This window comes from Pseudomonas sp. H1_F01, assembly GCF_054681425.1.
In genome coordinates this window covers 6310811-6368207 of the sequence record NZ_CP162823.1, presented here as the reverse complement: position 1 = coordinate 6368207, position 57397 = coordinate 6310811, and the positions used below count along the sequence as shown (strand labels likewise).

Sequence of the window (57397 nt, the reverse complement as noted above, 5' to 3'; positions counted from 1 at the left end):
GACGAGGCACCTGAATTGGTGACGGTGCTGGAAAAGGTCAACCTGCCGATCGATATCCTGAACCAGAACCTCGGGCGCATGGCCAAGGAACGAATCGAGTCGCCGAAACTGGCGAAGATCTTCCTGAAGGAACATCCTGAAGTCTGGCACGCCTGGGTAAGCGAAGACGCTGCCAAGAAAATCGACGCGGCTCTGTAGGTCGAATACTTCCCGGCCAACCGTGGGGCTGGCCGGGACGTTCACCGCATCCACTTGATCGAGAGTCTCTTATGTTTCCCGAAAGCTTTACCTTCTCCATTGCCGATTGGGTCAACGGTTGGGTCGACTCCCTGGTGACCAATTATGGCGATGTGTTCCGGCACATCTCCGACACCCTGCTGTGGGCCATCGTCAATCTCGAAGGCCTGCTGCGCATGGCGCCCTGGTGGCTGATGCTGGCTATCGTCGGTGGCATCGCCTGGCACGCCACCCGCAAGGTCGTCGCCACGGCGGTGATCGTCGGCCTGCTGTTTCTGGTGGGCGCGGTGGGCCTGTGGGACAAGCTGATGCAGACCCTCGCGCTGATGCTGGTGGCGACGCTGATCTCGGTGTTGATCGGCATTCCGCTGGGCATTCTCTCGGCACGCAGCAATCGCCTGCGTTCGGTGCTGATGCCGTTGCTGGACATCATGCAGACCATGCCGAGCTTCGTGTACCTGATTCCGGTGTTGATGCTGTTCGGCCTGGGCAAGGTCCCGGCGATTTTCGCCACGGTGATCTACGCTGCGCCGCCACTGATTCGCCTGACTGACCTTGGCATCCGCCAGGTGGACGGCGAAGTGATGGAAGCCATCAACGCCTTCGGCGCCAACCGCTGGCAACAGCTGTTCGGCGTGCAACTGCCCCTGGCCCTGCCGAGCATCATGGCCGGGATCAACCAGACCACCATGATGGCCCTGTCGATGGTGGTCATCGCCTCGATGATCGGCGCCCGTGGCCTGGGTGAAGACGTGCTGGTGGGCATCCAGACCCTCAACGTCGGACGCGGCCTGGAAGCCGGGCTGGCGATCGTGATTCTCGCCGTGGTCATCGACCGCATTACCCAGGCCTATGGTCGTCCTCGGCACGAGGTGAGCAAATGAGCAACGCAGCCATCAGCAAGATCGAAGTCAAGAATGTCTTCAAGATTTTCGGCAATCGCTCCAAGGAGGCCCTGGAGCTGATCCGCCAGAACAAGACCAAGGACCAGGTGCTGGCCGAAACCGGCTGCGTGGTCGGCGTTAACGACTTGTCGCTGAGCATCGGCACCGGTGAGATTTTCGTGATCATGGGCCTGTCCGGTTCCGGCAAGTCCACGTTGGTGCGCCATTTCAACCGGCTGATCGACCCTACCAGCGGCGCGATCCTGGTGGACGGCGAAGACATCCTGCAACTGGACATGGACGCCTTGCGCGAATTTCGCCGACACAAGATCAGCATGGTGTTCCAGAGCTTCGGCCTGCTGCCCCACAAGAGCGTGCTGGACAACGTCGCCTATGGCTTGAAAGTGCGCGGCGAGAGCAAGCAGGTGTGCGCCGAGCGGGCGTTGCACTGGATCGATACCGTGGGCCTGAAGGGCTACGAGAACAAATACCCGCACCAGCTCTCTGGTGGCATGCGCCAGCGCGTCGGCCTGGCCCGGGCCTTGGCGGCGGACACCGACATCATCCTGATGGACGAAGCCTTCAGCGCCCTCGACCCACTGATCCGCGCGGAGATGCAGGACCAGTTGCTGGAACTGCAAAAGACCCTGCACAAGACCATCGTGTTCATCACCCACGACCTCGACGAGGCCGTGCGCATTGGCAACCGCATTGCGATCCTCAAGGACGGCAAGCTGATCCAGGTCGGCACGCCTCGGGAGATCCTGCACTCGCCGGCGGATGAGTATGTCGATCGGTTTGTGCAACGGCGGGCGGCGGTGGTGTAAGACCGGACTCCGTTGTGGAGAGGGGATTTACCTGTGGGAGCAAAGCTTGCTCGCGATGCAGACGCCTCGGTTCCAAAGAGACCGCGTTGTTTTTATCGCGGGCAAGCCTTGCTCCCACAGATAAATCCCCACGCCACAAATGTTATTGGCAACTTTAATGTGCATGAGGCTTTAAATGTCCCAGGCTGAAAAAATCGTAATCACAGGCGCCCCGTTGCGTTGGCAGGATGTCGTCGCCGTCGCCCGCTTTGGCGCTGTGCTCGAGCTATCGACTGAGACCTGGGCGCGGATCGACAACGCCCAGGCCATCGTCCAGCGTATCGTCGCAAGCGGCGAGCGCGCCTATGGCGTCAATACCGGCCTGGGGGCCTTGTGCAATGTTTCGCTCAAGGACGAACAACTCAGCCAACTGTCGCGCAACACCTTGCTCAGCCATGCCTGTGGCGTTGGTGCGCCGCTTTCTGATGAGCAGACCCGGGCGATTATCTGCGCCGCTATCCTCAACTACAGCCAAGGCAAGTCCGGCATCCATCGCCGGGTAGTCGAAGCGCTGCTGGCGCTGCTCAATCGCGGCATCACACCGCAAGTGCCGTCCCAGGGTTCGGTGGGTTACCTGACCCACATGGCCCACATCGGCATCGCGTTGCTGGGCGTCGGCCAGGTCAGCTATCGCGGGCAGATAATCCCGGCGCAACAGGCCCTGGCCGCAGAGGGTTTGCAACCGGTGCAACTGGGGGCCAAGGACGGTCTGTGCCTGGTCAACGGCACGCCGTGCATGACCGGTCTGAGCTGCCTGGCCCTGGCCGATGCGACGCGGTTGGTGCAATGGGCCGACGTGATCGGCGCCATGAGTTTCGAGGCCCAGCGCGGGCAGATTGCCGCGTTCGATGCCGACGTCATCGCCCTCAAGCCACACCCGGGCATGCAGCAGGTCGGGAGCAATTTGCGAGCACTGCTCGACGGCAGCGAAGTCATCGCCGCGAGCCTGGGCATTCGCACCCAGGACGCCTTGAGCATCCGCTCGATTCCCCAGGTGCACGGCGCGGCTCGCGACCAGTTGGCCCACGCCCGGCAACAGATCGAAACCGAACTCAACGCGGTGACCGATAATCCACTGCTGCTGGGTACGCCGGAGAGCTTCCGGGTCATGTCCCAGGCCAATCCCCACGGCCAGTCGGTGGCGCTGGCGGCAGATCTGCTGGCGATTGCCATGGCTGAGATCGGCTCCATCGCCGAGCGTCGCCTCGACCGCTTGATCAACCCCCACGTCAGCGGCCTGCCGGCCTTCCTGGTGGCCAACCCCGGGGTGAACTCGGGGATGATGATCGTGCAATACGTCGCCGCGTCGCTGTGCGCGGAAAACAAGCAACTGGCGCAACCGGCGGTGCTCGACAATTTCGTCACCTCCGGGTTGCAGGAAGACCATCTGAGCATGGGCACCAACGCGGCCCTGAAGCTGCACCGGGCGCTGGAAAACTGCACGCAGATCCTCGCCATCGAATACCTGCTGGCGGCCCAGGCCTTTGAGTTTCTCAAGGCCCAGCGTTTCGGCGCCGGCACCGACATTGCCTGGAAACTGCTGCGCGAACGCGTCCCGGCCTATGACCAGGACCGCTGGCTGGCGCCGGACATCGCCAGTGCCGCCGGCCTGCTCAAAGACCCGAATGTGTTGCACAGCGTATTACCGAATTTGAATTGATCAAAAAAGCGCCAGCGTGCCAAGGCACCTCTTGCCCACAAGGCATCGCCCAAAAAGCGAAGGTGACGGATAACGGAACATTCCGGAGCGACTGGCGGGTGAAAACAAAACTCTCAAAAGGAGCATTACATGACTGCCTTAAACCTGATTCCCGGCCAATTGAGCCTGGCTCAATTGCGTGACATCTATCAGCAACCCGTGACCTTGAGTCTCGACGCCAGCGCGTCGGCGCAGATCGAAGCCAGTGTTGCCTGCGTTGAGCAGATCCTTGCCGAGAACCGCACCGCCTACGGCATCAACACCGGTTTCGGCCTGCTGGCCTCGACCCGTATCGCCAGCGAAGACCTGGAAAACCTGCAGCGCTCCCTGGTGCTGTCCCATGCCGCCGGGGTGGGCGAGCCAATAAGCGATGCGCTGGTGCGGCTGGTCATGGTGCTCAAGGTCAACAGCCTGAGCCGGGGTTTTTCCGGCATCCGTCGGCAGGTGATCGATGCGCTGATTGCGCTGATCAATGCCGAGGTCTACCCGCACATTCCGCTCAAGGGTTCGGTCGGTGCGTCCGGTGACCTGGCGCCACTGGCCCACATGTCCCTGGTGCTGCTGGGCGAAGGCAAGGCCCGCTACAAGGGCGAATGGCTGCCGGCCGTCGAGGCGCTGAAAGTGGCTGGCCTCGCGCCGCTGACCCTGGCCGCCAAGGAAGGCCTGGCGCTGCTCAACGGCACCCAGGTCTCCACCGCGTTTGCCTTGCGTGGCCTGTTCGAAGGCGAAGACCTGTTTGCCGGTGCCCTGGCCCTGGGCGGCCTCACGGTGGAAGCGGTGCTCGGCTCGCGTTCGCCATTCGATGCACGCATCCATGCCGCCCGTGGCCAGAAAGGCCAGATCGACGCCGCCGCTGCCTACCGCGATCTGCTGGGCGAGCGCAGCGAAGTTTCCGATTCGCACCAGAACTGCGATAAGGTCCAGGACCCGTACTCCCTGCGCTGCCAACCGCAGGTGATGGGCGCCTGCCTGACCCAGTTCCGCCAGGCCGCCGAGGTGCTGGTGATCGAGGCCAACGCGGTGTCGGATAACCCGCTGGTGTTCGCCGCCGAGGGCGACGTGATTTCCGGCGGCAACTTCCACGCCGAACCGGTGGCGATGGCGGCCGACAACATGGCCTTGGCGATTGCCGAGATTGGCTCCCTGAGCGAGCGACGCATTTCGTTGATGATGGACAAGCACATGTCGCAACTGCCGCCGTTCCTCGTCGCCAATGGCGGAGTGAACTCCGGCTTCATGATCGCCCAGGTCACCGCTGCGGCCCTGGCCAGTGAAAACAAGGCGCTGTCCCATCCCCATTCGGTGGACAGCCTGCCGACGTCGGCGAACCAGGAAGACCACGTTTCCATGGCCCCGGCTGCCGGCAAGCGTCTGTGGGAAATGGCCGAGAACACCCGTGGGATCCTCGCGGTGGAATGGCTCGCGGCTTGCCAGGGGCTGGACCTGCGCGGCGGCTTGAAGACCTCCGCGAAGCTGGAGCGGGCCCGTGGCCTGCTGCGTGCACAAGTGCCGTTTTATGAGAAGGACCGCTTCTTTGCGCCGGACATCAATGCGGCCAGTGAATTGCTGGCGAGTCGGTGCCTGAACGAATTGGTCACGGCGCAGTTGTTGCCGAGCCTGTAAGGGCCTCATCGCGAGCGAGCTCGCTCCCACACTTATTTGGGGTACACCCTGACCCTTGTGGGAGCGAGCTTGCTCGCGATTCGATTATGAATGCGACGAGGAAACCGGGATGAAAACCCTCTGGCAAAACTGCCACGCCGCCACCATGGCCCAGGGCGTCTACTCGATCATCGAAGACGCCGCCATCGTTACCCTGGGCGAGCACATCCAATGGATCGGCCCGCGTGCCGAATTGCCGACGGGTGATTACCCGGCGGTCAACGACCTCAAGGGCGCCTGGGTCACCCCGGGGCTGATCGACTGTCACACCCACACGGTATTTGGCGGCAACCGTAGCGGTGAGTTCGAGCAGCGTCTGCAAGGCGTCAGCTATGCCGAGATCGCCGCCGCCGGTGGCGGCATCGCCAGCACCGTGCGCGCCACCCGCGCCGCTAGTGAAGACGAACTGTTCGCCAGCGCCGCCAAACGCCTGGGAAGCCTGATGCGCGACGGCGTGACCACGGTGGAAATCAAATCCGGCTACGGCCTGGACCTGGCCAGCGAGCGCAAGATCCTGCGGGTCATCCGCCGCCTCGGCGCCGAGTTGCCGGTCAGCGTGCGCAGCACCTGCCTGGCGGCCCACGCCTTGCCACCGGAATACAAGGATCGCGCCGACGACTACATCGAGCACATCTGCACCGAGATGCTTCCGGCCCTGGCGGCCGAAGGACTGGTGGATGCGGTGGATGCCTTTTGCGAATACCTGGCGTTTTCCCCGGCGCAGGTCGAGCGGGTGTTTATCACCGCGCAACAACTGGGGCTGCCAGTGAAGCTGCACGCCGAGCAGTTGTCGTCGCTGCACGGTTCAAGCCTGGCGGCGCGTTACCAGGCGCTGTCGGCCGATCACCTGGAATTCATGACCGAGGACGATGCCAAGGCCATGGCCGAATCCGGCACCGTGGCAGTGCTGTTGCCGGGCGCGTTTTATTTCCTGCGCGAAACCCAATTGCCGCCCATGGAAGCCCTGCGCAAGCACGGTGTGAAAATCGCCGTGGCCAGCGACCTCAACCCCGGCACCTCGCCGGCGTTGTCGTTGCGCCTGATGTTGAACATGGCCTGCACCTGTTTCCGGATGACCCCGGAAGAGGCCCTGGCGGGGGCGACGATTCATGCGGCCCAGGCCTTGGGCATGGTGCAAACCCACGGTTCGCTGGAAGCCGGCAAGGTCGCGGATTTTGTCGCCTGGCACATCGACCGCCCGGCCGACCTGGCGTACTGGCTCGGTGGCGATCTGGAAAAACGCGTCGTGCGCCACGGCGTGGAAATCGATTGAGGAGAATGGTTGTGGAGAAGGTCCTGAATTTCAAGCAAGGGCGCGTGCCGCTGTTGATCAGCATGCCTCACGCCGGCCTGCGCCTGACCCCGGCGGTACAGGCCGGGTTGATCCCCGAGGCCCAGAGCCTGCCAGACACCGACTGGCACATCCCAAGGCTCTACGAGTTCGCCGCCGAACTGGGCGCCAGCACCCTGGCCGCGGAGTACTCGCGGTTCGTCGTCGACCTGAACCGCCCCTCCGATGACAAGCCGATGTACGTCGGCGCCACCACCGGTTTGTACCCGGCGACGCTGTTCGATGGCGTGCCGCTGTTTCGCGAAGGGCTGGAACCGTCGGCCGAGGAGCGGGCGATGTATCTGCAACAGGTCTGGATGCCTTACCACCAGGCGCTGCAGCAGGAACTGGCGCGGCTCAAGGCCGAGTTTGGCTATGCCTTGCTGTTCGATGCCCATTCGATCCGTTCGGTGATCCCGCACCTGTTCGACGGCAAGCTGCCGGACTTCAACCTCGGCACGTTCAACGGTGCCAGTTGCGACCCGACCCCGGCCAGCCAGCTCGAAGCCATCTGCGCCCGTCACGGTCAGTTCACTCATGTGCTCAACGGGCGGTTCAAGGGCGGACACATCACCCGGCACTACGGCAACCCGGCCGAAGACATCCACGCGGTGCAACTGGAACTGTGCCAGAGCACCTATATGGAAGAGTTCGAACCGTTCAACTATCGCGCTGATTTGGCGGCGCCGACTCAGGTGGTGCTCAGGGAATTGCTGGAAGGCTTCCTGGCGTGGGGACGGCAGGCTTACAAGAAATAAAGATCTAGCCATGACTTCTGTGGCGAGGGGACTTATCTGTGGGAGCAAAGCTTGCTCGCGATACAGGCGCCGCTGTTTCAGAGAGACCGCGTTGTTTTCATCGCGGGCAAGCCTTGCTCCCAGAGTCTCCCTCGCCACAAGTTTATGTACTCTGGTTCCTTGGAATGGGAACTGTCGCCATTGTGCAAAACCGAGTCGCCACAGTTCATCTTCAGCCCCTCGGCGCTGCGTAATGTTTTGGGCACGGTGCAGCAAGACACCGACCTACAATAATCCGCTGCCGCACGAGACCTTCCCGATGAAAAGACTGTTCAAACGCTGTCTGTCGATCCTCTGCGGTACCACCCTCTTGAGCGTCGGGGCGATGGCCGCCGAGCCGGCGTCGTGCCAGACCGTGCGCATGGGCGTGGTCAACTGGACTGACGTGATCGCCACCAGCGGCATGGCCGATGTGTTGCTCTCCGGGCTGGGCTACGACAGCAAGCAGACCAGCGCCGTGCAGCAGATCATCTTCGCCGGCATCCGCGATAAGCGTCTCGATATTTTCCTGGGCTACTGGAAGCCGGCGATGGACAAGAACATCGCGCCGTTTCTGGCGGCCAACCAAGTGAAGGTATTGGACAAGCCGAGCCTGGCCGACGCCCAGGCCACCCTGGCTGTTCCAGATTACGTGGCGGCGGCGGGGCTCAAGACCTTCGCCGACATTGCCCGGTTCAAGGATCAACTGGGCGGCAAGATCTACGGGATCGAGCCGGGCAGCGGTGCCAACACCACCATCAAGACCCTGATTGAAACCAACCACTTCGGCCTCAAGGACTTCAAGCTGATCGAATCCGGCGAGGCGGGCATGCTGGCCGCGGTGCAACGGGCGGTGAATCGCAAGGAGTTCGTGGTCTTCGTCGGCTGGACCCCACACCCGATGAACATCAACATGAACATCACCTACCTGACCGGCAGCGAGGATGTCTATGGCCCGAACGAAGGCGCCGCGACCGTCTCCACCGTCACCGCGCCGGACTATGCCCAGCGCTGCCCGAACGTGAACCGCTTGCTGGAAAACCTCACTTTCACCGCCGCCCAGGAAAGCCAGTTGATGGTGCCGATCATGGAGCGCAAGACGCCCCAGGACGTCGCCCGGCAATGGTTGCGCGATCATCCCGAGGATTTGCAGAAGTGGCTGGCCGGAGTCACCAGCTTCGACGGCAAGGATGGCGTGGCGGCGGTGCAGGCCAGTCTCAAGAATTGACCTGCCTGGCTGTGGCGGGGTGATTTATCTGTGGTGGCTCCCACATTTCAATAGGTGGTGTTCTTCATGGCCTCATATCCACTCTCAGAACAGATGTCAGCCTTCATCGACAGAACCCTGAGCTTCACCAGCCCGGACGACAGCCTCGCCAGTTCGCGCCAGGCCTACAGCCAAATGTGCCGGGCGTTCACCCCGGCATGCCCGCCAACACTGGCCATCGAGGATTTCGAGTTGGCCGGTGTGGCTGCGCGCGCCTATCACCCACGGGGCGCCGCGCCACCCACCGGCTGGCCGTGCATCCTTTATCTGCACGGCGGTGGTTGGGTGGTGGGGGACCTGGACTCCCATGACTTCATCTGCATGGAGCTGGCGGCTGCCCTTGGTGTGCTGGTGGTGGCGGTGGATTATCGGCTGGCCCCAGAGCATCCGTTTCCAGCCGGGTTGGACGATTGCCTCGCCGTGTGGCGTCATCTGGCAGCCGCGCCCTTTGCCATCGACCCGCGTCGCCGGCTGGTGGTCGGAGACAGTGCCGGCGGCAATCTCGCCGCTGCGTTATGCCTGGCCTTGCGTGATGCCGGGCAAGCGCTGCCCCGGGCCCAGGTGCTGATCTATCCGGCGCTCGGTGGCCTGGCAACGCTACCCTCGCGCCGCGAATGTGCCGACGCGCCGCTGTTGAGCAGCAGCGACCTGGACAGTTATCACACCCTCTACCTGAACGGCGCCCAACCGTCCCTCCTCGCCATGCCGTTGCTCGCCGATCATCTGGACGGTCTTCCACCAGCGCTGATTGTCGTGGCGCAATGGGACCCGCTGCGCGACGACGGTGTCCTTTATAGCGAGCGGCTGAACGCCGCAGGGGTAGCCTCTGTGTTGTACATGGGCGAAGGGTTGGTCCACGGCTGCCTGCGCGGTCGGGGGCAGGTGCCGGAGGTCGATCGGCTGTATCGCACGCTGCTGGCGTACCTGGCTGACATGCTTTGACTGCGCAGGGGACATGCTCATTAAGGTAATTCGGGTTTATGATGCCGGACGGCAGACTAAATAGACGTCCCTACAGGGATGACTCGACCCCTTACGGAGCGCGCAATGCAGACTTTGTACCCGCAGATCAAACCCCATGCCCGGCACGATCTGGCTGTCGATGACACCCACACGCTCTATGTCGATGAAAGCGGTTCCCCGGAAGGCCTGCCGGTGGTGTTCATTCACGGCGGCCCGGGTGCTGGCTGCGATGCACAGAGCCGCCGCTACTTCGATCCGAACCTGTACCGCATCGTCACTTTCGACCAGCGCGGCTGCGGTCGGTCCACCCCCCATGCGAGCCTTGAGAACAACACCACCTGGGATCTGGTCGAAGACCTGGAGCGCATCCGCAAGCACCTGGGTATCGAGAAGTGGGTGCTGTTTGGCGGTTCCTGGGGCTCGACCCTGGCCCTGGCCTACGCCCAGACTCATCCAGAGCGGGTACACGGCTTGATCCTGCGTGGGATCTTTCTCTGCCGGCCGCAGGAAATCGAATGGTTCTACCAGGCCGGCGCCAGTCGCCTGTTCCCCGACTATTGGCAGGACTACATCGCACCGATCCCGTTGGACGAGCGCGACGACCTGCTCAGCGCTTTCCACAAGCGCCTGACCGGCAACGATCAGATCGCCCAGATGCACGCGGCCAAGGCCTGGTCCACCTGGGAAGGTCGCACCGCGACCCTGCGTCCGAACCCACTGGTGGTCGATCGCTTCTCCGAGCCGCAGCGGGCGCTGTCGATCGCCCGGATCGAATGCCACTACTTCACCAACAACGCTTTCCTCGAACCCAACCAGTTGATTCGCGACATGGGCAAGATCGCCCATTTGCCGGGCGTCATCGTGCATGGCCGCTACGACGTCATCTGCCCGCTGGACAATGCCTGGGAGCTGCATCAGAACTGGCCCAACAGCGAACTGCAGGTGATTCGCGACGCTGGTCACGCCGCTTCGGAGCCGGGGATCACCGACGCACTGGTTCGCGCCGCTGCGCAAATGGCCCGGCGCCTGCTCGACCTGCCGCCTGAAGAAGCATGAAGGGGCTGTTGCAACGAGTTCGCTGCGCGCGGGTCGAAGTATCAGGCGAGATCATTGGCGCCGTGGATCAGGGCTTGCTGGTGTTGGTGGCTGTCGAGCCCGGGGATACCCGGGCCAGCGCCGACAAACTCCTGCATAAGCTGCTTAACTATCGAGTGTTCAGCGACGCCGACGGCAAGATGAACCTGTCCCTGGCGGATGTCGGTGGTGGGTTGCTGCTGGTGTCGCAGTTCACCTTGGCGGCCGACACCAAAAGTGGTTTGCGCCCGAGTTTTTCGACAGCCGCACCTCCGGCCCTGGGAGAAGAGTTGTTCAACTATTTGCTCACCCAGGCGAAACAGGTGCATGGCACTGTGGCATCAGGTAGATTCGGCGCCGACATGCAAGTGCATTTGGTCAATGATGGCCCGGTAACCTTCCTGTTACAGGTCTGAAAGCGTTTGAAACATCTTTTCGGGCCTGTTTCGAGGCAAAACTGGGAGTTTTCTCGATAAATACTTTGCTACCCCTGATGCGTTGTCACGCGGGCTACTAGATAATCGCGCGCTACGGGGGATCAGCGTTCGCTGGTCCATTTGACTTAGGTAGAGACTTGTCCTGGACCGTTTGGGGAATCATTTTGTCCCATCGGAGTCGGAACAATGCTCGCCAACTTGGCAAGAGTGGTCCGCAGGAACGGTTTTTCAGTGCCGTTACCGTGCAGATACTTTATCTGGCCGTTGGTTTTTTGATCAGTTTTCGGCGAGGGTTGCTCGTGATTGTTAGTCCCTGTAATGCACCAAAAATGACTGCCAAACGGTTGAGAAGCGCCCTGGTAACGGGCTCGGCTCTGTTGTGCCTGTTCGGCGCGGGCCAACTGTGGGCATTCAGCCTGGATGATGTATCGGCGAAGGCTCAAGAACTGGCCGGGCAAAAATACGAAGCCCCGCGCAGTAATCTGCCGAACGAATTCCGCGAAATGAAATTCGCTGACTATCAAAAAATCCGTTTCCGCACCGAAAAAGCCGAATGGGCCGACCAGAAGACACCGTTCAGGCTGTCCTTCTATCACCAGGGTATGCATTTCGACACACCGGTGAAGATCAACGAAATCACCGCGACCACCGTCGAAGAGATCAAGTACGACCCGTCGCGCTTTGATTTCGACGATGTGAAATTCGATCCCAAGGCCACTGAACAGCTGGGTTACGCGGGTTTTCGCGTGTTGTACCCGATCAACAAGGCTGACAAGCAGGACGAGATCATGACCATGCTGGGCGCGAGTTATTTCCGCGTCATTGGCAAGGGCCAGACCTACGGTTTGTCCGCCCGCGGCATGGCCATCGACACCGCGTTGCCATCGGGTGAAGAATTCCCGCGCTTTCGCGAGTTCTGGATCCAACGTCCGAAGCCGACCGACAAGCACCTGGTGATCTTCGCCCTGCTGGATTCGCCACGCGCCACTGGCGCTTATCGCCTGACCTTGCGTCCGGGCACCGACACCGTGGTCGACGTGAAGTCGCGCATGTTCCTGCGTGACCGCGTGACCAAGCTGGGTGTGGCTCCATTGACCAGCATGTACCTGTTCGGCGCCAACCAACCGTCCAAAGTGCTGAACTACCGTCGCGAACTGCACGACTCCAGTGGCCTGTCGATCCATGCCGGTAACGGCGAGTGGATCTGGCGTCCGCTGAACAACCCGAAACACCTGGCCGTGAGCAACTTCTCGGTAGAGAACCCGCGTGGTTTCGGCCTGTTGCAACGTGGGCGCGACTTCAGCCATTACGAAGACCTGGACGACCGCTACGACAAGCGTCCAAGTGCCTGGATCGAACCGAAAGGCGATTGGGGCAAGGGCTCCGTGGACCTGGTAGAAATTCCGACCGCCGACGAAACCAACGACAATATCGTTGCCTTCTGGAGCCCGGAAAAACTGCCTGAGCCAGGCCAGCCGCTGGACTTCAGCTATCGCCTGCACTGGACCCTCGACGAAGCCAGCCTGCACTCGCCGGACAGCGCCTGGGTCCAGCAGACCCTGCGTTCCACCGGTGACGTGAAACAGTCCAACCTGATCCGTCAGCCGGACGGCAGCGTGGCCTACCTGGTGGATTTCGAAGGTCCGTCCCTGCAAGCCCTGCCGGAAGACGCCGATGTGCGTAGCCAGGTAAGCGTCGGCGAAAACGGCGAGATCGTCGAGAATAGCGTGCGCTACAACCCTGAAACCAAGGGCTGGCGCTTGACCCTGCGGTTGAAGATCAAGGATTCGAAACAGGCCACCGAAATGCGTGCGGCGCTGGTCCGTCCATTGACGCCTGTCGAAGCCCCGGCCACCGCGCACTCCGTGACCACGACCCTGGCCAAGGCCGACAAAGTCGCCCGCCAGCAGACCGAAAAAGAGCTCGCGAACGAAAAAGCGAAAGACGAAGCCAAGGCCGTCAAGGCGGCAGACGCCGCTGTTGAACCGACCCCAACCCAGCAGGAACCGGAACCGACTGAACAAGTCTTGACCGAGACCTGGAGCTATCAGTTGCCAGCCGATGAGTAATACTTCAGTACAGCCAGAGACGCTCAGCGAGTACCTGGCCCATTTGCCCATGACCGACGAGCAGCGCGCCGAACTGGCGGGCTGCAAGTCCTTCAGCGAATTGCACGAACGCCTGTCGTCTTCGACCTTCGACGAGCCCGCCGAGGCGGCGCAAGCCTCGGTGGGCCGCCGGCTGACCCTGAGCACCGCCGAAGAGCTCGAAGACGCCGAGATGCTGGGGCTCGACACCAGCGGTCGGGTGTGCCTGAAAGCCACGCCGCCGATTCGTCGGACCAAGGTCGTACCGGAGCCATGGCGCACCAATATCCTGGTGCGTGGCTGGCGGCGCCTGACCGGTCGTACCAACCCGCCGAAGCCGCCCAAGGATGAGCGCGTGTTGCCGCATGCACGCTGGCGTACCGTGGGCTCGACCCGTCGCTACATCCTGCTGATATTGATGCTCGGCCAGACCATCGTCGCTGGCTGGTACATGAAAGGCATCATGCCGTACCAGGGCTGGTCGTTCGTGGACCTGGAAGAAGTCCTGCACCAACCGCTGTTGCAGACCGCCACGCAAGTGCTGCCGTATGCGCTGCAAACCAGCATCCTGATTCTGTTCGGGATCCTGTTCTGCTGGGTCTCGGCAGGCTTCTGGACAGCGTTGATGGGCTTTCTCGAATTGCTCACCGGTCACGACAAGTACCGCATTTCCGGTGCCAGCGCCGGCAACGAGCCAATTCCCAAGGACGCCCGCACAGCGCTGGTGATGCCGATCTGCAACGAAGACGTGCCACGGGTATTCGCCGGTTTGCGCGCAACCTTCGAGTCGGTGGCCGCCACCGGTGACCTGGATCGTTTCGACTTCTTCGTGCTCAGCGACAGTAACGAAACCGATATCTGCGTGGCCGAACAACAGGCCTGGCTCGACGTCTGCCGTGAAGCCGGTGGTTTCGGCAAGATCTTCTATCGCCGCCGTCGCCGTCGCGTGAAGCGCAAGAGCGGCAACCTCGACGACTTCTGCCGTCGTTGGGGCAGCGACTACAAGTACATGGTCGTGCTCGACGCCGACAGCGTCATGAGCGGTACGTGCCTGACCAGCCTGGTGCGCCTGATGGAAGCCACGCCGGACGCCGGCATCATCCAGACCGCGCCACGGGCCTCGGGCATGGACACGCTGTATGCGCGCATGCAGCAGTTCGCCACCCGGGTATACGGTCCGCTGTTCACCGCCGGCCTGCACTTCTGGCAGTTGGGTGAATCCCACTACTGGGGCCACAACGCGATCATTCGCATGAAACCGTTCATCGAGCACTGCGCCCTGGCGCCGCTGCCCGGTAAAGGCGCGTTCGCCGGTGCCATCCTGTCCCACGACTTCGTCGAAGCTGCGCTGATGCGCCGTGCCGGCTGGGGCGTGTGGATTGCCTATGACTTGCCGGGCAGCTACGAAGAGCTGCCGCCGAACCTGCTGGACGAACTCAAGCGTGACCGTCGCTGGTGCCACGGTAACCTGATGAACTTCCGGCTGTTCCTGGTCAAGGGCATGCACCCGGTGCACCGTGCGGTGTTCCTGACCGGCGTGATGTCCTACCTGTCGGCGCCACTGTGGTTCTTCTTCCTGGTGCTCTCCACGGCGCTGCTGGCGGTGAACACGTTGATGGAGCCGCAGTACTTCCTCGAGCCGCGCCAGCTCTATCCGTTGTGGCCACAATGGCACCCGGAAAAGGCCATCGCCCTGTTCTCCACCACCATCGTGCTGCTGTTCCTGCCCAAGCTGCTGAGTATCGTGCTGATCTGGGCCAAGGGTGCGAAGGAGTTCGGTGGCAAGTTCAAGGTGACGCTGTCGATGCTCCTGGAGATGTTGTTCTCCATGCTGCTGGCGCCAGTGCGGATGATTTTCCACACCCGTTTCGTGCTCGCCGCATTCCTGGGCTGGGCTGCAACCTGGAACTCGCCACAACGTGACGACGACTCCACGCCGTGGAGCGAAGCGGTCAAGCGCCACGGTCCGCAAACCTTGCTGGGCTTCTTCTGGGCCTTGCTGGTGATCTGGCTGAACCCGAGCTTCCTGTGGTGGCTGGTGCCGATTGTCGGTTCGCTGATGCTGTCGATTCCGGTATCGGTGATTTCCAGCCGCGTGGGCCTGGGCTTGAAGTCCCGTGATGAAAGCCTGTTCCTGATCCCTGAGGAATACGCACCGCCACAGGAACTGCTGTCGACGGATCAGTACACCCATGAAAACCGTTGGCATGCGCTCAAAGACGGTTTCATCCGGGCGGTGGTCGATCCGCAACAGAACGCCTTGGCGTATGCGTTGGCAACCTCGCGTCACGGCAAGGCCGAGCCGATCGAATGGCTGCGGGTCGAACGTGTTCGTCACGCCTTGAAGGCCGGCCCTGCCGGTCTCAGCAACGCCGAGCGACTGGCTCTGCTGAGCGACCCGGTGGCCCTGTCCCGCCTGCATGAGCAGGTCTGGAGCGAGGGTCATCCCGAGTGGCTGGCGGCGTGGCGCGAATCAATCAACGCTGATCCTCATGCACCGTTGTTACCGCTTCAGCCGTTGAGCGCACAGCCTCAAGTGGCCTGATACTGATACGCAAAAAGCCCCGCTTCTGAAAGGAAGCGGGGCTTTTTGTTGGGCGCTATTTCAGTATTTGAACGCTATCCGCGGCGAGGTCAGGACTGTGTATTGACGTTGTCCAGTACCCGATTCGCCAACAAACCACTCAGCTCGATCAGTTGTTGAATACCAAGGGCAATATGGCGTCGCGAGCCTTTCAGGTCGAATGCAAGGTCGCTGACCATGGCATTGGCTGAGGCCAGGTTTTCGCTGAGGTTGGCCAACAGGCTTTCGGTGTCGATGCCGTCGACGACGGTGAAGAGCTGGCCCGGCGGCTGTTTATCTTCGGGGTTGGGTTGTTTGGGCTTCAGGTAGTAATCGAGCGCGCGGTCGGTGGCTTCCTGGAGTTTCTTGGGGTCGGTTTCTGGTTCTGGTGGATTGGGTGTGATCTTGTGCATGGTTGACGCTCCTAGGGTAATGGAGCCGCCAGATATCGCTGCTAAACGAGAATGGGTGGCGACTGTACGCGGGTTAGCAGACCGGGACCCTAGAACCCGGCAGACCCGAAGGTCTCCCACGCACAACCGCCATGACATAGATGCGCAGGTGCTGAAGCCTGCTCACGCATGTGGAGAGCGTACGTCTAGGATTGTCCAGGCTGCTAAACCCGATCGCTGAACTGACAGCGACCCGCAAACGTTAGAGCCCAGGGCCAAGGCGCACAAGCCGGCGGATTCTGGCGTAGTTGTAGGCAATGGCGCAAGGCTCCGTAGCCTTGGGATGACGGATTGTGGGGCTCAGGTATTTTTGTATGTATATCCGTTATTTAGGTAACGGCTGCTTACGGTTCCGCTCTTACAGCGGCTCACTTTTGAGAAGCGCAAAAGTAAGCAAAACGCTCATGCCCCACCACTCGGCACCTCGCCTAGGCTCGGTGTGCCCTCACTCCGGCATTGCTCCGTGGGCCCGCCGCGAAGGGCCATCCATGGCCCAGCGCGGCTATCCCGGCATCCATGCCGGGATGCCCACTCCACAATGCCTGCGTTCGGCCATCGTGGTTAACGGGGCACCCGAGATCAACGTCCACCGCGAGGCGGCCTAGTAGCCGACCTGGCTCTCCCGGTCGTACACCCATCAGATCTGTTTGAGCCGGACCTGTGGGAGCAAAGCTTGCTCGCGAGGCGGCTTTGCAGCCGGCCTATTTCTTCCGGTCGTACTCCGATCCCATTGTTGGAGCGAGCTTGCTCGCGAAGGCGGCAGCACATTCAGCATGGATGCAAGCAGACCCACCGCCATCGCGAGCAAGCTCGGCTCCCACAGGGATCGGCGGTGGACGCTGATTTTATAAACGACCAAAAAACTATGTGGGAGCGAGCTTGCTCGCGAAGGCGGCGGCACATTCAGCATTGATGCAAGCAGACCCACCGCCATCGCGAGCAAGCTCGGCTCCCACAGGGATCGGCGGTGGACGCTGATTTTATAAACGACCAAAAACATATGTGGGAGCGAGCTTGCTCGCGAAGGCGGCAGCACATTCAGCATTGATGCAAGCAGACCACCGCCATCGCGAGCAAGCTCGGCTCCCACAGGGATCGGCGGTGGACACTGATCTTATAAACGACCAAAAACCTATGTGGGAGCGAGCTTGCTCGCGAAGGCGGCGGCACATTCAGCATTGATGCAAGCAGACCCACCGCCATCGCGAGCAAGCTCGGTTCCCACAGGGATCGGCGGTGGACGCTGATTTTATAAACGACCAAAAACCTATGTGGGAGCGGGCTTGCTCGCGAAGGTGGCGGCACATTCAGCATTGATGCAAGCAGACCCACCGCTATCGCGAGCAAGCTTTGCTCCCACAGAGGGAACTGTGCCGAACATAAATTTCTTGCCCACTGAAGATCCAGTGTGGGAGCGGGCTTGCCCGCGAAGAGGCAGGCAGATCCAACATCAATACAAGCTGACCCACCGCTATCGCGAGCAAGCTTTACTCCCACAGAGGGAACTGTGCCGAACACAAGTTTCTTGCCCACTGAAGATCCAGTGTGGGAGCGGGCTTGCCCGCGAAGAGGCCGGCACATCCAACATCCAGGCAAGCTGACCCGCCGCTTTCGCGAGCAAGCTTTGCTCCCCACAGGGATCGGCGGTGGACGCTGATTTTATAAACGACCAAAAACCTATGTGGGAGCGAGCTTGCTCGCGAAGGCGGTGGGGCAGTCAGTATTGATGTTGCCTGACAGACCGCTATCGCGAGCAAGCTTTGCTCCCACAGATCTAACGGGTGTACGACCGGGAGAGCCAGGTCGGCTGTTAGGCCGCCTCGTGGTGGACGTTGATCTCGGGTGCCCCGTTAACCACGATGGCCGAACGCAGGCATGCCGAGCCTAGGCGAGGCACCGCGTGGTGGGGCAAAAGCGCTTTGGTTACTTTCGACTGGGCCGGCTTCCGGGCTTTTCGAAAGTGACCCGCTGTAAGAGCGGAACCGTCAGCAGCCGTTACCTAAATAACGGATATACACACGACACCAATACCCAAATCAAACCCGGAACCGCCCCACCAACGTCTGCAAATGCACCCCCAACCGCGCCAATTCAGCGCTCGAAGCGGCAGTCTCTTCACTGGACGACGCCGTTTGCTCTGACACATCACGCACATTCAGCACGCTACGGTTGATCTCCTCCGCCACAGCACTCTGCTGCTCCGCCGCAGCGGCGATCTGCTGGTTCATCGCCTGGATCGCCGAGACGGTACGGGTGATGTTTTCCAACGACCCGCCGGCGCGACGGGTCAGCTCGACGCTGCTGTCAGTCAGGCTGCGGCTGTTGTCCAGGGTCGCCGCGACCTGTTCAGTACCCGATTGCAGGCCAAGGATCAGCTCTTCGATTTCTTCGGTGGACTTCTGGGTACGCTGGGCCAGGCTGCGGACTTCATCGGCGACTACCGCAAACCCACGCCCGGCTTCACCGGCCCGGGCTGCCTCGATGGCGGCGTTGAGGGCCAGCAGGTTGGTTTGCTGGGCGACGGACTTGATCACATCCAGCACACTGCCGATCTTGTCGCTTTCTCGCTTCAGCTCGCCCATGGCGGTGGTGGAATTACCCACTTCGAGTGCCAGGCGCTCGATCTGGGCAATCGCTTCGCCGACGACTTTATCGCCCTCGCGTGCCTGGGCATCGGCGGCGGCGGCCGCTTCGGAAGCCTCTTCGGCGTTGCTTGCCACTTCCTGCACCGTGGCGGTCATTTCGTGCATGGCGGTGGCGACCTGGTCGGTTTCCGCTTTCTGGCTGTTGACCCCGGCGCTGGTCTGCTCGGTGACGGACGAAAGCTGTTCGGCGGCGCTGGCGATCTGCGTGACGCCGTCGCTGATGCCACCGATCAATTGCCGTAGACCCACGGTCATGTTCTGCATGGCGCGCTGTAGCTGGCCCAGTTCGTCGCGGCGCTCGGAGGTGAGGTTGTGAGTCAGGTCACCTGCCGCCACACGTTCGGCGATCTTGAGGGTCTGGCCCAGAGGGCCGACGATCTGCCGGGTGATGACCAGGGCAGCGACGACACCGAACAGCAAAGCGAGCACGGCAGCCGCTACCAGGAAGGTCTTGGCCTCGGTTGCGTCACGGTCGCGCACGGCGGTCTGGGAGACGGTCAGTTTTTGGCTGGCATCGATCAATACGTCGCCTTGCTCTGCCATGCGCTTGAGGGCCGCGGCGTTGTCGATCTGGGAGTCGCGGAACTGGCTGACCGCTGAGCGATAGACATTGATCGAGTCGCTGGCCTGTTGCAGGTTGGCTGCATGTTCTTCAGGCAATTGCTCTGGCAAACGTGCGAGAAGTTTGAGAGCATTGTCGACGGCCTCAAGGGCCGGTTGCTGGGCTTCGCTCTTGCCGCTGTAGGTGTAGCCGCGAACCTGATAGCGCGCTTGCTGGACCGCTTTGCTCAGGGTCACGATGCTGTTGAACTGGGCGACGCTGTCGCCTTGCAGCAACGACTTCTCTACTTCAGCGATGCGAGCCACGGCATTGTCTGCACTGGCACCGAGTTTGCTGCGGGCATCTTCTCGGCTGGCGGTGGCGCGGGTCATCTCGGCGAAGGCTTTTTTGTACTCGGCCACGGCGGCCAATTGTTTATCGATCAGGGCTACATCGGCCGGTTGCTCTATCAGTTGGCGGGCGGTCTTCAGCCCGGCGTCGAGCTTGCCAATCAGGTCGTTGACTTGCTGGGGGCCGTTCTCGCCCCGCGAGGTGTCGTAGTTCATGCGTGCCAGGCGCAAGTCCTTGGTCAAATCGTTCAGGCTGGCAATGAACCCCAGCTTGTCGCCACGGCTGATCACGTTACCCAGGCCGGTCCAGCCCGTGAAGGCGATTATCACGGTCAGGAACAGCACCAGGCCGAAGCCGAAACCGAGTTTGCGATTAACGCCTACATTACCTAGCCATCGGAACATGCTGTTACTCCCTGCAGCGCTGAGTTTATGTGCTGGGAGCTATATCGACCGGTTGGAAGGGATCTGTAGAGAATAGATCTCACAGTAGTGGCCACGTCGCGCCCAAGCGGGAGCAATCTCTGGCCACGGGTTTTATACCTGCCCTCTGGTTAGACCTTGAAGCGACCTACCAGCGTCTGCAAATGAACCCCCAACCGTGCCAGTTCGGCGCTGGAGGCGGCGGTTTCTTCGCTGGAGGAGGCGGTTTGTTCGGAGACATCGCGAACGTTCACGACGCTGCGGTTGATCTCTTCGGCCACGGCGCTCTGCTGCTCGGCCGCAGCGGCGATCTGTTGGTTCATCGACTGGATCGCCGAGACCGTACGGGTAATGTTTTCCAGCGAACCACCGGCACGGCGGGTCAGTTCGACGCTGCTGTCGGTCAGGCTACGGCTGTTGTCCAGGGTGGTCGCGACCTGTTCGGTGCCCGATTGCAGGCCCAGGATCAGCTCTTCGATTTCTTCGGTGGACTTCTGGGTGCGCTGGGCCAGGCTGCGTACCTCGTCGGCCACCACCGCAAAACCACGTCCGGCTTCACCGGCCCGGGCTGCCTCGATGGCGGCGTTGAGGGCCAGCAGGTTGGTTTGCTGGGCCACGGACTTGATCACGTCCAGCACGCTGCCGATCTTGTCGCTCTCGCGCTTGAGGTGGCCCATGGCTTCGGTGGAGTTGCCCACTTCCTTGGACAGGCGTTCGATCTGGGCGATGGCTTCGCCGACCACTTTTTCGCCTTCGCGAGCCTGCTGGTCAGCGGCAACTGCCGCTTCGGAGGCTTCCTCGGCATTGCGCGCCACTTCCTGCACGGTGGCGGTCATTTCGTGCATCGCAGTGGCGACCTGATCGGTTTCCACTTTCTGGCTGTTGACCCCGGCGCTGGTCTGCTCGGTGACGGCCGAGAGCTGTTCGGCGGCGCTGGCGATTTGCGTGACGCCGTCGCTGATACCCCCGATCAGTTGCCGCAGGCTGATCACCATTCGCTGCAGGCTGCCTTGCAGTTGACCCATGTCGTCGCGGCGGGTGACCACCAGGTTATGGCTCAAGTCGCCGGAGGCGACACGTTCGAGGGCTACCAGGGTCTGTTGCAGTGGACCGACGATCTGCCGGGTGATGATCCAGGCAGCCAGCAGGCCAAATGCCAGTGCCAGGATGGTGACGATGATCAGCGTTTCTTTCGCTTGAGCCGTTTCCTGGTCGCGTTTCTCGATCTGCGAGGTGGTCAAATGATTGTTCAGTTCATGCAAACGGCTGTCCTGGTCGGCCATTTTCTTGAGGGCCGAAGCACTGGCGACCTGTGAGTCGCGGAACTGGCTGACGGCAGCGCGATAAGCCTTCATCGATTCAGAAGCTTGTTGCAGGTTGGCGGCGTGTTGTTCCGGCAGTTTGCCCGGCAGGCTTTCAAGGTTTTTCAAGACGTTTTCGATGGCATCCAGTGCCGGTTGCTCTGCATCGGCCTTGCCGCTGTAGGTGTAGCCGCGGACCTGGTAGCGCGCCTGCTGGATCAGTTTGCTCTGCTCAACCACAGCGTTGAATTGAGCAACGCTGTCACCTTGGCGCAAGGCATTTTCGACTTCTGTCACCTTGGCCACGGCGTTGTCGGCGTTGGCGCCAAGCTTGGAGCGGGCCGATTCGCGGTTCTGTGTCGCCTGGGTCAGGTCGGCAAAGGCGCGTTTGTACTCATCGAGGATAGCCAACTGCTGATTGAGCAACTCCTGGTCTGCCGGACGTACAAACCGTTTGAGGGCGGCTTGGATGCTGTCCTGAAGCTTGCCCAGGAACTCGCTGACGACTGCTGGTCCTTGTTCGCCGCGCCGCATCTCATACTCGAGACTGGAGATTCGCAAATCCTTGGCCAACTCATTGAGGCTGGCGATGGACGCCTGTTTATCCGCGCGGCTGATCACGCTGCTCAGGCTGTTCCAGCCCGCGAAGGTGCTCAGGAGGGTCATGAGCAGCACCAGGCCAAAACCGAAACCCAGTTTGCGATTGACACTTACGTTTCCCAGCTTTTCGGTTAGCCAACTGAACATGCTGATACTCCCTCGAACCTTTTATAGGTCTTATGAGGAGAGTATCGACCATGTGACGGGGATCTGTAGAAAATAGGGCGGGGGATATCCGTGGTGAGGACGCTTGCCCACGCCCGGCGGCGAAACCGTTGCCAGTCCGAACGCCGTTGACGGCCGATTCGCGCTCGAACGGGAGCAAGGCCCCTCGCTACGGGGCTGTGCTCGCCGCTTTTTCGGTGTTTAGACTTTGAAGCGTCCCACCAGTGTCTGCAAATGAACCCCCAACCGTGCCAGTTCGGCGCTGGAGGCGGCGGTTTCTTCGCTGGAGGAGGCGGTTTGTTCGGAGACATCGCGAACGTTCACGACGCTGCGATTGATCTCTTCGGCCACGGCGCTCTGCTGCTCGGCCGCAGCGGCGATCTGCTGGTTCATCGACTGGATCGCCGAGACCGTGCGGGTGATGTTTTCCAGCGAACCACCGGCACGGCGGGTCAGTTCGACGCTGCTGTCGGTCAGGTTGCGGCTGTTGTCCAGGGTGGTGGCGACCTGTTCGGTGCCCGATTGCAGGTTGCCGATCAGTGCTTCGATTTCTTCGGTGGACTTCTGGGTACGCTGGGCCAAGCCACGCACCTCGTCGGCCACTACTGCGAAACCACGCCCGGCTTCACCGGCACGGGCCGCCTCGATGGCCGCATTGAGGGCCAGCAGGTTGGTTTGCTGGGCGACGGACTTGATCACGTCCAACACGCTGCCGATCTTGTCGCTCTCGCGCTTGAGATGACCCATGGCTTCGGTGGAATTGCCCATTTCCTTGGACAGGCGTTCGATTTGGGCGATGGCTTCACCCACCACTTTTTCGCCTTCGCGAGCCTGCTGGTCCGCGGCGACCGTCGCTTCGCAGGCCTCTTCGGCATTGCGCGCCACTTCCTGCACCGTAGCGGTCATTTCGTGCATGGCGGTGGCGACCTGGTCGGTTTCCACTTTCTGTTTGTTGACCCCGGCGCTGGTCTGCTCGGTGACGGCCGAGAGCTGTTCGGCGGCACTGGCGATTTGCGTGACACTGTCGCTGATGCCGCCGATCAATTGCCGCAGGCCCACGGTCATGCTCTGTATGGCGCGTTGCAGTTGGCCCAGTTCGTCGCGGCGCTCGGCGCTGAGGTTGTGGGTCAAGTCACCTGCCGCCACGCGTTCGGCGACCTTGAGCGTCTGCTCCAATGGTATGACGATCTGCCGGGTGATCGCCATGGCAGCGATCACGCCGAACAGCAGGGCCAACGCGGCGGCCGAGACCAGTAACGTGTTGGCTTTGGTCGCATCATGGTCGCGCACGACTGTCTGGGACAGCGTGAGGTCTCGACTGGCCCCGCGTAGCACAACCCCCAGGTCGGACATGCGTTTGATGGCGGCAGCGCTGGCGGTCTGGGCTTCACGGAACTGGTTGACCGCGGCACGATAGGTCTTGAACGACTCGCCGGCCTGTTGCAGGTTGGCGGCGTGTTCATCGGGCAGTCGGGCCGGCAGGCTGCCGAGGGCTTTCAACGCGTTATCGATGGCATCCAGGGCTGGCTGCTCGGCGTCGGTCTCAACGCTGTAGGTATAACCGCGAACCTGATAGCGGGCTTGCTGGATGGCCTTGCTCAGGCTGACCACACTGTCGAGTTGAGCAGCGTTGTCGCTTTGCCGTATGGCGGTTTCAACGCTGGTGACTCGGGCCACGGCGTTATCGGCACTGGCGCCCAGTTTGCTGCGCGCATCCTCACGACTGGCCATGGCTCGGACCAATTCGGCGAGAGCAACCTTGTAATCGGCGACAGCGGCCAGTTGTTTGTCGACGATCGCCACATCGGCTGGCTGTTCGATCGATTGACGGGCGGTCTGGAGCCCTGGCTCCAGTTTGCCGATCAGATCGTTGATTTCCCCCGAACCCTTTTCACCCCGGGTCGAGTAATAGTCCATGCGCGCGGAGCGCAGGTCCTTGGTCAGGTCGTTCAGGCTGGCGATGAGCCCGAGTGTGTCGCCGCGTGCAATCACATTGCCTAGGCCGGTCCATCCGGTGAAGGCAATCATCAAGGTTAAGAGCAGCACCAGACCGAAGCCGAAGCCGAGTTTGCGATTAACGCCTACGTTACCTAGCCATTGGAACATGCTGATACTCCCTTGAAGGGCGGAACTGCTTTGTACAAAGCGCTATCGGCCCATAAAGGGGGAGCAGGAGAAATGAGTTAGATGCGTTTGGAATACGGTGGCAAACCAACGGGATCAGAACAGTCGTGCAAGCAGCGCCGTCACCGCAGTCTCGACCCGCAGGATCCGCTCGCCCAGTTGCACCGGTTGCAGGCCGGCCTTGGCCAACAGGTCGATCTCGTAGGGAATCCAGCCGCCTTCCGGGCCGATGGCCAGTGTCACCGGTTCTGTCAGCGCGCGAGGGCAGGGTGGGTAGTTGCCAGGGTGACCGACCAGGCCCAAGGTGCCGTCGGTCATGGCCGGCAGGCGGTCTTCGACGAAGGGCTTGAAGCGTTTTTCGATGATGATTTCCGGCAGCACGCTGTCCCGGGCTTGTTCCAGGCCCAGGATCAGTTGCTCGCGGATGGCCTCGGGTTCGAGAAACGGCGTCTGCCAAAAGCTCTTTTCCACGCGATAGCTGTTGACCAGCACCACGCGCGGCACGCCCATGGTGGCGACGGTCTGGAACACCCGCCGAAGCATTTTCGGACGTGGCAGGGCGAGCACCAGGGTCAGCGGCAACTTGGCCGGTGGAGGCTGGTCGAGGGTCACTTGCAGTTCGGCCTCGCGGGCTTCCAGGCGCAGCACCTGGGCGGTGCCCATCAGCCCCCCGATGCGCCCGACGCGCAGGCTGTCACCGACGGCGCTGCGATGGACTTCCTGCATGTGGGTCAACCGGCGATCGCTCAGGACCACGCGGTCAGGCCCGATGAAGTCGGCCTCTTCGAGCAGCAGCAGGTTCACGCTTGGGTCGCTGGCGGCTGGTCGTTGTGGTCATCGACCGGTTGTTCCTCGGGCTCTTCTTCCCGGCGCTTGCGCACCAGGCCACCGAACAGGATGCCGATCTCGAACAGTAGCCACATCGGCACCGCGAGCAGGGTCTGGGAGAAGATGTCCGGCGGGGTCAGGATCATGCCGACCACGAAGCAGCCGATGATCACGTAGGGGCGGATCTTCTTCAAATAGGCCACGTCGACCACGCCAATCCACACCAGCAGCACCACGGCCACGGGGATTTCGAACGCCACGCCGAAGGCGAAGAACAGCGTCATGACGAAATCCAGGTAGCTGCTGATGTCGGTCATCATTTCCACGCCCGCCGGGGTGGCGGCGGCGAAGAACTTGAAGATCAGCGGGAACACCAGGTAATAGGCGAAGGCCATGCCGGTGTAGAACAGCAGGATACTGGACACCAGCAGCGGCACGGCGATGCGCTTTTCATGCTTGTACAGGCCCGGTGCGATGAAGCCCCAGATCTGGTGCAGGATCACCGGAATCGCCAGGAACAGCGAGACCATCATCGTCAGCTTCAGAGGCGTCAGGAACGGCGACGACACGTCGGTGGCGATCATTGTCGCGCCTACCGGCAGGTACTGGCGCAGTGGCGTGGAGACGAAGGTGTAGATCTGCTGGGTGAAGGAAAACAGCCCGGCGAAGATAATGAAAATCGCCGCGACGCAACGCAGCAGACGGGTGCGCAACTCGGTGAGGTGCGATACCAGCGGCATCGGCTGGTCGTTCTCTGGGATATCGCTCATGGGGCTCGCGGCGGCAAAGTAGGGTCGTTAGGCGCAGGGACAGCAGGGGGCGCTGTATCCATTACCGTCGGTGTCACTGGCGCCGGTTCAGTCACTGACCTCGCACCATCCACCGGCGCCTGGGGCGCAATCGTCGGTTCGGCCACGGGCTGAACCGGCGTCGGTTCCTGTTGGGTCGGCGTGAAGATTTTCCGCGCTTCCTGCTCCAGGGACAGAATATGTTCGTTGTGAAGTTGCCGACGGATGTCATCGGCACCGATCTCACGTTCAACTTCCTGTTTGATCGCATTGAAGCTGCGCTTCAGGCGGCCGATCCACAGACCGGCGGTGCGCGCAGCACCCGGCAGGCGCTCGGGGCCCAGTACCAGAAGGGCGACGAGGCCGACGAGCAGCAGTTCAGTGAAGCTGATCCCAAACATTAGTCAGTGCTCACGAGTCTTTGCGGACGGGCTCTTCGACTTTCTGGGCCTGCACGTCGATGGTGTGCGGCGCATTCACAGGCTGGCTGGCCTGGGGGTGTACCGGTTGGGTCGGCTGCGCGGGTTGGCCAGGAGCCGCCGACGGGTCGGCCGGTTTTTCGTCATCGTTCATGGCCTTGCGAAAGCCCTTGATCGACTCACCGACATCGGTGCCGAGGTTTTTCAGTTTCTTGGTACCGAACACCAGCACCACGACGACCAGGATGACGATCCAGTGTTTCCAGTCAAAAATACCCATGGAGCTATTCCTCTCAAAAGTTGATCAGGCGGACGGGCGCGAGGCTTTCTCGACGTGCCCGGACAGACCGAAGCGACGGTCCAGTTCATCCAGTACGGCCTGCGGATGCTGCCCCAGTTGGGCCAGCATGACCAGGCTGTGGAACCACAGGTCGGCGGTCTCGTAGATCACGTCGCTGCAATCGCCACTGATGGCGGCGTCCTTGGCGGCGATGATGGTCTCGACCGACTCTTCGCCGACTTTCTCCAGAATCTTGTTCAAGCCCTTGTGGTACAGGCTGGCGACATAGGAGCTGTCGGCCGCGGCGCCCTTGCGCTCTTCCAGCACCTGGGCCAGGCGGGTCAGGGTGTCACTCATGGGTATGTCCTGAATAAATGGCATGCGGGTCCTTGAGCACCGGGTCGACGGTTTTCCAGTCGCCGTTCTCGAAGACGCGATAGAAGCAGCTTTGACGGCCGGTGTGGCAGGCAATCTCACCGACTTGCTCGACCATCAGGATGATGACGTCGCCGTCGCAGTCCAGGCGCATCTCATGCAGGTGCTGCACGTGCCCGGACTCTTCACCTTTGCGCCACAGCTTGCCACGGGAACGTGACCAATAGATGGCGCGGTTCTCGGCGGCGGTCAGGGCCAGCGCTTCGCGGTTCATCCAGGCCATCATCAATACGCGCCCGGTCTTGTGGTCCTGGGCGATGGCCGGCACCAGGCCGTCAGCGTCCCATTTGATCTCGTCCTGCCAGTTTTTCATCTTTGACTCCGACCATGGGCCGCGCACCTGACGTCGGCGGGCCCAGCGTTGAAACAGTGTGCCAGTGCGAACCGGTGCTGGCTATCGGCGAACGACCAGATACAGACCGACCACCATCATGATACCGGCGGGCCAGTGACCCAGTTGGCTCAGCGGCCCGCCGGTCGCCAGCACTGCGCCGCCTCCCAGGTGAGCGGCGCCCAGCAGGCGCAACAGCCAGTCGTCCTTGCGTCGGTGCCACGGGGGCGCCGGGTCGTGGGCGTGGGGCTGGGACATGCGTTCGAGCAGGTCGCGGGTCATGTTGGCCAGGTGCGGGAGCTGCTCGAACTGGCTCTGCACGTTGCCCAGCAAGGTTTTGGGACTGACGCGCTCGCGCATCCAGCGTTCGAGGAACGGCTGGGCGGTGTTCCACAGGTCGAGCTCCGGGTACAACTGGCGGCCAAGGCCTTCGATGTTCAACAGGGTTTTCTGCAGCAGCACCAGCTGTGGCTGGACTTCCATGTTGAAGCGCCGCGCGGTCTGGAACAGGCGCATCAGCACCTGGCCGAAGGAAATATCTTTTAACGGTTTTTCGAAGATCGGTTCGCACACGGTGCGGATCGCCGCTTCGAACTCGTTGAGCTTGGTCTCGGCCGGCACCCAGCCCGAATCGATGTGCAGTTGCGCGACGCGACGGTAGTCACGCTTGAAGAAGGCGAACAGGTTGCGGGCCAGATAGTCCTGGTCTTCTGGTGTCAGGCTACCGACGATGCCGCAGTCAATAGCGATGTACTGCGGGCTCCACGGCTGCACCGTGCTGACGAAGATGTTGCCCGGGTGCATGTCGGCATGGAAGAAGCTGTCGCGAAACACCTGGGTGAAGAAGATTTCCACGCCGCGTTCGGCGAGCATCTTCATGTCGGTGCGCTGGTCGGCCAGGGTCGCCAGGTCGGTGACCTGAATGCCGTAGATGCGCTCCATCACCAATACTTTCGGCCGGCACCAGTCCCAATAGACTTGCGGCACATACAGCAGCGGCGAACCTTCGAAGTTGCGGCGCAGCTGGCTGGCGTTGGCGGCCTCGCGCAGCAGGTCGAGTTCGTCGTAGATGGTTTTCTCGTAGTCCTGGACCACGTCCACCGGGTGCAGCAGGCGGGCATCGGCCGACAACCGCTCGGCGGCGCGGGCGAGGATGAACAGCCACGCCAGGTCCTGGGCAATGATCGGCTTGAGGCCCGGGCGGATGACCTTGACCACCACTTCTTCGCCGCTCTTGAGTTGTGCGGCGTGAACCTGGGCGACGGAGGCCGAGGCCAGGGGCTCGACGTCGAAGCGGCTGAAGACTTCGCTGATCTTCTTGCCCAGTTGTTCCTCGATCAGCGCCACCGACACCTTGGAATCGAACGGCGGCACGCGGTCTTGCAGGCGCATCAGTTCATCGGCGATGTCTTCGGGCAACAGGTCGCGACGGGTCGAAAGGATCTGCCCGAACTTGATGAAAATCGGCCCCAGGTCCTGCAAGGCCAGGCGCAAGCGCGCACCGCGACTCAGGTCCAGCGTTCGCCGGGGAAACCAGCGCCACGGCAGCACGAAGCGCAGGGCCAGGAGAAACCAGGGCAGCGGCAGGGCGAACAGCAGGTCATCGAGGCGGTAGCGGATCACGACGCGCTGGATGCGCAACAAACGGCGGACGGCAAGCAGCTTCATGCGTTATCGCTTGGTTTCAAGGGATCGGGAAAGGCGCTCGAAACGCGCCTCGAGACGTTCCAGGTCAAGTTTGATCTGGTCCAGTTCATTAAAACGGGCTTGTGCTTCGCGTTGGCCTACGAGGGTACGCGATTCTTCGGCCAGGTATTCACTCAGATTCTGCCCCAGGCTGGCGAACCCCTGCCGATACCAGCGGCTGCGGCTGCGCAAATGGCCGCTGAGCAATTGGGTCGCCACCGGACCGATCCAGCGGGACACTTCGTATTCCCAGTCCAGCTCCAGGTCCTGGAGAATCGCCGCCAGCTCCAGCAGTACGCCGCTGTCGCCGTCGAGCTCCACGTCGGGGCTGTGCAGCACCGCGGTCTTGTCCTTGCCCAGGGCCAGGTTCAGCAGGCTCGACGCCGGGGCGCGCAGCGTGCAGTCGGCCTCGGCCTCCCAATGCGCGGCGAGCATCAGGCCTTCGTCGCTGGGCAGGATGAACAACCGCAGCGCCGGGCTGCGACAGTCCACGGCAATCACCTTGCCACTCAAGTGCGCCAGGCGCGCGAGCGCCGTGCTGTCCAGGCGCAGCACCCGGTTGAGGCCGAGTTCGACGCTGGCGAGCAGGCCGGTGAGCAGCATCAGGGTTTGATACCGCGGTGCAGGGCGACGATGCCTGCGGTCATGTTGTGGTAGGTCACGCGGTCGAAACCGGCCTCGACCATCATCGACTTCAGGGTTTCCTGGTTCGGGTGCATGCGGATCGATTCGGCCAGGTAGCGATAGCTTTCCGAGTCGTTGGTGATCAGCTTGCCCATCAGCGGCATGAAGGCGAACGAGTAGGCGTCATAGGCCTTGGACATCAGCGCGTTGGTCGGCTTGGAGAACTCCAGCACCAGCAGGCGGCCACCGGGCTTGAGCACCCGCAGCATCGAGCGCAGGGCATCTTCCTTGTGGGTGACGTTGCGCAGGCCGAAGGCGATGGTCACGCAGTCGAAATGGTTGTCGGGGAACGGCAGCTTTTCAGCGTCGGCCTGGACGAACTCGACGTTGCCGGCCACACCCAGGTCCAGCAGGCGGTCGCGACCGACCTTGAGCATGGATTCGTTGATGTCGGCCAGGACCACCTGGCCGGTCGGCCCGACGATGTGGGAAAACTTCTTCGTCAGGTCGCCCGTGCCGCCAGCGATGTCCAGCACGCGATTGCCGCTGCGCACGCCCGACAGTTCTATCGCGAAACGCTTCCACAGGCGGTGCATGCCGCCCGAGAGCAAGTCGTTCATCAAGTCATACTTGGCGGCTACGGAGTGGAAAACCTCAGCGACTTTTTCCGCTTTCTGGCTTTCCGGCACGTTCTTGAAGCCGAAGTGAGTGGTGGGTTCGGCATCGCTGCCTTTGCGCTGATCAGTCATATCGCGGTCACCAAAAAAGAATGCGGGACATTCTAATCCCGGTGGAGGGCTTTGTCTTGGCAAGGCTGAAGGTAAGATGGGCTACCGCCGGGACGTTTTGACGCAGCCAGGGTCTGAAACGTTCAGGCAAGTCCCGATAAAACAGGAGTCACCCGATGGCCCGTATAACTGTTGAGCGTGCCCATGGCCTGGGCAAGGAAGTGGCGCGAGAGAAAGCCGACAAGCTGGCGCAGAAGTTGTCCGACAGCTATGGCCTGGAGCCGCAGTGGGAGGGCGACACCCTGAAACTCAAGCGTTCCGGGGTAAAGGGCGAAGTGCATGTGGGCGACGACTCGATCCGCGTCGACGTGGAGCTGGGCATGTTGATGTCGGCCATGAGCGGCACGATCAAGACGGAAATCGAAAAGGCGTTGGATAAGGCGTTGGCTTGATTGATTGAAAGGGTGGGTGGAATGCATGACTCAAGTTCACCACCTGTCCACCTGTGGGAGCGAGCTTGCTCGCGATAGCGGCGAGTCATTCAACATCAATGTTGCTGGTCCACCGCAATCGCGAGCAAGCTCGCTCCCACATGGGAAGTCATCGCCCTCAGGTTTTGTGTCAGTTGTTAGGGTGCCCTTTCTAATTATTCTCACTACTTTGTGCCTGAGCCCGTCCATGTGCGGGCAGTTCCTCAAACCTTTTTTCGAGTGAGGTGCACCATGGCCAAAGTTATTCTGAAGAAAAAAACCGACGTTGAATCTTCCACGCTCAGCGACGTGAAAACGTACGCGCGCAAGATCTGGCTGGCGGGCCTGGGCGCCTACACGAAGGTCGGCCAGGAAGGCAGCGAGTACTTTCAGGAGTTGGTAAAGGCTGGCGAAGTTATTGAAACCAAAGGCAAAAAGAAAATTGCCGGAAAACTTGAAGCGGCCAACAGCGAATTGATTGAAGCCAAGAGCGACGTCAATACTTTCAAGGCCCGGGTTGAAGTACAACTCGATAAAGTCGAGAAGGTATTCGATGCCCGTGTTGCAAGTGCCTTGAATCGTATCGGCATTCCGTCTAAACATGACGTTGAGACACTCTCTGCTAAGCTCGATGAGCTGACAGCATTGCTCGAACGTGTCGCGCGTAAACATTAAGGAGAACGGGATGGCTGGCAAAAAAATCACAGAAAAAGAGGGCAGCTCGTGGGCCGGGAAGATTGAAAAGTATTCCCGCAAAATCTGGCTTGCTGGTTTAGGCGTGTACTCGAAGATCGACACTGACGGCAGCAAGCTCTTCGAGTCCCTGGTTAAGGACGGCGAAAAGGCCGAAAAACTCACCAAGACGGCAGTCGGCAAACAAGTCGATGCAGCCAAGGACTCTGCCGAGTCCGCCAAGTCGCGAATCGGCGGCGTGAAGGATCGTGCACTGGGCAAATGGGACGAACTGGAAGGGGCTTTCGACAAGCGCCTGAACAGTGCGATCTCGCGCCTGGGTGTGCCGAGCCGTAATGAAGTCAAGGCACTGCACAGCAAGGTCGACACCCTGACCAAGCAGATCGAAAAACTCACCGGCGCCAAGGTCGCACCGGTGGCGACCAAGACTGCAGCGGCCAAGCCGGCTGCTAAAACGGCGGCCAAGCCACTGGTCAAGGCTGCGGCGAAACCCGCTGCCAAACCTGCGGCGAAAGCAGCGGCCAAGCCCGCGGCTAAAACTGCTGCGGCCAAGCCTGCTGCCAAGGCGGCGGCCAAACCGGTAGCGGCCAAACCTGCGGCCAAAGCGGCAGCCAAGCCTGCGGCCAAACCTGCGGCTAAACCCGCGGCTAAAACGGCAGCTGCCAAACCGGCAGCGAAACCCGCCGCCAAGCCTGCGGCAAAAGCGGCGGCCAAACCTGCTGCGGCGAAAAAACCGGCCGTGAAAAAACCGGCCGCGCCGAAAGCCGCTGCACCGAAGGCGCCGACCGCAGCCGCCAAACCGGCGACCCCGACGAGCCCGGCGAACTCCGCCGCCGCTCCGACCCCGGTCGCCACGCCAACTCCAGCGCCGGCTCCATCGACGCCTACCACCCAGTCCTGATTCTGCGGGACATGCAAAAACGCCCGGCCTGTGAAGGTCGGGCGCTCGTTCCCACGCTCCCGCGTGGGAATGCCTCCGGGGACGCTCTGCGTTCCGCTGTTTGGGACGCGGAGCGTCCCGGGCTGCATCCCCACGCGGAGCGTGGGGACGAGCGTCACACTGGGTTACTCGTGTTCTTCCAGGTAGCGCAACGCCAGTTGCTCAGTCGCGACCTTGGTCGCGGGCGGCAGGTGTGGGGCGACCAGCATCATGATCTGGTAGACCACCAGCCGAACCTCGCCCTCGCGGTCCAGGATCCGCTGGTAGTCCAGGGAGAACAGCAAGGTCATGGTGATCTGCTCCACCAGTTGCCCCAGGGCCTGGGTATCGCTGACCAGCAATCCCTGGGCCTTGAGCTGTGCCAGCAGTGAGGCGAGGGTGCGCTTCAGGGCATTGAGTAACTGACGGATGCCCTTGGCCAGCTTCGGCAGGCGCCCAGCCAGGTTCGACAGGTCCTGGAACAGAAAGCGGTACTGCGCCAGGCGCTCGACGATCAAGTGCAGGAACAGCCAGTAGTCTTCCGGCGCCAACTGCACGTCCGCCGGAGGGTCCAGCAGCGGCGCCAGTTCGCCCTGGAATCGCTCGAACAGCCCGAGGATCAGCGGTTCCTTGCCATGAAAGTGGTAATAGAGGTTGCCCGGGCTGATGCCCATTTCGTTGGCAATTTCCATGGTGGAGACGTTCGGTTCGCCCTTTTCGTTGAACAATTGCAGGGCACATTCAAGGATGCGGTCGCGGGTTTTCATCCGGTCTTCTTAATGATCAAGTCATGCCACGGCCAATCGCCTGGCCGTGGGGTAAGGCCTTCAGCGCACGCGAACATAGGTGCCGGGAGCTGCGTCCAGAGGCGGGTAGTTCGCATTGCCCAAGGTCATCTGGGTTTCGTGCTGGGCGCCGGAACGCTCCTGGATCCAGCCCAGCCATGGGGTCCACCAACTGCCTTCGACGTGCTTGGCGTCGTAGTACCAGGCCCGTGGGTCGCTGCTCAATTTTGCGCTTTCGATGAAGTTGGCCTTGGGGTTGCCCGGCGGGTTGAGGATGCTCTGGACATGGCCGCTGTTGGAAAGCACGAAGCGTTTTTCGCCACCCAGCAACAGGGTCGAGCGATACACCGCGTCCCACGGCGTGATGTGGTCATTGATGCCGCCCACACTGAAGCTGTCCACCGTCACTTTCTGCAGGTCGATGGGCGTGCCGCACACTTCCAGGCCGCCGGGATGGGTCAGCGGGTTGTGCTTGAAGAAGTCCAGCAGGTCGCCGTGGTAAGCCGCCGGGAGGCGGGTGCAGTCGTTGTTCCAGTAGAGGATGTCGAAGGCCGGCGGCTCCTTGCCCAGCAGGTAGTTGTTGATGAAGTAAGTCCAGATCAGATCGTTGGGGCGCATCCAGGCGAACACCCGGGCCAGGTCGCGGCCATCGAGGATGCCTTTCTGATAGGAGCGGCGCTTGGCGGCTTCGAGGGTCTGCTCGTCGATGAACAGCGAGGCCTGGCTGTCGATCTGGCTGTCCAGCAGGCTCACCAGGTACGTGGCACTGGCGACCCGACGCAACTGGCGCTTGGCTTGCAGGTGGCCTTGCAGGGCGGCGATGGTCATGCCCCCGGCACAGGCACCCATCAGGTTGACCTCGCGGGCGCCGGTGATCGCCCGGCAGACGTTCATGGCTTCTTCCACGGCCTCGACATAGCTGGACAGGCCCCATTCTCGGTGGCGTACGTCGGGGTTGCGCCAACTGATGATGAAGACCTGCAAACCGTTTTTCAGGGCGTACTGGACGAAGCTGTTGGAAGGGCTCAGGTCGAAAATGTAGAACTTGTTGATCTGCGGCGGCACGATCAGCAACGGCTTGGCGTATTGCTTTTCACTCATGGACCGGTACTGGATCAGCTCGAGCAATTCGTTGCGAAACACCACCGCGCCGGGAGTGGTCGCCAGGGTCTTGCCGACTTCAAAGGCATGGGGGGTGGCTTGTCGCGGCAACCCATCGTTGTGCAGCAGATCGTCCACCAGATGGCTGAGGCCTCGAACCAGGCTGGTGCCGCCGGAGTTGAACAGCTCCTTGACCGCCAGCGGGTTGAGCAAGGTGTTGGACGGTGAAACGGCGTCGTTGAGCAGGGCGAAGGCGAAGTGGGCGCGGGCGCGGTCATCCTGGCTCATGGTGCTTTCGTCGATCCAGCTCGTCACCTGCTTCTGCCAGCTCAGGTAGGCCTGCAGGCTGCGGCGGTAGAACGGATTGAGCTGCCAGGTGGGGTCGGCGAAACGCTGGTCGTTGGGGTTGGTGGGGTGCAGGGTCTCGCCCAGCAGCACTCGGCCCAGTTGACCGCCCAGCTTCAACGCGTGCCGGGCACTGTGCACCGGGTTGCGCAAGCCGTGTACGGCAACGCTGCGCAAGGTGGACAGCAGGTCCCTGCCACGCAGGCCGGTGACCGCACTTTGTGCGTTGATGAAGCTGGCAGGGGCGGGCATGGAACCCTTCGCCGGTTTGTCGCGCATGAGTCAACTCCTTCGTCATCAGGCTAAAAACAAACACACCGAACCAGACAACATAGTCGCTGTTTCGGGTCGCTGCGCGGTCCGGCGTCCTGCCAGGCGCTAATGGGCGGTTTCAGCCGCCCAGTGGTGAGGGGTGCGGATGCATCACCGCACGCTGACGTTCTTCCTCCAGGAATTTCATGATGATCGGCGCCACCGCCTCGGCCCGAGTGATCAGGAACAGATGGCCGTCATCGATGATGTGCAATTGGGCGTTGGGAATGCGCCAGGCCAGCATGCGCATGTTGATCAGCGGGATCAGCGGGTCGTCGTCGCCGGCCAGCACCAGGGTCGGCTGGTGGATCTTGTGCAGCCAGTGGATGCTGGTCCAGCCCAGCCCGGCGAACAGTTGCCAGTAATAACCGAGCTTGCCCGCCGAACGAACCTTGGCCGCATGGCTGGCCGCCAGGCTCGGGTCGCGACGGAACGAACCGCCGTAGATCAGCGGTGCGATACGCATCACATGGGACGGTTGAATGTAGCGCCGGGGGCTGGCCATCATCCACAGCACCTTTGGTTTGCCCGGCACCATCACCGCCCCGGCCGCCGTGGCCGCCAGCACCAGCTTCTTGCAGCGCTCGGGGTAGTCATAGGCAAACTGCTGGGCCAGGGCGCCCCCCCAGGACACGCCGATCACATTGACCTGCCCGTAGTCCAGGTAATCGAGCATTCGCGCGGTGAGTTTGGCCAGGCCAGGAAAGCGATACGGCCGGTTGGGTGTCGATGAACCGCCGACACCGGGTACGTCAAAGGCGATGACTTCCAGATCCGGGTCCAGGGCCTGGATGAACGGGAACACCAGCTCGAGGTTGGCGCCGATGCCGTTGAAAATCAGCAGCGGCGTCAAGTGAGGCTTGCCGGGACGTACCGCGGTGCGCAAGGTCTGGCCATCCAGATCGACGGTACGGAAGATGTACGGTTGCGGCATGCTTCAAGCCCTGTGGGTTGGGTCGCTGTCTTTCATTTTCCCCGATCCCCTGTGGGAGCGAGCTTGCTCGCGATTGCGATGTGTCAGCACATACAGGTGTTGAATGTGCCGCCGTCATCGCGAGCAAGCTCGCTCCCACATGGGATCTGCTGTGAACATGAGTTTTATGTTCGCCAGCGCTGTGGGCCTTGCATTCAGTGTCGGCTGGCGGGATGTATTCGTGAGCAAGCCCACTCCCGCGCCAGACGAGTTGCATCCATTACCGCTCATGCACATAAGTGCCGGGCGCCGCTTCACCGGCCGGGTAGGCCTTGTTGCCCAGCACGGTCGGGGCTTTTTTCAGTTTGCCCGAGCGCTCGGCCTGCCAGGCCTGCCAATGCAACCACCAGGAGTCGGTGTGCTTGGTTGAATTCTCCTGCCAGTCCTCGGCCTTGGCCGGCATGTCATCACTGGTCATGTAGCGCGACTTGGGGTTGCCTGGTGGGTTGAGGATGCTCTGGATATGCCCGCTGCTCGACAGCACGAACTCCACCTTGCCGCCAAACAGCTGCGCCGACTTGTAGCAGGACTTCCATGGCGTGATGTGGTCGTTGGTGCCGGCCAGGGAGTAGATGTCGGCGGTGACCTGCTTGAGATCGATGGGCGTGCCGCACACTTCCAGTGCATTGGGACGGATCAGTGGATTGTTCTTGAACATTTCGATGAGGTCGCCGTGGAACGCCGCCGGCAGCCGCGTGGTGTCGTTGTTCCAGAACAGGATGTCGAACACGGGCGGCTCGTTGCCCAGCAGGTAATTGTTGACCCAGTAGTTCCAGATCAGGTCGTTGGGGCGCATCCAGGCGAACACCTTGGCCATGTCGCGACCTTCGAGTACACCGGCCTGGTAGGAGTGGCGCTTGGCCGCTTCCAGGGTCTGCTCGTCGACGAACAGCGCCACGTCGGTGTCCAGGGTGGTGTCGAGCACGCTGACCAGCAGGGTCAGCGCATTGACCTTTTTCTCGCCGAGGGCGGCGTAATGGCCCAGCAGCGCGGTGCAGGTGATGCCGCCCGAGCAGGCGCCGAGCATGTTTATGTCCTTGCTGCCGGTGATGGCCGTGACCACGTCCACCGCCTCCTTGAGCGCCTCGATGTAGGTCGACAGGCCCCACTCGCGCTGCTCCTTGGTGGGGTTGCGCCAACTGATGACGAAGGTCTGCACGTTGCTGCGCAGGCAGAAGCGCGCCAGGCTCTTGTCCGGGCTCAGGTCGAATACGTAGAACTTGTTGATTTGTGGCGGCACCACCAGCAGCGGTCGCTCGTGGACCTGCTCGGTGATGGGCCGGTAGTGGATCAGCTCCAGCACGTCGTTGCGAAACACCACGGCGCCTTCGGTCACGCCCAGGCTCTTGCCGACCTCGAACGCACCCATGTTGACCTGGCTCGGCATCCCGCCGTTGTGCACCAGGTCCTTGGCCAGGTGGGACAGGCCATCCAACAGGCTCTTGCCGCCGGTTTCGAAGAAGCGCTTGACTGCCGCGGGGTTGGCCGCCGAGTTGGTCGGGGCCATGGCTTCGGTCATCAGGTTGATCACGAAATGCCCGCGGCTGATGTCCGCGGGCGAGAGGTTGCTGTCATCGATCCAGGCGTGCAGCTCCTTGCGCCACGCCAGATAGGTTTGGAGGTAACGTTTGTAGAGGGGGTTCTGGCTCCACGCCGGGTCAGCGAAGCGACGGTCGTCGCCGGCCGGTTGCAGTTCGGATTTACCGAACAGGACATTCTTGAGTTCGACGCCGAAATGGGCGACGTGCTTGACGCTGTGCAGCGGTTGCTTGATGGCCTGGGTCAGCACCATGCGGGCAGAGGCCAGCAGATCTTTTCTGCGCAAGCCGACGACGGGATTCAACCCCAGGGTATTTTCCGAGGCTTGATACTTCAGGTCATCGTTGTTCTTGTTGCTCATCTACGACGCTCCATTGTCCTTCAGACGAGTACCCGGATCGTGTGCCGCAAGCCACACAGCCAATACCAGGTACGCTGCTCGGGTGACCGTTAATTCCGCATCGAGGGCCAATGAGGAAACGTATGCCAGGAACTTGTCGGTTCCTTTGCAGGGAACTTGCCAGCTCCATTGGTTACCCGAGTTTAATTTTTTTCGCAAGCAGGCCAGTCATTGACGTTGCCGCGCGGGCATTCAAGCAGATGAGTCTAGAAAATTCGCCCTAAAGCGCCAGCCCTTGAGCTAGAGCATCAGCTTGACGACGGACTCGTTCGGATCGCGGGTTTTTCCGGCGGCCTTGAGTTCGCCAAGATAATCGTTCCACAAGTCTTCCTGACGCACCGCCAGCTGGTAGAGATAGTCCCAGGTGAACAGCCCGCTGTCGTGGCCGTCGTCGAAGGTCAGTTTCAGTGCGTACTGGCCGGCCGGTTCGACCTTTGTCAGGGCAACGTTGAGCTTGCCATATTGCAGGATGGGTTTGCCGTGGCCCTGGACCTCGGCGGAAGGCGAGTGCACCCGCAGGAACTCGGCGGGCAGGTGATACTCCTCGTCCGGCGCGTATTTGAGCGTCAGGGTCTTGGAGGCTTTGTGCAGGTTGATGGCGGTGGGGAGTTTGGTCATGGCCTGTGATCCGTCTCGGAAGGACATCTTGATCTATAAAACGACACCGTCAAATGTGGGAGCGGGCTGTGTGGGAGCAAGGCTTGCCCGCGATGAAAACGCCGCGGTCTCTTGAGGACCGCAGCGCCTGGATCGCGAGCAAGCTTTGCTCCCACATAGCCCGCTCCCACAGGTCCGCGTTTTCCTGTAATTGTGGGTTACAGGATATACCGCGACAGGTCTTCGTTCTGCGCCAGCTCGCCCAGGTGACTGTTGACGTACTCGGCGTCGATGAGGATCGGCGCTTCGTTGTGGGCGCTGGCCAGGTCGCCGGCGCTGAACGAGACTTCCTCGAGCAAGCGTTCGAGCAGCGTGTGCAGGCGACGGGCACCGATGTTCTCGGTCTTCTCGTTGACCTGCCAGGCGATCTGGGCCAGACGCTTGATGCCTTCGGGGGTGAACTCGATGTTCAGGCCTTCGGTCTTGAGCAGCGCGCAATACTGTTCGGTCAGCGACGCGTGGGGCTCGCTGAGGATGCGCTCGAAGTCTTCCGGCGTCAGCGCCTTGAGCTCGACACGGATCGGCAGGCGACCCTGCAGCTCCGGCACCAGGTCGCTCGGCTTGCTCAGGTGGAACGCCCCGGAGGCGATGAACAGGATGTGGTCGGTCTTGACCATGCCCAGCTTGGTGTTGACCGTGCAGCCTTCGATCAGCGGCAGCAGGTCGCGTTGTACACCTTCGCGGGACACATCGGCGCCGCCGACATTGCCGCGCTTGGCGACCTTGTCGATTTCGTCGATGAACACGATGCCATGCTGCTCGACTGCCTCCAGCGCCTTGGCCTTCAACTCTTCTTCGTTGACTAGGCGACCGGCTTCCTCATCGCGCACCAGTTTCAGCGCTTCCTTGACCTTGAGCTTGCGGTTTTTCTTCTTGCCCTTGCCCATGTTGGCGAACAGGCTCTGCAGCTGGTTGGTCATCTCTTCCATGCCTGGCGGCGCGGAAATATCGACGCCGGCCATTTCGGCCACTTCGATCTCGATTTCCTTGTCGTCCAGCTGGCCTTCGCGCAGGCGCTTGCGGAACAGTTGACGGGTGTTGGAGTCCTGGGTCGCGGCGGCGTCGGCGCTGAAGCCCATGCGCGCCGGTGGCAGCAGGGCGTCGAGGATGCGCTCTTCGGCGGCGTCTTCGGCGCGATGGCGGACCTTGGTGATTTCCTGTTCGCGCAGCAGCTTGATGGCGGCATCGGCCAGGTCACGGATGATCGACTCGACGTCGCGGCCAACATAGCCGACTTCGGTGAACTTGGTGGCTTCGACCTTGATGAACGGCGCGTTGGCGAGTTTGGCCAGGCGACGGGCGATCTCGGTTTTACCGACACCGGTCGGGCCGATCATCAGGATGTTCTTGGGGGTCACTTCGACGCGCAGTTCTTCGGGCAGTTGCATCCGGCGCCAGCGGTTACGCAGGGCGATGGCGACGGCGCGCTTGGCATCGTCCTGGCCGATGATATGGCGGTTGAGTTCGTGGACGATTTCGCGGGGAGTCATGGACATAATAATGGGTGGTCCTCAAGCAAGAATGGGCCGTGGCGTGGTTCGCCTGGACAGGCTTATTCCGCGAGGTCCTGCTCCTCAATGGTCTGGGTGTGGTTGGTGAAGACGCAGATGTCGCCGGCAATGCCCAGGGCTGTCTCGACGATCTCACGGGCCGACAGGTCGGTTTTTTTCAGCAGGGCGCTGGCCGCAGCCTGGGCGTAGGCTCCGCCGGAACCCATGGCGATCAGGCCATCCTCGGGCTCAACGACGTCGCCGTTGCCGGTGATAATCAGGGAGGCGTCCTTGTTGGCGACCGCGAGCATGGCTTCGAGGCGGCTCAGGGAGCGGTCGGTACGCCATTCCTTGGCCAGTTCCACGGCGGCACGGACCAGATGACCCTGGTGCTTCTCAAGCTGGCCTTCGAAACGTTCGAACAAGGTGAAGGCGTCGGCAGTGGCCCCGGCGAAACCGGCGATGACTTCGCCGTGATACAGGCGGCGGACTTTCTTCGCGTTGCCTTTCATCACGGTGTTGCCCAGTGAAACCTGGCCGTCGCCGCCCATGACGACTTTGCCATGACGGCGGACTGAAACGATGGTGGTCAAGGGAGAGTCTCCACGCAGCGGGGCGAAAATGCCCGGATGGAACTCATATGGGGGTGGCGCGGGGTTTTTCAACTGCGGGGGTGCAGAGGGGACGAGCGGCCCCCCGATGATCGTTCCCATGCTCCGCGTGGGAACGCCTCAAGGGACGCTCCGCGTCCAGTGACGCGGAGCGTCACGGGCTGCATTTCCACGCAGAGCATGGGAACGATCGGTGTACCTAGCGGCTCTGGCGTTGTTGTAACAACAGATTGCTGAAACCGCTGCCAGCCAGTTGCTTCTGGGCCTTGGTCAGTTCCTCGCGGTTGCTGAACGGCCCGACCAGTACCCGGTACCAGGTTTCGTCCTTCACGGTGCCGGACTCCACCGACACGGACTGGCCCAGCAGAATGATCTGCGCCCGGACCTTGTCGGCGTCGGCTTCCTTGCGGAACGAACCGGCCTGCAGGAAGAACTTCGTCACCGGCGCGGCTTTCTGCACCGGAGGGGCCGGCGGTGGCGTGATGCCGGCCAGGGCCGCCTGGGCGCGAGCGGTGTCGATCTTCGCCGCTTCGGCCGGGGTCACCGGCGTGGTGGGCACTTGCGGCGTCGGCAGGGTTTTCTCCGGCACGGCATCGGGCGGCACGATGACTTCCGATTCCGGCAGCAAGGTGTAGAAGTCGTACTTCGGCTTCACCGGTTGCGTCGGGCTCGGCGGGGTCTTGTTGGCCTCGGCGATCCGCGTGGCTTTCTGCTGCTCTTGCCGGACGCGCTTGACGTCATCGCCCTGGCCCGGCTCCAGCTTCATCAGAAACACAATGAAAGCGCCGACGGTCAGGCCGATGGCCATCCACAACCAGCCCGGAATCGGTTTTTTGGCTGGAGGCTGGTAACGACTGGCGCCGCGTTTGGGTGCAGGTTTTTTCTTGGCGGCCAACTTACATGCGCTCCAGGGTTTCCAGGCCCAGCAGTTCCAGGCCTTGCTTGAGCGTACGCCCGGTCAGCGCGGCGAGGCGCAGGCGGCTCTGCATTTGCTCTGGGGTTTGCGCGTTGAGGATCGGGCAGTTCTCGTAGAAGCTGGAGAACAGGCCGGCGACATCGTACAGGTAGGCGCACAGGGTGTGCGGCGTGCCCTTGTCGGCGACGTTGTTCAACACTTCACCGAACTGCGCCAGCTTCGCCGCCAGCTCCTGTTCGTGAGGGGCCTCAAGCACAATCTGGCCGTCCACTTCATTGAAGCTCTTGCCGAGCTTGCGGAACACCCCCGCCACGCGGGTGTAGGCGTACAGCAGGTACGGCGCGGTGTTGCCTTCGAAGTTGAGCATCAGGTCGAAGTTGAAGCTGTAGTCGCTGGTGCGGTGCTTGGACAGGTCGGCGTATTTCACCGCGTCGATGCCCACGACCTTGGCGATCTTGCGCAGTTCGTCCTCGGCCAGCTCGGGGTTCTTGCCCTTGACCAGGGTGTAGGCGCGGTCCTGGGCTTCGGTCAGCAGGTCGATCAGCTTCACCGTGCCGCCATCGCGGGTCTTGAACGGGCGGCCGTCGGCGCCGTTCATGGTGCCGAAGCCCATGTGCTCCATCTCCATTGGACGGGTCACGAAACCGGCCAGGCGCGCGACTTCGAACACTTGCTGGAAGTGCAGGGCCTGGCGCTGGTCGACGAAGTACAGCACCCGATCGGCCTTGAGCACGCTGTTACGGTAGCGCACGGCTGCCAGGTCGGTGGTGGCGTAGAGGTAGCCACCGTCGGCCTTGACGATGATCACCGGCAGCGGCTCGCCATCGGCGGTCTTGAACTGGTCGAGGAACACGCACTGGGCGCCGTTGCTTTCCACCAGCATGCCCTTGGCCTTGAGGTCGTTGACCACGTTGATCAGGTCGTCGTTGTAGGCGCTTTCGCCCATCACGTCGGCCATGGTCAATTTGACGTTCAGCAACTCGTAGATTTTCTGGCAGTGGGACAGGGAGATGTCCTTGAACTTGCTCCACAGCGCCAGGCACTCGGCATCGCCGGCCTGCAGCTTGACCACCAGGCCCCGGGCACGGTCGGCGAACTCGGGCGACTCGTCGAAGCGTTGCTTGGCGGCGCGGTAGAAGTTCTCCAGGTCCGACAGTTCGTCGCTGGTAATGGGGTTTTCCTGCAGGTAGGCCATCAGCATGCCGAACTGGGTGCCCCAGTCGCCCACGTGGTTCTGGCGGATCACCGTGTCGCCGAGAAACTCCAGGACCCGGGCCACGCCGTCGCCGATGATGGTCGAGCGCAGGTGGCCGACGTGCATTTCCTTGGCCAGGTTGGGGGCCGAGAGGTCGACCACGGTGCGCTGCAACGGACCGGCCTTGCGTACGCCAATGCGCTCGTCAGCCAGGGCCGCGTCCAGGCGCGAAGCCAGGGCCTGTGTGTTCTGGAAGAAGTTGATGAACCCGGGGCCGGCAATGTCGGCCTTGCTGACGTTCTCGTCGGTCGGCAGGGCGGCGATGATTTTCTCCGCCAGGTCCCGGGGCTTCATGCCGGCCGGCTTGGCGAGCATCATCGCGATGTTGCTGGCGAAGTCGCCGTGGGTCTTGTCGCGGGTGTTTTCGACCTGAATCGCCGGCGACAGGCCTTCTGGCAGCACACCTTCAGTGACGAGTTGGGCGATGGCTTGCTGGATGAGCTGGCGAATGGTGTCTTTCATGGTCTTCTCTTTCAACCGCAGGCGCGGCGGCGCTTCGATGCGCTGGTGGAAAAACTGGGCATTATCCGTGGCGAAGACGGGCTTGCCAACTGTAGCGGGTCGGTTGGGGATGTGTGGTGACTATTCGAGCGTCATCGCGAGCAGGCTCGCTCCCACATTGGAATGCGATTCCCTGTGGGAGCGAGCCTGCTCGCGATGACGATGTCTGAATCAATACAAATCCACCGGATCCACATCCAGCGACCAGCGCACCGCCCGCCCGCTGGGCATCTGTTCCAGTACCAGCAGCCAGGCGCTCAGCAGTCGATGCAGCGGCGCCCGGGCATTGGCCTGCAATAAAAGCTGCGCGCGATAGCGCCCGGCCCGCCGTTCCATCGGCGCCGGCACCGGGCCCAAGAGTTCGATGCCGGTGAGGTTCTGCTCCGCCAGCAAGCGCTCTGCCTCGCTGCAGGCCTCATCGAGAAAGCCTTCGGCTTGCCCCGGCTTGTGGGCTTCGGCCCGCAACAGCGCCAGGTGGGCAAAAGGTGGGAGGCCGGCGCTGCGGCGTTCGCTCAAGGCCTGCTCGGCGAAGGCGAAATAACCTTGTTCGGTCAGTTGGATCAGCAACGGGTGATCGGCCAGGTGGGTCTGGATGATCACTTTACCCGGCTCCTCGGCCCGCCCGGCCCGGCCTGCGACCTGGACGATCAACTGCGCCATGCGCTCGCTGGCGCGGAAGTCACCGGAAAACAGTCCGCCATCGGCGTCGAGGATCGACACCAGCGTGACCCGTGGGAAGTGGTGTCCCTTGGCGAGCATCTGCGTGCCCACCAGGATGCACGGCTGGCCCTTCTGGATCGTGGCGAACAACTGGTTCATCGCGTCCTTGCGCGAAGTGCTGTCGCGATCCACCCGCAGTACCGGGTAATCGGGGAACAGGATGCCCAGCCGTTCTTCTGCGCGTTCGGTGCCGGCGCCGACCGGGCGCAAGTCCACTTTGCCGCACTGCGGGCAGTGCCTTGGCACGCGCTCGACGTGGCCACAATGGTGGCAGCGCAGCTCGCCATGGCGTTGATGCACGGTCATCCGCGCATCGCAGCGTTCGCAGCCGGACATCCAGCCGCAGTCGTGGCACAACAGCGTCGGAGCGAAACCGCGGCGATTGAGGAACACCAGGACCTGTTGCCCGGCAGCCAGGGTCTGGCCGATGGCTTGCTGCATCGGTCCCGAAATACCGCTGTCCAGCGGGCGACTTTTCACGTCCAGGCGCAGGAAACGCGGTTGCTTGGCGCCGCCGGCCCGCTCATTGAGGCGCAGCAGGCCGTAGCGGCCGGTATAGGCGTTGTGCAGGCTTTCCAGCGATGGCGTGGCCGAGCCGAGGACGATCGGGATGTTTTCCTGGCGGGCGCGCACCAATGCCAGGTCGCGGGCGTGATAGCGCAGGCCTTCTTGCTGTTTATAAGAACCGTCGTGTTCTTCGTCGATGATGATAAGGCCAGGGTTCTTCATCGGAGTGAACAGGGCCGACCGGGTGCCGATGATGATGTCGGCCTCGCCGTCACGGGCGGCGAGCCAGGCTTCCAGGCGTTCGCGGTCGTTGACCGCCGAGTGCACCAGGGCGATCCGGGCGTTGAAGCGCTGTTCGAAGCGCGCCAGGGTTTGTGGGCCGAGGTTGATTTCCGGAATCAGTACCAGCGCCTGCTTGCCGGCCTCCAGGGTCTGGCGGATCAGTTGCAGGTAGACCTCGGTCTTGCCGCTGCCGGTGACACCTGCCAGCAGAAAGGCGTGATAACTGTCGAAACCTGCGCGAATCGCTTCGCAAGCGGCCCGCTGTTCGGCGTTGAGCGGCAGTTCCGGCTGGGCCAGCCAATGTTCATGGCGGGCGCCGGGGGCGTGCCTGCGCACTTCCACCTGAACCAGGTCCTTGGCCAGCAACAGGTCGAGGCTGTCCTTGCTGAGCATCAGTTTGCTCAACAATTGATGCGCCACGCCGTGGGGATGTTGGGCCAGGGTCGCCAAGGCCTCGCGCTGGCGCGGGGCGCGGGCGATGCGTGGATCGTCCAGCGAGGCGCCGGGCGCCACCGACCAGAACCGCTCCTGGCGCGCCTCGGCCGGTTCGCCCTGGCGCAGCAGCACCGGCAGCGCCCAACTCAGGGTGTCGCCGAGGCTGTGCTGGTAATACTGGGACGTCCACAGGCACAACTTGAACAGCGCGGCGGGCAGTGGTGGCGTGGCATCGAGCAGGGCCAGGGCTGGTTTGAGCTTGTCGACCGGGACCTCGCTGTGGTCGGTGACCTCCACCAGGATACCGATCATCTCCCGCCGGCCGAACGGCACCCGCAGGCGCATGCCCGGGTGCAACTGGGCGCGCAGGACCCCGGCCGGGGCGCGGTAGTCGAACAGGCGGCGCAGGGGCGAAGGCAGGGCGAGGCGCAGGATGGCGTCGGGCACGCGGGGGATCTCGATAGGCGGACAAATTCGCAAGGCTGAGCACGATTCAATGTGGGAGCGAGCTTGCTCGCGATGGCGGTGGTTCAGTGACGGTGATGTCGACTGTGCTGTCGCAATCGCGAGCAAGCTCGCTCCCACAGGGATTGTGCTTGAGGCCGGGAGCCTAGCAGACGGTTGGTACAAGTCATAGCTTGCGTGATTGATGTTGTCTGGTAGAATCCGCGGCCTAATTACGTGCGGTATTCAACAATAGTGTTGGGTGGCGGCACGCTAGCCTGAGGAAAACAGCATGAAAACCGATATCCATCCGGAATACCCAGTAATTGCCGTAACCTGCAGCTGCGGCAACAAGTTCGAAACGCGTTCGACCTACGGCAAAGCCCTGGCGATCGACGTTTGCAACGAATGCCACCCGTTCTACACCGGCAAGCAAAAGACTCTGGATACCGGCGGCCGTGTTCAGAAGTTCGCCGATCGTTTCGGTGCTTTCGGCAAAGTTACTCCAAAAGCCTGAGGCTGATCATTTTGGATGGTCGTCTCGACCGCTCCAGACTGATGAAAAAGGCGCCCCTTGTGGGCGCCTTTTTTGTGTCTGCGATTTGGCTCTGTGGCGCCCAGGCGTCCTGTCCTTCGCCGGGTAACCTGCCCCAGGTGGCGGTGCAACGGGTGGTGGATGGCGATACCTTGTACTTGGAGGATGGCCGGCGCATTCGGATGATTGGGCTCAATAGTCCGGAACTGGGCAAGCGAGGCCGCGCCGACGAACCATTCGCCGTGGCGGCGCGTCAGCGACTCGAGGCCTTGGTAGCCGCCAGCGATGGCCGAGTGGGCGTGTTGCCTGGCAAGGATGATCGGGATGATTACGGTCGCACGCTGGCCCATGTCTACAACGCCCAGGGCGAGAACCTCGAGGAGCGTTTGATTGCCGAGGGGCTGGGGTTTCTGGTGGCGGTCGCGCCGAACGTCGACCTGGTCAGTTGTCAGCAAGTGGCCGAACGTCATGCGCGGCAAGCTGGATCCGGTCTCTGGAAAAAATCGCCCGTCGTGCGAGCGGAGCAAATCAATGCGCCCGGTTTCGTGCTGATGAGCGCACGTGTCGAAAACGTGCAGCGCAATCGCGGTGGCATCTGGATTGAATTGCAGGGGTCGGTTGTCTTGCACATTGCACCTGGTGTGCAGAGGCGTTTCGACGCCTCGGCCCTGAAGCGGTTAAAGGGCCGAAAAATCGAGGCCCGTGGCTGGGTCGTCGACCGCGCCCGGCGTGGTGGCCACAAGGCCGGGCAGGCGCGATGGATGTTGCCGCTGACCGATCCAGCCATGCTGCAAACGGTCTTGTAAGAAAAAATTGTAGACATTTTATCAGTGGATTGTATGCATGTGGCCCTTGTGTTTCGCGGCTCTTGGCCCAAAGTCGTAGGGCAGGGCGCTTGACAGCAGTGACTGGTCAGTCTTGTGGGGACTTTGCGAGGCGCGTATCCTCGGCGGTCCGTCTGTCCAACACAGTAAAAGCGGAATGCCCACATGTCTGATCTGAAAACTGCCGCTCTCGAATATCACGCTAATCCTCGTCCAGGGAAGCTGAGTGTCGAGCTCACCAAGGCCACCGCTACTGCTCGCGACTTGTCGCTGGCCTACAGCCCCGGCGTAGCCGAACCAGTCCGCGAAATCGCTCGCGACCCTGAACTGGCCTACAAATACACCGGTAAAGGCAACCTGGTTGCAGTCATTTCCGATGGCACCGCGATTCTCGGCCTGGGTAACCTCGGCCCATTGGCTTCCAAGCCAGTCATGGAAGGCAAGGGCGTGCTGTTCAAGCGCTTCGCCGGTATCGACGTATTCGACATCGAAGTCGATTCCGAGAGCCCGCAAGCCTTCATCGACACCGTCAAGCGCATCTCCATCACCTTTGGCGGCATCAACCTGGAAGACATCAAGGCACCAGAGTGCTTCGAGATCGAGCGCGCCCTGATCGAACAGTGCGACATTCCGGTATTCCACGATGACCAGCACGGCACCGCGATCGTCACCGCGGCCGGCATGATCAACGCCCTGGAAATCGCCGGCAAGACCCTGCCGGAAGCCAAGATCGTCTGCCTCGGCGCTGGCGCTGCGGCCATCTCCTGCATGAAGTTGCTGGTGAGCATGGGTGCCAAGATCGAAAACATCTTTATGGTCGACCGTACCGGCGTGATCCACTCCGGCCGTGACGACCTGAACCAGTACAAGGCCGTGTTTGCCCACACGACCGAGAAGCGCTCCCTGGCGGACGCGCTGGACGGTGCCGACGTGTTTGTTGGCCTGTCGGGTCCGAACCTGCTGAGCGCGGAAAACCTGCTGCGCATGGCGCCGAACCCAATCGTGTTCGCTTGCTCGAACCCGGATCCGGAAATCGCCCCGGAACTGGCTCACGCAACTCGTAACGACGTGATCATGGCCACCGGCCGTTCGGACTACCCGAACCAGGTCAACAACGTACTGGGCTTCCCGTTCATCTTCCGCGGTGCCCTGGACGTTCGCGCCAAGCGCATCAACGAAGAAATGAAAGTCGCGGCCGCCAACGCCCTGCGCGAACTGGCCAAGCTGCCGGTGCCTCAGGAAGTGTGCGACGCCTACGGCGGCATCAAGCTGGAATTCGGTCGTGAGTACATCATCCCGAAACCAATGGACGCCCGTCTGATCACCCTGATCTCCGACGCCGTGGCCAAGGCCGCCATCGAGACTGGCGTGGCCACCCTGCCGTATCCGAAGAACTACCCGCTCAAGAGCGTGGATGATGTGTTCAACGGCTAAGCCGTTGTAGCGCTTCAAAAAAAGCCCCGGCTCCTGTGAGTCGGGGCTTTTTTGTGCCAGCCGGTTTTGTGTGACCACTGCAGAATCCCTGTGGGAGCGAGCTTGTTCGCGATTACGGTCGGGCATTCAACATCGATGCAAGCTGAGCTGCCGCCATCGCGAGCAAGCTCTGCTCCCACAGGGATGTATGTTGATCGTTCCCACGCTCCGCGTGGGAATGTAGCCTGGGACGCTCCGCGTTCCATCAAGAGCCGAACGCGGAGCGTCCGTAGAGGCATTCCCACGCGGAGCGTGGGAACGATCAACACAAAAAAAGCCCCGCACTTCTTCCGAAGGCGGGGCTTTTGGGGTGGGGCCCGGTCAGAACAGATCGATCGGCGCCGCCTCGTCCGCCGGCAGCGGGCTACCCGGTGCGACGCCGTTGCCCAGCTCGTTGGCCGACGGTGGCGTGTCTTCGCTCTTGAACAGTTCGAAGTACGCACCCGGGGTGCCCGGTGTAGCGGCGCGGCCACTGACCGGGTCGACCCGCAGGCTGAGGATGCCTTCCGGTTCCGGCTGGGTGTGAGGCGGTTTGTCCTTGAGGGCGGCGCCCATGTAGCTCATCCAGATCGGCAACGCCACGGTGCCGCCGAACTCGCGGCGACCCAGGCTTTCGGGTTGGTCGAAACCGGTCCAGACGGTGGTCACGTAGTCGGCGTTGTAGCCGGAGAACCAGGCGTCCTTGGATTCGTTGGTGGTACCGGTCTTGCCCGCCAGGTCCGTGCGGCCCAGGGCCAGGGCGCGACGGCCGGTGCCGAGCTTGATCACGTCCTGCAGCATGCTGTTGAGGATGTAAGTGGTGCGGCCATCGACAATGCGTTCCGCGATGGCGGGCGCCTGGGGCAGGCCCGGGGCCGTGGTGGCTTCGCCCGGTGTCGCATTGACCGTAAACGTCTCAGTGGATGGTGCGGCGACGCCATCGCTGGCCTGCTCACCCGTGGGGACGCGTGGCGGGTTGGCGACGAACAGCGTCTCGCCGTTGCGGCTTTCGATCTTGTCGATGATGTACGGGGTGATCTTGTACCCGCCGTTGGCGAACGTACTCCAGCCGGTGGCGATTTCCATCGGCGTCAAGGTCGCGGTGCCCAGGGCCAGGGACAGGTTGCGCGGCAGGTCCTGCTTGTTGAAGCCGAACTTGCTGATGTAGTCGATGGTGCGGTCCACGCCCAATGCCTGCAGCAGGCGGATCGAGACCAGGTTGCGGGATTTGTACAGCGCCTCACGCAAGCGAATCGGGCCGAGGAACGTATTGGTGTCGTTCTTCGGTCGCCAGACCTTGTCCAGGTATTCATCGACGAACACGATCGGTGCGTCGTTCACCAGGCTGGCGGCGGTGTAGCCGTTATCCAGGGCGGCGCTGTAGACGAACGGCTTGAAGCTCGAGCCCGGTTGGCGCTTGGCCTGCAACGCGCGGTTGTAATTGCTTTGCTCGAAGGCGAAGCCACCCACCAACGAACGGATGGCACCGTCCTGCGGGTCGAGGGACACCAGGGCGCCCTGGGCGGCCGGGATCTGGCTGAACTTGAGAGTGTTGTCCGCCTGGCGCTGGACACGGACCAGGTCGCCGACCTGGGCAACGTCGGACGGTTGCCGTGGGTTGGCGCCCATGCTGTTGGTATTGAGGAACGGCCGGGCCCATTTCATGGTGTCCCAGGCCACATGTTCTTCCTGCTCGCCGTTACGGGTCAGCACCTTGATGCCGTCCTTGTCCGCCGACGTGACAATCGCCGGCTCCAGGCTGCTGATGGTGCGCTGCTTGGTCAGCTCCAGGGCCCAGGCTTCCTTGGTCTTGCCCGGCAGGCGTGATTCAGGGCCACGGTAGCCGTGGCGCTGGTCGTAGGTCATCAGGCCCTCGTGCAGCGCGGTGTTGGCCATTTCCTGCAAGTTGCTCGGCACCGTGGTGGTCACCCGGAAACCTTCGGTGTAAGCGTCGCTGCCATAGCGCCCGACCATCTCGGCACGGGCCATCTCGGCGATATACGGGGCGTTCACTTCCGGGGTCGGTACGTGATAGCTGGCGTTCAGCGGCTCATTGATCGCGGCGGTGTAGTCGGCCTCGCTGATCTTGCCGAGCTTGTACATGCGCCCCAGGATCCAGTCGCGACGCTCCTTGCTGCGCGCCGGGTTGGCCAGCGGGTTGAAGCGCGAGGGTGCCTTGGGCAGGCCGGCGATCATCGCCATCTGTGCCAGGCTCACGTCGCGGATCGACTTGCCGTAATACACCTGTGCCGCCGCCTCGATGCCGTAGGCGCGGTTGCCCAGGTAAATCTTGTTCACGTACAGCTCGAGGATTTCATCCTTGGTCAGCTGCCGCTCGATTTGCAGGGCCAGGAGGATCTCGGTGGTCTTGCGCGAGAAGCTGCGCTCGCTGGTCAGGAAGAAGTTCTTGGCCACCTGCATGGTGATGGTGCTGCCGCCGGACTGGATATGCCCGCTCTTGACCAGTTGGCTGGCGGCGCGCATCAGGCTGCCCGGGTCGACGCCGTAGTGATTGGCGAAGTTATCGTCTTCAGCACTTAGTAACGCATTGATGAAATTGGGGGGAATGTCGGCGAAACGGATCGGCGTGCGGCGCATTTCGCCAAATTCGGCGATCAACTTGTTGTCGCTGCTGTACACCCGCAAAGGAATCTGCAACTGAATACTTCTCAGCGCCTCCACGGACGGCAATCCCGGACTAAGGTAAAGAAAGGCACCGCTCAGGCCCAAGAGCAGTCCGCAGAAAACGGCGACGATGGACCATCCGAAAAATTTCAGCAGACGAATCAAGGCTTTTGGATATCCAGGCAAAGAATGAAAAAGGCGCCAGGTGCAGGGATGGACCCGTGCTTGCAACAAAGCGAAAAAAAACGCTGGGCATTATAAGCATTTTTTTTCGTCGGGAATGCCATCCGGACGTCCGTCGGACCGGTGTGATTGAACGCAATGCATATTAGAGAGTCCGTAACTCACGGATAGTCATAGGGAATTGGTAGTGCTACGACTCTTCAATAAAAAAGCCCATGCGCTTCTGGGGATCGACATCAGTTCGACGTCGGTGAAGCTGCTGGAGTTGAGCCGCCAGGGCGATCGATACCGCGTCGAGTCCTACGCGGTCGAACCGTTGCCAGCCAACGCTGTGGTCGAGAAGAACATCGCCGAGCTCGAAGGGGTGGGGCAGGCGTTGTCGCGCCTGTTGGCCAAGGCCAAGACGCCCTTGCGTAGCGTGGCGGTGGCGGTGGCGGGTTCAGCGGTGATCACCAAGACCATCGAGATGGACGCCGGCCTGTCCGACGATGACATGGAAAACCAGCTCAAGATCGAGGCCGATCAATACATCCCCTATCCCCTGGATGAGGTGGCCATCGATTTCGAAGTGATGGGTGTTTCGCCACGCAGTGCCGAGCGCGTCGAAGTGCTGCTGGCGGCGTGCCGCAAGGAAAACGTCGAGGTCCGCGAGGCCGCATTGGCGCTCGCCGGGCTGACGGCCCGGGTGGTCGATGTGGAGGCTTATGCGCTGGAGCGTGCTTTTGGCCTGCTCGCCACGCAACTGGCTGCCTCCCAGGAACGGCTGACTGTGGCGGTCGTCGATATCGGCGCCACCATGACCACCCTCAGCGTGCTGCACAACGGGCGCATCATCTATACCCGCGAACAATTGTTCGGCGGCCGCCAACTGACCGAGGAGATCCAGCGCCGCTATGGCCTGACACCCGAGCAGGCTGGCCAGGCAAAGAAGCAGGGTGGCCTGCCGGACGACTATCTCAGCGAAGTGCTGCAACCTTTTCGCGAGGCTCTGGTACAGCAGGTCTCGCGGTCCTTGCAGTTCTTCTTCGCCTCGGGCCAGTACAGTGCGGTGGACCACATTCTGCTGGCCGGGGGCACGGCTTCGGTCGCCGGCCTGGATCGGCTGATCGAGCAGCGCCTGGGCACGCCGACCCAGGTGGCCAACCCGTTTACCAACATGGCCCTGAGCAGCAAGGTCAATGCCGGCGCCCTGGCCGGTGATGCGCCGGCACTGATGATTGCCTGTGGGCTGGCCCTCAGGAGTTTTGACTGATGGCACGGATCAACCTGCTTCCCTGGCGCGAAGAGCTGCGTGAAGAACGGCGTAAACGCTTTTTGCTGGCCTTGGTGGGGGCGCTGATCGGCGCGGTCGGCGTGGTCCTGGTCGCGGTCCGCTACATTGACAGCGCCATCGACCGCCAGGTCGCTCGCAATAGCCATCTTTCCGAGCAGATCGCCGTGCTGGACGAGCGCATCAAGCAGATCAGCGAATTGAAGGCTCGTCGCCAGCAATTGCTGGAGCGCATGCGCATCATCCAGGACTTGCAAGGTAACCGGCCGGTCAGTGGGCGCATCTTCGACCAATTGGTGCGGACCTTGCCGGACGGGGTGTATTTCACCGAAGTGAAGATGGAAGACCGGACGCTCTCGATCAAGGGGGCCGCGGAATCGAACAACCGGGTCTCGGACCTGATGCGCAACCTGGACTCGTCGGACCTGTTCGACACGCCCAGCCTGACGGAGGTCAAGGCCACCACCGCTGGGCAGCTCGACCAGGCCAATGTCTTCCAGCTGACGGTACGCCAGACTCGCCCGGCCGATGCGGAGGACGCCCAATGAAACCGGGGGAGTGGTTCGACGCACTGCGCAAGATCGATCTCAGTGACCTGGACACCAACAACATCGGTTCCTGGCCCGCGCCGATCAAATGGCTGGCGGGTGTCCTGCTGGTGGTCCTGGTGCTGGGGCTGGGCTATAACTTTGCCTTGAGTGACCTGGAGAACCAGTTGCAGCAGGTGCGCGAGGAAGAAAACACCCTCAAGGCGCAATTCGCGGGCAAGGCCCACATGGCCGCGAACCTGGAGCGCTACACCGAGCAGATGAAGCAGATGGAAACGTCTTTTGGTGTGCTGTTGCGGCAATTGCCCAGCGATACTGAAGTGCCGGGCCTGCTGGAGGACATTACTCGCACCGGCCTGGGCAGCGGCCTGGAGTTCGAGGAAATCAAGCTGCTGCCGGAGGTCACCCAGCCGTTCTACATCGAGTTGCCGATCCAGATCACCGTGACCGGCGGCTACCACGACCTGGCGACGTTCGTCAGTGGGGTGGCGGGGCTGCCGCGGATTGTCACGCTGCACGACTTCGAGATCGCACCGATGGAGCCCGAGGCCGGCGCGAAGCTGCGCATGAGCATCCAGGCCAAGACCTACCGGTACAACGAGCAGGAGGCGCAACCATGAGGCCGGTGTGTCGCATCTGCCTGCTGGCAGGCCTGGTCGCGCTGGCGGGCTGCGGTAACGACAACGGTTTCAGTGATTTGGACGCCTACATGAACGAAGTGCGCCTGCGGCCACCCGGCAAGATCGAGCCGACGCCGACGTTCAGACCCTACGAAACCTTTACCTACAGTGCCGCCAACCTGCGCAGCCCGTTTTCCCGGCAGGTCCGGGTGGACCAGGCCGAACGGCAGCGGGGCTCGCGCAACGTCCGGCCCGACCCGAACCGGGTCAAACAGTATCTGGAAGGCTTCAACATCGAGCAGTTTGAAATGGTCGGTACGATCTCCAACGTCAGTGGCTCCTTCGCGCTCCTGCGGGGCGCGGGCGGGGTGCACCGGCTCAAGGTCGGTGACTATCTGGGACGCAACGACGGGCGGATCGTCAACATCAGTGCCACCCAGGTCGATGTGGTCGAAATCGTTCCCGATGGCGAGGGTGCCTGGCTGGAGCGACCACGGACCATTCCTTTGAAAGAGCATTCATAGTGGAACTCGAACAATGAACAGGTTTTTTTCAGCCCTCGGTATTTCGCTATGGATAGCGCTGTTGTCGCCGATGGTTCTCGGGGCCAGCCTGAAGACGTTGGATGTGGCGGCGTTGCCGGGGGACCGTGTCGAGTTGAAGCTCTCCTTCGACGGGCCGCCGCCGTCACCCCGGGGCTACACCACCGAACAACCGGCGCGGATTGCGCTGGACCTGCCGGGCGTGACCAATCAACTTTCCAGCAAGCGCCGCGACCTGGGCGGGGGCAATGCACGCAGCGCCACTGTGGTCGAGGCTGGGGATCGTACTCGGTTGATCATCGGCCTTACCCAGCTGGCGCCGTATGACACCCGGATCGAAGGTAACAACCTGTTCGTGGTGGTTGGCAAGGGCGCCGCCCTGAAGAGCACTGCCCCGAAGAACTCCACCACCCAGGCCCCGCGCCCGGCGGTTGCCAGCGCTGCGCCTGCGAGGGCCAGTGCGCCGGTGGGCAAGGCGATCCGTGGGGTGGACTTCCAGCGCGGGACCCAGGGCGAAGGCAACGTGGTGATCGACCTGTCTGATCCGTCCATTGCCCCGGACATCCAGGAGCGCGAAGGCAAGATCATCCTCAATTTCGCCAGGACCCAGTTGCCCGAGCCGCTGCGGGTGCGCCTGGACGTCAAGGACTTCGCCACCCCGGTGCAATTCGTCAATGCCAGCGCCGGCAGCGACCGGGCGACCATCAGCATCGAACCCAGCGGCACCTTCGACTACTCGACCTACCAGACCGACAACAAGCTCACCGTCAGCGTCCGGCCCATGACCGTCGACGACCTGCAAAAACGCAACGCCGACCGCGCGGCCTACAGTGGCGAGAAGCTCTCGCTCAACTTCCAGGACATCGAGGTGCGTTCGGTCCTGCAACTGATTGCCGATTTTACCAACCTGAACCTCGTGGCCAGCGACACGGTGCAGGGTGGCATCACCCTGCGGTTGCAGAATGTGCCCTGGGACCAGGCGCTCGACCTGGTGCTCAAGACCAAGGGGTTGGACAAGCGCAAGGTCGGCAACGTGCTGTTGGTGGCTCCGGCCGATGAAATTGCCGCTCGTGAGCGCCAGGAACTGGAGTCGCAGAAGCAGATTGCCGACTTGGCGCCGCTGCGGCGTGAGCTGTTGCAGGTCAACTATGCGAAGGCGACGGACATCGCCAAGCTGTTCCAGTCGGTGACCAGTGCCGAGGCCAAAGCCGATGAGCGCGGCACGATCACGGTCGATGAGCGGACCAACAACATCATTGCCTACCAGACCCAGGACCGTCTCGACGAACTGCGCCGGATCGTGGCGCAACTGGATATTCCGGTGCGCCAGGTGATGATCGAGGCGCGGATTGTCGAAGCCAACGTCGACTACGACAAAAGCCTGGGTGTGCGCTGGGGCGGTTCGGTTCAAAACAAGGGCAACTGGAGCTCCTCGGGGGTTACCACGGGCGATTCCACCACCGTTGGCACGCCGGGTAGCACCAGCACCAACCAGCCGTTCGTCGACCTGGGTGCCTCGGGCAATACCTCGGGCATCGGCATTGCCTTCATCACCGACAACGTATTGCTGGACCTTGAGCTGACGGCCATGGAGAAAACCGGCAACGGGGAGATCGTCTCCCAGCCCAAGGTGGTGACGTCCGACAAGGAGACGGCAAAGATCCTCAAGGGCACGGAAATTCCTTATCAGGAAGCCAGCTCCAGCGGCGCTACGTCGGTGTCGTTCAAGGAGGCTTCGCTGTCGCTGGAGGTGACCCCGCAGATCACTCCAGACAACCGGATCATCATGGAGGTCAAGGTCACCAAGGATGAGCCGGACTACCTGAACAAGGTGAATGATGTACCGCCGATCAAGAAAAACGAGGTCAATGCCAAGGTCCTGGTCAATGATGGCGAGACCATTGTGATTGGCGGGGTTTTCTCAAATACTCAGAGCAAGGTTGTAGATAAGGTGCCATTTCTTGGCGATGTGCCGTATCTTGGCCGCCTTTTCCGGCGTGATGTGGTTTCGGATAGCAAATCCGAGCTGCTGGTGTTCCTCACTCCGCGTATCATGAATAACCAGGCGATTGCTGTGAGTCGTTGATTCTGTGCGAAATTTGATTCTTGTTGGGCCGATGGGCGCTGGAAAAAGCACCATCGGCCGTTTGCTGGCCAAAGAGCTGCGCCTGCCGTTCAAAGATTCCGACAAGGAAATTGAATTGCGCACGGGTGCCAATATCCCATGGATTTTCGACAAGGAAGGCGAACCGGGCTTTCGTGACCGTGAGCAGGCGATGATCGCCGAGCTGTGCGCGTTCGATGGCGTGGTGCTCGCCACCGGTGGCGGCGCGGTGATGCGCGAAGCCAATCGTCGGGCGCTGCATGCCGGCGGACGAGTGGTCTATCTGCATGCTTCTGTCGAGCAGCAGGTGGGTCGCACCGCTCGGGATCGCAACCGCCCGTTGTTGCGCACCGCCGACCCGGCCAAGACCCTGCGCGACCTCCTGGAGCTGCGTGATCCGCTGTATCGGGAGATCGCCGACCTGGTGGTGGAAACCGACGAGCGGCCGCCGCGGATGGTGGTGCTGGACATTCTCGATCGCCTTCAGCAACTGCCTCCCCGTTAATGCGCCTGGCGAAATGCGCTATCCTCGACGTCCCGTCATGGCCCGCCTGGGGCGTGGCGGATGGCCATTAACTGGCGTCAGAACAAGCACCGTGGACTTTCGTTAATTGCAGGCAGGACGCCTGATTCCATCTTCACTGTGGGGACACATGCAGACACTTAAGGTCGACCTGGGCGAGCGCAGCTACCCGATTCATATTGGCGAAGGCTTGCTGGACCAGCCCGAACTGCTGGCGCCGCATATCGCCGGGCGGCAAGTGGCGATCATTT

At 61.9% G+C, this 57397-nt stretch carries 50 protein-coding genes and 3 pseudogenes (2 of these 53 cut by a window edge); 27 read left to right on the top strand and 26 right to left on the bottom strand.

Annotated elements, in window-relative coordinates; all coding sequences use genetic code 11:
• From AB4O09_RS28635 to mdoH, 13 genes are all read left to right on the top strand, one after another.
• A protein-coding gene (locus AB4O09_RS28635; protein ID WP_003196892.1) for an ABC transporter substrate-binding protein crosses the window boundary here: on the top strand, positions 1 to 198 show its 3' end. The gene continues 771 nt to the left of window position 1, outside the view; only the last 198 of its 969 coding nucleotides appear in the window; the start codon falls outside the window, past its left edge; the stop codon is at positions 196 to 198.
• Positions 199 to 269: 71 nt separating this feature from the next.
• Positions 270 to 1121 (top strand): ABC transporter permease, encoded by an 852-nt coding sequence (locus AB4O09_RS28630; protein ID WP_003196893.1) that lies wholly within the window; start codon positions 270 to 272, stop codon positions 1119 to 1121.
• Positions 1118 to 1948 carry a quaternary amine ABC transporter ATP-binding protein gene (locus AB4O09_RS28625; protein ID WP_003196894.1) on the top strand — a complete coding sequence of 277 codons (831 nt, stop codon included), beginning with the start codon at positions 1118 to 1120 and terminating at the stop codon, positions 1946 to 1948. The genes AB4O09_RS28630 and AB4O09_RS28625 overlap by 4 nt, the downstream gene beginning before the upstream one ends.
• A 175-nt stretch (positions 1949 to 2123) precedes the next feature.
• On the top strand, positions 2124 to 3647 hold the full coding sequence (gene hutH / locus AB4O09_RS28620) for a histidine ammonia-lyase (protein ID WP_003196896.1): 1524 nt from the start codon (positions 2124 to 2126) through the stop codon (positions 3645 to 3647).
• Between the two features lie 129 nt (positions 3648 to 3776).
• Complete coding sequence (gene hutH / locus AB4O09_RS28615) at positions 3777 to 5309, top strand: histidine ammonia-lyase (protein ID WP_003196898.1); 1533 nt, start codon at positions 3777 to 3779, stop codon at positions 5307 to 5309.
• A gap of 109 nt (positions 5310 to 5418) precedes the next feature.
• The gene (hutI, locus tag AB4O09_RS28610; RefSeq protein WP_003196900.1) at positions 5419 to 6621 is read left to right on the top strand and encodes an imidazolonepropionase; all 1203 of its coding nucleotides are present in this window, start codon (positions 5419 to 5421) and stop codon (positions 6619 to 6621) included.
• Positions 6622 to 6632: 11 nt separating this feature from the next.
• The gene (gene hutG / locus AB4O09_RS28605) at positions 6633 to 7436 is read left to right on the top strand and encodes an N-formylglutamate deformylase (protein ID WP_003196902.1); all 804 of its coding nucleotides are present in this window, start codon (positions 6633 to 6635) and stop codon (positions 7434 to 7436) included.
• Positions 7437 to 7734: 298 nt separating this feature from the next.
• On the top strand, positions 7735 to 8682 hold the full coding sequence (locus AB4O09_RS28600; RefSeq protein ID WP_003196904.1) for a choline ABC transporter substrate-binding protein: 948 nt from the start codon (positions 7735 to 7737) through the stop codon (positions 8680 to 8682).
• A 66-nt stretch (positions 8683 to 8748) separates the two neighbouring features.
• Positions 8749 to 9663 carry an alpha/beta hydrolase gene (locus AB4O09_RS28595; protein ID WP_027911765.1) on the top strand — a complete coding sequence of 305 codons (915 nt, stop codon included), beginning with the start codon at positions 8749 to 8751 and terminating at the stop codon, positions 9661 to 9663.
• A 105-nt stretch (positions 9664 to 9768) separates the two neighbouring features.
• On the top strand, positions 9769 to 10740 hold the full coding sequence (gene pip, locus AB4O09_RS28590) for a prolyl aminopeptidase (RefSeq protein ID WP_003196909.1): 972 nt from the start codon (positions 9769 to 9771) through the stop codon (positions 10738 to 10740).
• Positions 10737 to 11174 carry a D-aminoacyl-tRNA deacylase gene (gene dtd / locus AB4O09_RS28585; RefSeq protein ID WP_003196911.1) on the top strand — a complete coding sequence of 146 codons (438 nt, stop codon included), beginning with the start codon at positions 10737 to 10739 and terminating at the stop codon, positions 11172 to 11174. Before pip ends, dtd begins: the two co-directional genes overlap by 4 nt.
• Before the next feature lie 350 nt (positions 11175 to 11524).
• Positions 11525 to 13264, top strand: a complete 1740-nt coding sequence (locus AB4O09_RS28580; protein WP_209311659.1) for a glucan biosynthesis protein G — start codon at positions 11525 to 11527, stop codon at positions 13262 to 13264.
• The gene (gene mdoH, locus AB4O09_RS28575; RefSeq protein ID WP_003196915.1) at positions 13257 to 15827 is read left to right on the top strand and encodes a glucans biosynthesis glucosyltransferase MdoH; all 2571 of its coding nucleotides are present in this window, start codon (positions 13257 to 13259) and stop codon (positions 15825 to 15827) included. Before AB4O09_RS28580 ends, mdoH begins: the two co-directional genes overlap by 8 nt.
• 89 nt (positions 15828 to 15916) lie before the next feature.
• Here the strand turns inward: mdoH and AB4O09_RS28570 are convergent, their stop codons facing one another.
• Positions 15917 to 16258 (bottom strand): DUF6124 family protein, encoded by a 342-nt coding sequence (locus AB4O09_RS28570; RefSeq protein WP_003196916.1) that lies wholly within the window; start codon positions 16256 to 16258, stop codon positions 15917 to 15919.
• 443 nt (positions 16259 to 16701) lie between these two features.
• Here AB4O09_RS28570 and AB4O09_RS28565 point away from each other — a divergent pair, with 443 nt between their 5' ends.
• A complete protein-coding gene (locus AB4O09_RS28565; protein WP_155252640.1) occupies positions 16702 to 16902 on the top strand; it encodes a nucleoid-structuring protein H-NS in 201 nt (66 codons plus the stop codon).
• Positions 16903 to 18333: 1431 nt separating this feature from the next.
• Here AB4O09_RS28565 and AB4O09_RS28560 read toward each other — a convergent pair.
• The 14 genes and pseudogenes from AB4O09_RS28560 to ubiE all read right to left on the bottom strand — a co-directional run bounded on the left by AB4O09_RS28560 (position 18334) and on the right by ubiE (position 30586).
• Positions 18334 to 19197: a methyl-accepting chemotaxis protein gene (locus AB4O09_RS28560; RefSeq protein ID WP_373557686.1), complete on the bottom strand. Its 864-nt coding sequence runs from the start codon at positions 19195 to 19197 to the stop codon at positions 18334 to 18336.
• A pseudogene (locus AB4O09_RS28555) lies at positions 19192 to 20238 on the bottom strand (methyl-accepting chemotaxis protein); the annotation flags it as partial. The pseudogene AB4O09_RS28555 and the gene AB4O09_RS28560, both read right to left, overlap by 6 nt.
• 149 nt (positions 20239 to 20387) lie before the next feature.
• Positions 20388 to 21092, bottom strand: a complete 705-nt coding sequence (locus tag AB4O09_RS28550) for a methyl-accepting chemotaxis protein (protein WP_373557685.1) — start codon at positions 21090 to 21092, stop codon at positions 20388 to 20390.
• Positions 21093 to 21290: 198 nt separating this feature from the next.
• Positions 21291 to 22223 (bottom strand): annotated as a pseudogene (locus AB4O09_RS28545) (methyl-accepting chemotaxis protein); the annotation flags it as partial.
• Between the two features lie 300 nt (positions 22224 to 22523).
• Positions 22524 to 24428 carry a methyl-accepting chemotaxis protein gene (locus tag AB4O09_RS28540; protein WP_027911944.1) on the bottom strand — a complete coding sequence of 635 codons (1905 nt, stop codon included), beginning with the start codon at positions 24426 to 24428 and terminating at the stop codon, positions 22524 to 22526.
• Positions 24429 to 24542: 114 nt separating this feature from the next.
• Positions 24543 to 25250, bottom strand: coding sequence for a 16S rRNA (uracil(1498)-N(3))-methyltransferase (locus AB4O09_RS28535; RefSeq protein ID WP_003196923.1), 708 nt, complete (start codon positions 25248 to 25250; stop codon positions 24543 to 24545).
• The gene (gene tatC, locus AB4O09_RS28530) at positions 25247 to 26044 is read right to left on the bottom strand and encodes a twin-arginine translocase subunit TatC (protein ID WP_003196925.1); all 798 of its coding nucleotides are present in this window, start codon (positions 26042 to 26044) and stop codon (positions 25247 to 25249) included. Before tatC ends, AB4O09_RS28535 begins: the two co-directional genes overlap by 4 nt.
• On the bottom strand, positions 26041 to 26463 hold the full coding sequence (gene tatB, locus AB4O09_RS28525) for a Sec-independent protein translocase protein TatB (RefSeq protein WP_028237522.1): 423 nt from the start codon (positions 26461 to 26463) through the stop codon (positions 26041 to 26043). Before tatB ends, tatC begins: the two co-directional genes overlap by 4 nt.
• Before the next feature lie 10 nt (positions 26464 to 26473).
• A complete protein-coding gene (locus AB4O09_RS28520) occupies positions 26474 to 26761 on the bottom strand; it encodes a twin-arginine translocase TatA/TatE family subunit (RefSeq protein WP_003196929.1) in 288 nt (95 codons plus the stop codon).
• Positions 26762 to 26785: 24 nt separating this feature from the next.
• A complete protein-coding gene (locus tag AB4O09_RS28515; RefSeq protein WP_003186671.1) occupies positions 26786 to 27118 on the bottom strand; it encodes a phosphoribosyl-ATP diphosphatase in 333 nt (110 codons plus the stop codon).
• Positions 27111 to 27509, bottom strand: coding sequence for a phosphoribosyl-AMP cyclohydrolase (hisI, locus tag AB4O09_RS28510; RefSeq protein ID WP_003196931.1), 399 nt, complete (start codon positions 27507 to 27509; stop codon positions 27111 to 27113). Before hisI ends, AB4O09_RS28515 begins: the two co-directional genes overlap by 8 nt.
• Before the next feature lie 81 nt (positions 27510 to 27590).
• Positions 27591 to 29195: a ubiquinone biosynthesis regulatory protein kinase UbiB gene (gene ubiB, locus AB4O09_RS28505; RefSeq protein ID WP_003196934.1), complete on the bottom strand. Its 1605-nt coding sequence runs from the start codon at positions 29193 to 29195 to the stop codon at positions 27591 to 27593.
• A pseudogene (locus tag AB4O09_RS28500) lies at positions 29192 to 29816 on the bottom strand (ubiquinone biosynthesis accessory factor UbiJ). The gene ubiB and the pseudogene AB4O09_RS28500 overlap by 4 nt, the downstream one beginning before the upstream one ends.
• Entirely contained in the window at positions 29816 to 30586 is a 771-nt protein-coding gene (gene ubiE / locus AB4O09_RS28495) for a bifunctional demethylmenaquinone methyltransferase/2-methoxy-6-polyprenyl-1,4-benzoquinol methylase UbiE (protein WP_003196937.1), read from the bottom strand. Before ubiE ends, AB4O09_RS28500 begins: the two are co-directional and overlap by 1 nt.
• Before the next feature lie 155 nt (positions 30587 to 30741).
• Here ubiE and AB4O09_RS28490 point away from each other — a divergent pair, with 155 nt between their 5' ends.
• The 3 genes from AB4O09_RS28490 to AB4O09_RS28480 all read left to right on the top strand — a co-directional run bounded on the left by AB4O09_RS28490 (position 30742) and on the right by AB4O09_RS28480 (position 32629).
• Entirely contained in the window at positions 30742 to 31017 is a 276-nt protein-coding gene (locus AB4O09_RS28490; RefSeq protein ID WP_003196939.1) for a polyhydroxyalkanoic acid system family protein, read from the top strand.
• Positions 31018 to 31287: 270 nt separating this feature from the next.
• Positions 31288 to 31710, top strand: coding sequence for a phasin family protein (locus AB4O09_RS28485; protein ID WP_003196940.1), 423 nt, complete (start codon positions 31288 to 31290; stop codon positions 31708 to 31710).
• Between the two features lie 10 nt (positions 31711 to 31720).
• Positions 31721 to 32629, top strand: a complete 909-nt coding sequence (locus tag AB4O09_RS28480; RefSeq protein WP_003196942.1) for a phasin family protein — start codon at positions 31721 to 31723, stop codon at positions 32627 to 32629.
• 164 nt (positions 32630 to 32793) lie between these two features.
• On the opposite strand, the gene AB4O09_RS28475 is transcribed toward AB4O09_RS28480, so the two are convergent.
• From AB4O09_RS28475 to AB4O09_RS28430, 10 genes are all read right to left on the bottom strand, one after another.
• A complete protein-coding gene (locus AB4O09_RS28475) occupies positions 32794 to 33414 on the bottom strand; it encodes a TetR/AcrR family transcriptional regulator (RefSeq protein WP_003196944.1) in 621 nt (206 codons plus the stop codon).
• A gap of 60 nt (positions 33415 to 33474) precedes the next feature.
• Positions 33475 to 35157, bottom strand: a complete 1683-nt coding sequence (gene phaC / locus AB4O09_RS28470) for a class II poly(R)-hydroxyalkanoic acid synthase (protein WP_028237523.1) — start codon at positions 35155 to 35157, stop codon at positions 33475 to 33477.
• Between the two features lie 112 nt (positions 35158 to 35269).
• Complete coding sequence (phaZ, locus tag AB4O09_RS28465) at positions 35270 to 36124, bottom strand: poly(3-hydroxyalkanoate) depolymerase (RefSeq protein ID WP_003196948.1); 855 nt, start codon at positions 36122 to 36124, stop codon at positions 35270 to 35272.
• A 259-nt stretch (positions 36125 to 36383) separates the two neighbouring features.
• The gene (phaC, locus tag AB4O09_RS28460; RefSeq protein ID WP_003196950.1) at positions 36384 to 38063 is read right to left on the bottom strand and encodes a class II poly(R)-hydroxyalkanoic acid synthase; all 1680 of its coding nucleotides are present in this window, start codon (positions 38061 to 38063) and stop codon (positions 36384 to 36386) included.
• Between the two features lie 279 nt (positions 38064 to 38342).
• Positions 38343 to 38720: a gamma-butyrobetaine hydroxylase family protein gene (locus AB4O09_RS28455; RefSeq protein ID WP_003196952.1), complete on the bottom strand. Its 378-nt coding sequence runs from the start codon at positions 38718 to 38720 to the stop codon at positions 38343 to 38345.
• A gap of 197 nt (positions 38721 to 38917) precedes the next feature.
• The gene (hslU, locus tag AB4O09_RS28450) at positions 38918 to 40255 is read right to left on the bottom strand and encodes an ATP-dependent protease ATPase subunit HslU (protein WP_013692087.1); all 1338 of its coding nucleotides are present in this window, start codon (positions 40253 to 40255) and stop codon (positions 38918 to 38920) included.
• Between the two features lie 56 nt (positions 40256 to 40311).
• Positions 40312 to 40842 carry an ATP-dependent protease subunit HslV gene (gene hslV, locus AB4O09_RS28445; RefSeq protein ID WP_003196958.1) on the bottom strand — a complete coding sequence of 177 codons (531 nt, stop codon included), beginning with the start codon at positions 40840 to 40842 and terminating at the stop codon, positions 40312 to 40314.
• 217 nt (positions 40843 to 41059) lie between these two features.
• Entirely contained in the window at positions 41060 to 41755 is a 696-nt protein-coding gene (locus AB4O09_RS28440; protein ID WP_003196959.1) for an SPOR domain-containing protein, read from the bottom strand.
• 1 nt (position 41756) lies between these two features.
• Positions 41757 to 43493, bottom strand: a complete 1737-nt coding sequence (gene argS / locus AB4O09_RS28435; protein WP_003196962.1) for an arginine--tRNA ligase — start codon at positions 43491 to 43493, stop codon at positions 41757 to 41759.
• Positions 43494 to 43703: 210 nt separating this feature from the next.
• The gene (locus tag AB4O09_RS28430) at positions 43704 to 45923 is read right to left on the bottom strand and encodes a primosomal protein N' (RefSeq protein ID WP_003196963.1); all 2220 of its coding nucleotides are present in this window, start codon (positions 45921 to 45923) and stop codon (positions 43704 to 43706) included.
• Between the two features lie 289 nt (positions 45924 to 46212).
• Between AB4O09_RS28430 and rpmE the strand changes: the two genes are divergently transcribed.
• The 3 genes from rpmE to AB4O09_RS28415 all read left to right on the top strand — a co-directional run bounded on the left by rpmE (position 46213) and on the right by AB4O09_RS28415 (position 48713).
• A complete protein-coding gene (gene rpmE, locus AB4O09_RS28425; protein ID WP_003196965.1) occupies positions 46213 to 46437 on the top strand; it encodes a 50S ribosomal protein L31 in 225 nt (74 codons plus the stop codon).
• Positions 46438 to 46478: 41 nt separating this feature from the next.
• Positions 46479 to 47261, top strand: a complete 783-nt coding sequence (locus tag AB4O09_RS28420; RefSeq protein ID WP_032833087.1) for a thermonuclease family protein — start codon at positions 46479 to 46481, stop codon at positions 47259 to 47261.
• Between the two features lie 183 nt (positions 47262 to 47444).
• Positions 47445 to 48713 carry a malic enzyme-like NAD(P)-binding protein gene (locus tag AB4O09_RS28415; protein ID WP_003196970.1) on the top strand — a complete coding sequence of 423 codons (1269 nt, stop codon included), beginning with the start codon at positions 47445 to 47447 and terminating at the stop codon, positions 48711 to 48713.
• A gap of 360 nt (positions 48714 to 49073) precedes the next feature.
• Here the strand turns inward: AB4O09_RS28415 and AB4O09_RS28410 are convergent, their stop codons facing one another.
• Complete coding sequence (locus tag AB4O09_RS28410) at positions 49074 to 51518, bottom strand: penicillin-binding protein 1A (RefSeq protein WP_371916716.1); 2445 nt, start codon at positions 51516 to 51518, stop codon at positions 49074 to 49076.
• A gap of 208 nt (positions 51519 to 51726) precedes the next feature.
• Here AB4O09_RS28410 and AB4O09_RS28405 point away from each other — a divergent pair, with 208 nt between their 5' ends.
• The 7 genes from AB4O09_RS28405 to aroB form a co-directional block, all read left to right on the top strand.
• On the top strand, positions 51727 to 52791 hold the full coding sequence (locus AB4O09_RS28405; protein ID WP_003196973.1) for a pilus assembly protein PilM: 1065 nt from the start codon (positions 51727 to 51729) through the stop codon (positions 52789 to 52791).
• The gene (locus AB4O09_RS28400) at positions 52791 to 53357 is read left to right on the top strand and encodes a PilN domain-containing protein (protein ID WP_003196975.1); all 567 of its coding nucleotides are present in this window, start codon (positions 52791 to 52793) and stop codon (positions 53355 to 53357) included. Before AB4O09_RS28405 ends, AB4O09_RS28400 begins: the two co-directional genes overlap by 1 nt.
• A complete protein-coding gene (pilO, locus tag AB4O09_RS28395) occupies positions 53354 to 53977 on the top strand; it encodes a type 4a pilus biogenesis protein PilO (RefSeq protein ID WP_003196977.1) in 624 nt (207 codons plus the stop codon). Before AB4O09_RS28400 ends, pilO begins: the two co-directional genes overlap by 4 nt.
• A complete protein-coding gene (locus AB4O09_RS28390) occupies positions 53974 to 54501 on the top strand; it encodes a pilus assembly protein PilP (RefSeq protein ID WP_003196979.1) in 528 nt (175 codons plus the stop codon). The genes pilO and AB4O09_RS28390 overlap by 4 nt, the downstream gene beginning before the upstream one ends.
• 13 nt (positions 54502 to 54514) lie before the next feature.
• Complete coding sequence (pilQ, locus tag AB4O09_RS28385; protein WP_013692093.1) at positions 54515 to 56605, top strand: type IV pilus secretin PilQ; 2091 nt, start codon at positions 54515 to 54517, stop codon at positions 56603 to 56605.
• A 4-nt stretch (positions 56606 to 56609) separates the two neighbouring features.
• Positions 56610 to 57128 carry a shikimate kinase AroK gene (gene aroK, locus AB4O09_RS28380; RefSeq protein ID WP_003196983.1) on the top strand — a complete coding sequence of 173 codons (519 nt, stop codon included), beginning with the start codon at positions 56610 to 56612 and terminating at the stop codon, positions 57126 to 57128.
• A gap of 148 nt (positions 57129 to 57276) precedes the next feature.
• Positions 57277 to 57397 carry the start of a 3-dehydroquinate synthase gene (gene aroB, locus AB4O09_RS28375; RefSeq protein ID WP_003196985.1) on the top strand. It continues 980 nt past the right edge of the window, so the window shows 121 of its 1101 coding nt (coding positions 1–121); the start codon lies at positions 57277 to 57279; the stop codon falls past the right edge of the window.

Excerpts from the sequence above, each read along its gene's own strand:
- AB4O09_RS28630 (WP_003196893.1), top strand. The coding sequence starts at position 270 with ATGTTTCCCGAAAGCTTTACCTTCTCCATTGCCGATTGGGTCAACGGT.
- AB4O09_RS28625 (WP_003196894.1), top strand. The coding sequence starts at position 1,118 with ATGAGCAACGCAGCCATCAGCAAGATCGAAGTCAAGAATGTCTTCAAG.
- hutH (WP_003196896.1), top strand. The coding sequence starts at position 2,124 with ATGTCCCAGGCTGAAAAAATCGTAATCACAGGCGCCCCGTTGCGTTGG.
- hutH (WP_003196898.1), top strand. The coding sequence starts at position 3,777 with ATGACTGCCTTAAACCTGATTCCCGGCCAATTGAGCCTGGCTCAATTG.
- hutI (WP_003196900.1), top strand. The coding sequence starts at position 5,419 with ATGAAAACCCTCTGGCAAAACTGCCACGCCGCCACCATGGCCCAGGGC.
- AB4O09_RS28600 (WP_003196904.1), top strand. The coding sequence starts at position 7,735 with ATGAAAAGACTGTTCAAACGCTGTCTGTCGATCCTCTGCGGTACCACC.
- AB4O09_RS28595 (WP_027911765.1), top strand. The coding sequence starts at position 8,749 with ATGGCCTCATATCCACTCTCAGAACAGATGTCAGCCTTCATCGACAGA.
- pip (WP_003196909.1), top strand. The coding sequence starts at position 9,769 with ATGCAGACTTTGTACCCGCAGATCAAACCCCATGCCCGGCACGATCTG.
- dtd (WP_003196911.1), top strand. The coding sequence starts at position 10,737 with ATGAAGGGGCTGTTGCAACGAGTTCGCTGCGCGCGGGTCGAAGTATCA.
- AB4O09_RS28580 (WP_209311659.1), top strand. The coding sequence starts at position 11,525 with ATGACTGCCAAACGGTTGAGAAGCGCCCTGGTAACGGGCTCGGCTCTG.
- mdoH (WP_003196915.1), top strand. The coding sequence starts at position 13,257 with ATGAGTAATACTTCAGTACAGCCAGAGACGCTCAGCGAGTACCTGGCC.
- AB4O09_RS28570 (WP_003196916.1), bottom strand. The coding sequence starts at position 16,258 with ATGCACAAGATCACACCCAATCCACCAGAACCAGAAACCGACCCCAAG.
- AB4O09_RS28565 (WP_155252640.1), top strand. The coding sequence starts at position 16,702 with ATGCCCCACCACTCGGCACCTCGCCTAGGCTCGGTGTGCCCTCACTCC.
- AB4O09_RS28560 (WP_373557686.1), bottom strand. The coding sequence starts at position 19,197 with ATGACCGTGGGTCTACGGCAATTGATCGGTGGCATCAGCGACGGCGTC.
- AB4O09_RS28550 (WP_373557685.1), bottom strand. The coding sequence starts at position 21,092 with ATGACCGCCACCGTGCAGGAAGTGGCGCGCAATGCCGAGGAAGCCTCC.
- AB4O09_RS28540 (WP_027911944.1), bottom strand. The coding sequence starts at position 24,428 with ATGTTCCAATGGCTAGGTAACGTAGGCGTTAATCGCAAACTCGGCTTC.
- tatC (WP_003196925.1), bottom strand. The coding sequence starts at position 26,044 with ATGAGCGATATCCCAGAGAACGACCAGCCGATGCCGCTGGTATCGCAC.
- tatB (WP_028237522.1), bottom strand. The coding sequence starts at position 26,463 with ATGTTTGGGATCAGCTTCACTGAACTGCTGCTCGTCGGCCTCGTCGCC.
- AB4O09_RS28520 (WP_003196929.1), bottom strand. The coding sequence starts at position 26,761 with ATGGGTATTTTTGACTGGAAACACTGGATCGTCATCCTGGTCGTCGTG.
- AB4O09_RS28515 (WP_003186671.1), bottom strand. The coding sequence starts at position 27,118 with ATGAGTGACACCCTGACCCGCCTGGCCCAGGTGCTGGAAGAGCGCAAG.
- hisI (WP_003196931.1), bottom strand. The coding sequence starts at position 27,509 with ATGAAAAACTGGCAGGACGAGATCAAATGGGACGCTGACGGCCTGGTG.
- ubiB (WP_003196934.1), bottom strand. The coding sequence starts at position 29,195 with ATGAAGCTGCTTGCCGTCCGCCGTTTGTTGCGCATCCAGCGCGTCGTG.
- ubiE (WP_003196937.1), bottom strand. The coding sequence starts at position 30,586 with ATGACTGATCAGCGCAAAGGCAGCGATGCCGAACCCACCACTCACTTC.
- AB4O09_RS28490 (WP_003196939.1), top strand. The coding sequence starts at position 30,742 with ATGGCCCGTATAACTGTTGAGCGTGCCCATGGCCTGGGCAAGGAAGTG.
- AB4O09_RS28485 (WP_003196940.1), top strand. The coding sequence starts at position 31,288 with ATGGCCAAAGTTATTCTGAAGAAAAAAACCGACGTTGAATCTTCCACG.
- AB4O09_RS28480 (WP_003196942.1), top strand. The coding sequence starts at position 31,721 with ATGGCTGGCAAAAAAATCACAGAAAAAGAGGGCAGCTCGTGGGCCGGG.
- AB4O09_RS28475 (WP_003196944.1), bottom strand. The coding sequence starts at position 33,414 with ATGAAAACCCGCGACCGCATCCTTGAATGTGCCCTGCAATTGTTCAAC.
- phaC (WP_028237523.1), bottom strand. The coding sequence starts at position 35,157 with ATGCGCGACAAACCGGCGAAGGGTTCCATGCCCGCCCCTGCCAGCTTC.
- phaZ (WP_003196948.1), bottom strand. The coding sequence starts at position 36,124 with ATGCCGCAACCGTACATCTTCCGTACCGTCGATCTGGATGGCCAGACC.
- phaC (WP_003196950.1), bottom strand. The coding sequence starts at position 38,063 with ATGAGCAACAAGAACAACGATGACCTGAAGTATCAAGCCTCGGAAAAT.
- AB4O09_RS28455 (WP_003196952.1), bottom strand. The coding sequence starts at position 38,720 with ATGACCAAACTCCCCACCGCCATCAACCTGCACAAAGCCTCCAAGACC.
- hslU (WP_013692087.1), bottom strand. The coding sequence starts at position 40,255 with ATGTCCATGACTCCCCGCGAAATCGTCCACGAACTCAACCGCCATATC.
- argS (WP_003196962.1), bottom strand. The coding sequence starts at position 43,493 with ATGAAAGACACCATTCGCCAGCTCATCCAGCAAGCCATCGCCCAACTC.
- rpmE (WP_003196965.1), top strand. The coding sequence starts at position 46,213 with ATGAAAACCGATATCCATCCGGAATACCCAGTAATTGCCGTAACCTGC.
- AB4O09_RS28420 (WP_032833087.1), top strand. The coding sequence starts at position 46,479 with ATGAAAAAGGCGCCCCTTGTGGGCGCCTTTTTTGTGTCTGCGATTTGG.
- AB4O09_RS28415 (WP_003196970.1), top strand. The coding sequence starts at position 47,445 with ATGTCTGATCTGAAAACTGCCGCTCTCGAATATCACGCTAATCCTCGT.
- AB4O09_RS28400 (WP_003196975.1), top strand. The coding sequence starts at position 52,791 with ATGGCACGGATCAACCTGCTTCCCTGGCGCGAAGAGCTGCGTGAAGAA.
- pilO (WP_003196977.1), top strand. The coding sequence starts at position 53,354 with ATGAAACCGGGGGAGTGGTTCGACGCACTGCGCAAGATCGATCTCAGT.
- AB4O09_RS28390 (WP_003196979.1), top strand. The coding sequence starts at position 53,974 with ATGAGGCCGGTGTGTCGCATCTGCCTGCTGGCAGGCCTGGTCGCGCTG.
- pilQ (WP_013692093.1), top strand. The coding sequence starts at position 54,515 with ATGAACAGGTTTTTTTCAGCCCTCGGTATTTCGCTATGGATAGCGCTG.